The 57671-nt window shown below is 69.7% G+C and carries 51 protein-coding genes and 1 pseudogene (2 of these 52 cut by a window edge); 20 read left to right on the plus strand and 32 right to left on the minus strand.

Annotated features, from left to right (window positions below; all coding sequences use genetic code 11):
• From AB0M01_RS18330 to AB0M01_RS18375, 10 genes are all read left to right on the plus strand, one after another.
• A protein-coding gene (locus AB0M01_RS18330; protein WP_363670813.1) for a cell division protein FtsK crosses the window boundary here: on the plus strand, nt 1-8 show its 3' portion. It extends 544 nt beyond the left edge of the window; 8 of the gene's 552 nt are visible here — the last part of the coding sequence; its start codon lies beyond the left edge, outside the window; its stop codon occupies nt 6-8.
• Entirely contained in the window at nt 5-415 is a 411-nt protein-coding gene (locus tag AB0M01_RS18335; RefSeq protein ID WP_363670814.1) for a ferritin-like domain-containing protein, read from the plus strand. The genes AB0M01_RS18330 and AB0M01_RS18335 overlap by 4 nt, the downstream gene beginning before the upstream one ends.
• A 318-nt stretch (nt 416-733) precedes the next feature.
• On the plus strand, nt 734-1132 hold the full coding sequence (locus tag AB0M01_RS18340) for a cupin domain-containing protein (protein WP_363670816.1): 399 nt from the start codon (nt 734-736) through the stop codon (nt 1130-1132).
• Complete coding sequence (locus AB0M01_RS18345) at nt 1125-2492, plus strand: class I tRNA ligase family protein (RefSeq protein WP_363670818.1); 1368 nt, start codon at nt 1125-1127, stop codon at nt 2490-2492. Before AB0M01_RS18340 ends, AB0M01_RS18345 begins: the two co-directional genes overlap by 8 nt.
• Before the next feature lie 4 nt (nt 2493-2496).
• Entirely contained in the window at nt 2497-4887 is a 2391-nt protein-coding gene (locus AB0M01_RS18350; RefSeq protein ID WP_363670820.1) for an FAD-dependent oxidoreductase, read from the plus strand.
• Complete coding sequence (locus AB0M01_RS18355) at nt 4869-5261, plus strand: hypothetical protein (RefSeq protein ID WP_363670822.1); 393 nt, start codon at nt 4869-4871, stop codon at nt 5259-5261. The genes AB0M01_RS18350 and AB0M01_RS18355 overlap by 19 nt, the downstream gene beginning before the upstream one ends.
• Before the next feature lies 1 nt (nt 5262).
• On the plus strand, nt 5263-6528 hold the full coding sequence (locus tag AB0M01_RS18360) for an ATP-grasp domain-containing protein (RefSeq protein ID WP_363670824.1): 1266 nt from the start codon (nt 5263-5265) through the stop codon (nt 6526-6528).
• A complete protein-coding gene (locus AB0M01_RS18365) occupies nt 6525-7805 on the plus strand; it encodes an MFS transporter (protein WP_363670826.1) in 1281 nt (426 codons plus the stop codon). The genes AB0M01_RS18360 and AB0M01_RS18365 overlap by 4 nt, the downstream gene beginning before the upstream one ends.
• 13 nt (nt 7806-7818) lie before the next feature.
• Nucleotides 7819-9057, plus strand: coding sequence for an ATP-grasp domain-containing protein (locus AB0M01_RS18370; protein WP_363670829.1), 1239 nt, complete (start codon nt 7819-7821; stop codon nt 9055-9057).
• Nucleotides 9058-9206: 149 nt separating this feature from the next.
• On the plus strand, nt 9207-9845 hold the full coding sequence (locus AB0M01_RS18375) for a lysoplasmalogenase (protein WP_363670831.1): 639 nt from the start codon (nt 9207-9209) through the stop codon (nt 9843-9845).
• Here the strand turns inward: AB0M01_RS18375 and AB0M01_RS18380 are convergent.
• From AB0M01_RS18380 to hisD, 12 genes are all read right to left on the minus strand, one after another.
• On the minus strand, nt 9809-11206 hold the full coding sequence (locus AB0M01_RS18380) for an alkaline phosphatase PhoX (protein ID WP_363670833.1): 1398 nt from the start codon (nt 11204-11206) through the stop codon (nt 9809-9811). The genes AB0M01_RS18375 and AB0M01_RS18380 overlap by 37 nt on opposite strands.
• Before the next feature lie 95 nt (nt 11207-11301).
• The gene (locus AB0M01_RS18385; protein ID WP_363670835.1) at nt 11302-11970 is read right to left on the minus strand and encodes an SAVMC3_10250 family protein; all 669 of its coding nucleotides are present in this window, start codon (nt 11968-11970) and stop codon (nt 11302-11304) included.
• Between the two features lie 18 nt (nt 11971-11988).
• Nucleotides 11989-13293, minus strand: coding sequence for an ABC transporter substrate-binding protein (locus AB0M01_RS18390; protein ID WP_363670837.1), 1305 nt, complete (start codon nt 13291-13293; stop codon nt 11989-11991).
• 21 nt (nt 13294-13314) lie between these two features.
• Nucleotides 13315-14421: a branched-chain amino acid ABC transporter permease gene (locus AB0M01_RS18395; RefSeq protein WP_363670839.1), complete on the minus strand. Its 1107-nt coding sequence runs from the start codon at nt 14419-14421 to the stop codon at nt 13315-13317.
• Nucleotides 14418-15305, minus strand: coding sequence for a branched-chain amino acid ABC transporter permease (locus AB0M01_RS18400; protein WP_363670841.1), 888 nt, complete (start codon nt 15303-15305; stop codon nt 14418-14420). Before AB0M01_RS18400 ends, AB0M01_RS18395 begins: the two co-directional genes overlap by 4 nt.
• Nucleotides 15302-17137: an AMP-binding protein gene (locus tag AB0M01_RS18405; protein ID WP_363670843.1), complete on the minus strand. Its 1836-nt coding sequence runs from the start codon at nt 17135-17137 to the stop codon at nt 15302-15304. Before AB0M01_RS18405 ends, AB0M01_RS18400 begins: the two co-directional genes overlap by 4 nt.
• The gene (locus AB0M01_RS18410) at nt 17134-17955 is read right to left on the minus strand and encodes an ABC transporter ATP-binding protein (protein WP_363670845.1); all 822 of its coding nucleotides are present in this window, start codon (nt 17953-17955) and stop codon (nt 17134-17136) included. The genes AB0M01_RS18405 and AB0M01_RS18410 overlap by 4 nt, the downstream gene beginning before the upstream one ends.
• Nucleotides 17952-18695, minus strand: a complete 744-nt coding sequence (locus AB0M01_RS18415) for an ABC transporter ATP-binding protein (RefSeq protein WP_363671584.1) — start codon at nt 18693-18695, stop codon at nt 17952-17954. The genes AB0M01_RS18410 and AB0M01_RS18415 overlap by 4 nt, the downstream gene beginning before the upstream one ends.
• Nucleotides 18696-18954: 259 nt before the next feature.
• A complete protein-coding gene (gene hisH, locus AB0M01_RS18420) occupies nt 18955-19596 on the minus strand; it encodes an imidazole glycerol phosphate synthase subunit HisH (protein WP_363670847.1) in 642 nt (213 codons plus the stop codon).
• 28 nt (nt 19597-19624) lie between these two features.
• On the minus strand, nt 19625-20224 hold the full coding sequence (gene hisB, locus AB0M01_RS18425) for an imidazoleglycerol-phosphate dehydratase HisB (RefSeq protein ID WP_363670850.1): 600 nt from the start codon (nt 20222-20224) through the stop codon (nt 19625-19627).
• A complete protein-coding gene (locus AB0M01_RS18430; RefSeq protein ID WP_363670852.1) occupies nt 20221-21339 on the minus strand; it encodes a histidinol-phosphate transaminase in 1119 nt (372 codons plus the stop codon). The genes hisB and AB0M01_RS18430 overlap by 4 nt, the downstream gene beginning before the upstream one ends.
• Nucleotides 21339-22703: a histidinol dehydrogenase gene (gene hisD / locus AB0M01_RS18435; protein WP_363670854.1), complete on the minus strand. Its 1365-nt coding sequence runs from the start codon at nt 22701-22703 to the stop codon at nt 21339-21341. The genes AB0M01_RS18430 and hisD overlap by 1 nt, the downstream gene beginning before the upstream one ends.
• Nucleotides 22704-22781: 78 nt before the next feature.
• Between hisD and AB0M01_RS18440 the strand changes: the two genes are divergently transcribed.
• From AB0M01_RS18440 to AB0M01_RS18450, 3 genes are read left to right on the plus strand one after another with little or no spacing between them, the layout of a single operon-like run.
• Complete coding sequence (locus tag AB0M01_RS18440; RefSeq protein WP_363670856.1) at nt 22782-23450, plus strand: LON peptidase substrate-binding domain-containing protein; 669 nt, start codon at nt 22782-22784, stop codon at nt 23448-23450.
• A gap of 41 nt (nt 23451-23491) precedes the next feature.
• Nucleotides 23492-23728 carry a YlcI/YnfO family protein gene (locus tag AB0M01_RS18445; protein ID WP_363670858.1) on the plus strand — a complete coding sequence of 79 codons (237 nt, stop codon included), beginning with the start codon at nt 23492-23494 and terminating at the stop codon, nt 23726-23728.
• Complete coding sequence (locus tag AB0M01_RS18450) at nt 23728-24033, plus strand: type II toxin-antitoxin system PemK/MazF family toxin (protein WP_363670860.1); 306 nt, start codon at nt 23728-23730, stop codon at nt 24031-24033. The genes AB0M01_RS18445 and AB0M01_RS18450 overlap by 1 nt, the downstream gene beginning before the upstream one ends.
• 33 nt (nt 24034-24066) lie before the next feature.
• Here AB0M01_RS18450 and ilvD read toward each other — a convergent pair whose 3' ends face one another.
• Nucleotides 24067-25917, minus strand: coding sequence for a dihydroxy-acid dehydratase (gene ilvD / locus AB0M01_RS18455; protein ID WP_363670862.1), 1851 nt, complete (start codon nt 25915-25917; stop codon nt 24067-24069).
• 904 nt (nt 25918-26821) lie between these two features.
• Here ilvD and AB0M01_RS18460 point away from each other — a divergent pair.
• Genes AB0M01_RS18460 through recQ form a run of 5 tightly spaced genes read left to right on the plus strand, consistent with a single transcriptional unit; the run spans nt 26822 to nt 32063 of the window.
• On the plus strand, nt 26822-27757 hold the full coding sequence (locus AB0M01_RS18460) for a sigma-70 family RNA polymerase sigma factor (RefSeq protein WP_363670864.1): 936 nt from the start codon (nt 26822-26824) through the stop codon (nt 27755-27757).
• Nucleotides 27758-27812: 55 nt separating this feature from the next.
• Complete coding sequence (locus tag AB0M01_RS18465) at nt 27813-28862, plus strand: class I SAM-dependent methyltransferase (protein ID WP_363670866.1); 1050 nt, start codon at nt 27813-27815, stop codon at nt 28860-28862.
• Between the two features lie 44 nt (nt 28863-28906).
• Nucleotides 28907-29749, plus strand: coding sequence for a helix-turn-helix domain-containing protein (locus tag AB0M01_RS18470; protein WP_363670868.1), 843 nt, complete (start codon nt 28907-28909; stop codon nt 29747-29749).
• A complete protein-coding gene (locus AB0M01_RS18475) occupies nt 29746-30168 on the plus strand; it encodes a VOC family protein (RefSeq protein WP_363670870.1) in 423 nt (140 codons plus the stop codon). Before AB0M01_RS18470 ends, AB0M01_RS18475 begins: the two co-directional genes overlap by 4 nt.
• A 47-nt stretch (nt 30169-30215) precedes the next feature.
• Nucleotides 30216-32063, plus strand: a complete 1848-nt coding sequence (gene recQ / locus AB0M01_RS18480) for a DNA helicase RecQ (RefSeq protein WP_363670872.1) — start codon at nt 30216-30218, stop codon at nt 32061-32063.
• A gap of 33 nt (nt 32064-32096) precedes the next feature.
• Here recQ and AB0M01_RS18485 read toward each other — a convergent pair whose 3' ends face one another.
• The 10 genes from AB0M01_RS18485 to AB0M01_RS18530 all read right to left on the minus strand — a co-directional run bounded on the left by AB0M01_RS18485 (nt 32097) and on the right by AB0M01_RS18530 (nt 43818).
• Nucleotides 32097-33275, minus strand: a complete 1179-nt coding sequence (locus AB0M01_RS18485) for a serine hydrolase (RefSeq protein WP_363670874.1) — start codon at nt 33273-33275, stop codon at nt 32097-32099.
• A 42-nt stretch (nt 33276-33317) separates the two neighbouring features.
• Nucleotides 33318-34181: a LysR substrate-binding domain-containing protein gene (locus AB0M01_RS18490; protein ID WP_363670876.1), complete on the minus strand. Its 864-nt coding sequence runs from the start codon at nt 34179-34181 to the stop codon at nt 33318-33320.
• 85 nt (nt 34182-34266) lie between these two features.
• Complete coding sequence (locus AB0M01_RS18495) at nt 34267-34638, minus strand: VOC family protein (RefSeq protein ID WP_363670878.1); 372 nt, start codon at nt 34636-34638, stop codon at nt 34267-34269.
• Nucleotides 34639-34773: 135 nt separating this feature from the next.
• The gene (locus AB0M01_RS18500) at nt 34774-36615 is read right to left on the minus strand and encodes a DUF3352 domain-containing protein (RefSeq protein WP_363670880.1); all 1842 of its coding nucleotides are present in this window, start codon (nt 36613-36615) and stop codon (nt 34774-34776) included.
• 46 nt (nt 36616-36661) lie between these two features.
• The gene (locus AB0M01_RS18505; RefSeq protein ID WP_363670882.1) at nt 36662-37168 is read right to left on the minus strand and encodes a hypothetical protein; all 507 of its coding nucleotides are present in this window, start codon (nt 37166-37168) and stop codon (nt 36662-36664) included.
• A 225-nt stretch (nt 37169-37393) separates the two neighbouring features.
• Nucleotides 37394-40942: a DNA polymerase III subunit alpha gene (dnaE, locus tag AB0M01_RS18510; RefSeq protein WP_363670884.1), complete on the minus strand. Its 3549-nt coding sequence runs from the start codon at nt 40940-40942 to the stop codon at nt 37394-37396.
• A 137-nt stretch (nt 40943-41079) separates the two neighbouring features.
• Nucleotides 41080-41712 carry a Type 1 glutamine amidotransferase-like domain-containing protein gene (locus AB0M01_RS18515; RefSeq protein ID WP_363670886.1) on the minus strand — a complete coding sequence of 211 codons (633 nt, stop codon included), beginning with the start codon at nt 41710-41712 and terminating at the stop codon, nt 41080-41082.
• Nucleotides 41709-42617 (minus strand): RluA family pseudouridine synthase, encoded by a 909-nt coding sequence (locus AB0M01_RS18520; protein ID WP_363671586.1) that lies wholly within the window; start codon nt 42615-42617, stop codon nt 41709-41711. Before AB0M01_RS18520 ends, AB0M01_RS18515 begins: the two co-directional genes overlap by 4 nt.
• Before the next feature lie 17 nt (nt 42618-42634).
• On the minus strand, nt 42635-43393 hold the full coding sequence (gene lspA, locus AB0M01_RS18525; RefSeq protein ID WP_363670888.1) for a signal peptidase II: 759 nt from the start codon (nt 43391-43393) through the stop codon (nt 42635-42637).
• Nucleotides 43366-43818: a TraR/DksA C4-type zinc finger protein gene (locus AB0M01_RS18530; RefSeq protein ID WP_363670891.1), complete on the minus strand. Its 453-nt coding sequence runs from the start codon at nt 43816-43818 to the stop codon at nt 43366-43368. The genes lspA and AB0M01_RS18530 overlap by 28 nt, the downstream gene beginning before the upstream one ends.
• A 599-nt stretch (nt 43819-44417) precedes the next feature.
• Between AB0M01_RS18530 and ileS the strand changes: the two genes are divergently transcribed.
• Nucleotides 44418-47570 carry an isoleucine--tRNA ligase gene (gene ileS / locus AB0M01_RS18535; RefSeq protein ID WP_363670893.1) on the plus strand — a complete coding sequence of 1051 codons (3153 nt, stop codon included), beginning with the start codon at nt 44418-44420 and terminating at the stop codon, nt 47568-47570.
• Nucleotides 47571-47786: 216 nt separating this feature from the next.
• Here the strand turns inward: ileS and AB0M01_RS18540 are convergent, their stop codons facing one another.
• From AB0M01_RS18540 to AB0M01_RS18565, 6 genes are all read right to left on the minus strand, one after another.
• Nucleotides 47787-48551 (minus strand): DivIVA domain-containing protein, encoded by a 765-nt coding sequence (locus AB0M01_RS18540; RefSeq protein WP_184794094.1) that lies wholly within the window; start codon nt 48549-48551, stop codon nt 47787-47789.
• Between the two features lie 197 nt (nt 48552-48748).
• Nucleotides 48749-49054 (minus strand): YggT family protein, encoded by a 306-nt coding sequence (locus AB0M01_RS18545; RefSeq protein WP_344169555.1) that lies wholly within the window; start codon nt 49052-49054, stop codon nt 48749-48751.
• Nucleotides 49055-49097: 43 nt separating this feature from the next.
• The gene (gene sepF, locus AB0M01_RS18550; protein WP_363670896.1) at nt 49098-49661 is read right to left on the minus strand and encodes a cell division protein SepF; all 564 of its coding nucleotides are present in this window, start codon (nt 49659-49661) and stop codon (nt 49098-49100) included.
• Nucleotides 49662-49733: 72 nt separating this feature from the next.
• Complete coding sequence (locus tag AB0M01_RS18555; RefSeq protein ID WP_363670899.1) at nt 49734-50474, minus strand: YggS family pyridoxal phosphate-dependent enzyme; 741 nt, start codon at nt 50472-50474, stop codon at nt 49734-49736.
• The gene (gene pgeF, locus AB0M01_RS18560; RefSeq protein WP_363670901.1) at nt 50471-51202 is read right to left on the minus strand and encodes a peptidoglycan editing factor PgeF; all 732 of its coding nucleotides are present in this window, start codon (nt 51200-51202) and stop codon (nt 50471-50473) included. The genes AB0M01_RS18555 and pgeF overlap by 4 nt, the downstream gene beginning before the upstream one ends.
• A 59-nt stretch (nt 51203-51261) precedes the next feature.
• The gene (locus AB0M01_RS18565) at nt 51262-52245 is read right to left on the minus strand and encodes a S41 family peptidase (protein ID WP_363670903.1); all 984 of its coding nucleotides are present in this window, start codon (nt 52243-52245) and stop codon (nt 51262-51264) included.
• 57 nt (nt 52246-52302) lie between these two features.
• Between AB0M01_RS18565 and AB0M01_RS18570 the strand changes: the two genes are divergently transcribed.
• Complete coding sequence (locus tag AB0M01_RS18570) at nt 52303-52794, plus strand: helix-turn-helix domain-containing protein (RefSeq protein ID WP_363670905.1); 492 nt, start codon at nt 52303-52305, stop codon at nt 52792-52794.
• 1957 nt (nt 52795-54751) lie between these two features.
• Here the strand turns inward: AB0M01_RS18570 and ftsZ are convergent.
• The 3 genes and pseudogenes from ftsZ to murC all read right to left on the minus strand — a co-directional run.
• Nucleotides 54752-55732, minus strand: a pseudogene (gene ftsZ / locus AB0M01_RS18575) (cell division protein FtsZ); the annotation flags it as partial.
• Between the two features lie 201 nt (nt 55733-55933).
• The gene (locus tag AB0M01_RS18580; protein ID WP_363670907.1) at nt 55934-56674 is read right to left on the minus strand and encodes an FtsQ-type POTRA domain-containing protein; all 741 of its coding nucleotides are present in this window, start codon (nt 56672-56674) and stop codon (nt 55934-55936) included.
• 7 nt (nt 56675-56681) lie between these two features.
• Nucleotides 56682-57671, minus strand: the 3' portion of a protein-coding gene (murC, locus tag AB0M01_RS18585; protein ID WP_363670909.1) for a UDP-N-acetylmuramate--L-alanine ligase. The gene runs 450 nt beyond the window's last position; 990 of the gene's 1440 nt are visible here — the last part of the coding sequence; its start codon lies off the right edge, out of view — the gene reads right to left on this strand; it ends in the stop codon at nt 56682-56684.

Consider the following 57671-nt stretch of genomic DNA (forward strand, 5'->3'; position numbering starts at 1 on the left):
CCGCGTGACCGAGCTCGAAGCCCTGCAGGCAGCGATCGCCGGGGAGCACGCGGCGCTGTACGGCGTCGGCGTGGCCGGCGGCAAGCTGTCCGGCGCCCGGTTCAGCGCGGCGACCACGCTGTACGAGCGGCACCGGTCCCGGCGCGACCAGCTGGCCGAGATGCTGATCGAGAGCGACCAGACCCCGGCCGCGGCCGAGCCGGCGTACGACCTGCCGGGCCCGGTCACCAACGCAGCGACCGCGGCAGCCCTCGTGCTCGGCATTGAGCGCCGGCTGGCGGCCGTCTACGGCGATTTGGTCGAGGCCGCCGAGCAGGACCGGACCCGGGTCTTCGCGATCCAGGCGCTGATCGCGAGCTCGCGCGAGCAGCTCAGCTGGGGCGGGAAGCCGGCGGCGTTCCCCGGCCAGGTCTAGGTCCGACCAGCTTCAACCAATTGATCGCTTTGCGTGCCTGAATCGGCACGGAATGCGGTCGGCGGATGTGCGTAACGAATGATTTCCGGTGCAGTTACGCCTTTTGGGGAATTCGTTGCGTACTCCCCTTTACTCCGAGCGTGACCTTCCCTATATTTCCGGTCACGGAGACTGGGGGGTCGCCGGGTTTCGCCCACGTCGTACGCCGCCGCGTGCTGCTGGGCGCTCATCCAAGGCTGAATACGCGTCTTGTCCGTACGTTCATTTCTGCACACTTCTCGAGCCGCGCGCACACGTGGCTACGGAGGGTAGTGAAGCATGCGTACATTCGATGTGGTCACCGGCGAGAGCCTCTTCGTGAACGATCTTCGCGTGGTCCGCTGGGAGCAGTACGGCCTCGGGTCCACGATGCCCTTCCAGGCGATGTGGTACTCGGTGCCCCCGGGTGACGAGAGCCCGATCGACCAGCACCCCGAGCTCGAGCTGTCGATCGTGGTCGCCGGGACGGCGCACGTCCTGGTCGGCGGGACCGAGACCGAGGTCCCGCACGGCAACGCGTTCCTGCTGGACAGCAAGGAAGCGCACGTCGTCCAGAACCGGTCGGCCGACCAGCCGCTGATGGTGTTCAGCGCCTACTGGTACCCCGAGGCCGCGGCCGGCGCGGCGGACGCGCTGGCCGCCCGGACTCCGGTGGCAGTGACGGCCGACCATGACTGATCCGGTCACCGTCTTCACCTTTCCCCAACCGACCGTCAACGGCCCGCTGCACGTCGGGCACCTGTCCGGTCCCTACCTGGCGGCCGACGTCGCCGCCCGGGCCGCGCGGGCTCGCGGCGAGCGCGTCGTGGTCACCACCGGGCTGGACGTGCACCAGAACTACGTCCTGACCCGGGCCGAGCTCGAGGGCGTCGAGGTCGGCGTGATGATGGCCGACTTCCGGACCGGGATGGAGGAGACCTACCAGCAGGCACGGATCGGCTACGACCGGTTCAGCGACCCGATGTCGGCCGAGCACGCGCCGGTGATCAACGACCTGGTGAACCACCTGGTCAGCAGCGGCGCCGCGCCGCTGCGCGAGGTCACCCTGTACGCCTGCGCGGACTGCGACCGGACCCTGCACGAGTCGTACCTGAGCGGGCTCTGCGGTGGCTGCAAGTCGCTCGCCGCGGGCGGTGCCTGCGAGGTCTGCGGGGCCTTCACGCAGGTCGACACCATGGTCGATCCGGTCTGTGGCCGGTGCGGTGGCGCACCGCGCCCGTTCCAGGCGAACGTGCCCGTTCTCCGGATGGAGGACTACCGCGAGGCCCTGACCGCGGTCTGGCTCAAGGCGCAGCTGCCGCCCGCCGTCCGGGCCCTGATCGGCCGGCAGCTGGCCGCCGGGCTGCCCGAGATCGCGCTCGCCTACCCCACCAACTGGGGCATCGAAGGCGACCGCGCTTTGACCGGGCTGCGGATCGGGCCGTACACCGAGATCGCGCTGACCGACCTGGCCAACGTCGCCCGTGGCGTCGACCCGGAGGCCACCGACCTGCCCGGCTACCTGGCCGCGCTCGGCCGGGTGGACTCGCTGTGGCACTTCCTCGGTCTCGACAATGCCTACTGGTACACCGTGTACTGGCAGGCGCTCTGGGCGGCCTGCGGAATCGGCGAGCTGCCGCTTTCCGGACTGGTGGTCAACGAGTTCTACACGCTCGAGGGCGCGAAGTTCTCGACCAGCCGGAATCACGCGATCTGGGCGAACGAACTGCTCCACAAGGAAGACCCTTCAATCGTTCGTTTGTACCTGGCCTGGGACCGCCCGGACCGTTACCGCAGCGATTTCACCTGGCATTCTTTTCAGGCCTTCACCGACCGGGTGAAACCATTGCTGGCGGCCGCGGCGCAGGCTCCGCAGACGCTCGCTCCCACCCTCGCCGCGCGCGAGCTGGCCCGTGGTGAGGCCGCTCTGCGCCCGGCCGGTTTCGACCCGGCACTGGCGGCTCGCTGCCTGATCGGCCTGCTCGAGGGAGGGGTCCGGGACACCGGTCACCTGCTGACGGCGCTGACCGGGACCGAACCGGCCAGGGCAGGCGAGTAGCCCGATGCGGATCTGCGTGATCGGTGCCGGCATCGCCGGCACGTTCCTCGCCTGGCGCCTGCGGGCCACCCCGACGGTCGAGGTCGACCTCGTCACCGGTGTCCCGGGACCGGACGCGACCGCCGCGTCCGGCGGCGGCGTCCGGGGGTTCGAGACGCACCCGGAGCAGCGCCGGCTGGCGGTCGAGAGCCTGGCCGAGCTGTTCGGGACGCCCGGCCTGCTCGACTCGGCCGGCTACGTCGAGACCGGTTCGACGTACCTGATGGCCGGGTACGACGGGCTGGAGGACGCGGTCGCCGAGGTGGAGTACGTGCACCCCGGCTCGACCCAGATCGTCGACCACGGCACGCTGCGCCGCCTCGGCTGGCACGGCCTGCCGGACGGGACGGTCGGCGTACTGGAGAAGCGGGCCGGGTTCATCCGGCCCGACCACCTGCGGGCGCTGGTGATCGACCAGCTGGCCCGCGCCACGAACAGCAGGGTCGTCAGCGGCCCTGTGCTCGGACTGGTTCCCCACTCCGACGGCTCGGTCAGTTGCCGCACACCCGATGGCACCGACCGGTACGACGTCGTCGTGGTGGCCGCCGGTCCGTGGACGCCCGGACTGCTCACCGGCAACGCACTGCCGGCCGACCAGTACCGGACGAAGGCGATCCAGGTCGCCGTGCACCGCGTGGCGGGAGCCCTCCCGACCATGTTCGTCGACGAGACCAGCGACCTGTACGGGCGCCCGACGGCAGACGGCGGTCTGCTGCTGGGCGTCGACACGCACCGCTGGTCCGTCCAACCGGGCAGCAGCGCGCCGATCCACGACCTGACGGCCAAGGCCGTCCAGATCGCCGGCGAGCGGCTGCCGCACCTGCGGCTGCTGGAGACGGCGCACACCGTCACCAACGCCGACTGCTACGCCGATCCGCCGGTTCTGACCCTCTGGTCGGTCCTCGGCAGCACGCATCGGCTCTTCACCTTCACCGGTGGGTCCGGGGGCAGCGTGAAAACCGCGCTGGCCGCCAGCCGGACGGCAGCGAACACGCTGCTCGGCACCGGAAAGAACACGCGCACCACCACTTCGCGGACGGAGAACAAGCGCATGACCATCATGGAACCAGGCACCAGACGAAGCACCGGCGCCACCGCCCTGACCCGGTACCACACGATCGGGATCGGGGCCGGGCCGTCGAACCTCTCGCTGGCCGCCCTCTACAAGAACGTCACCACCGAGAAGCTGGCGCTGTTCGACAGCCGCCCGGTGGCCGGCTGGCACACGCCGCTGCTCTACCCCGGCGTCCGGATGCAGACCGGCTGGATGAAGGACCTGGTGTCGCTGGTCGACCCGCGGCACGAGCTGACGTTCCTGAACTACCTGGTCACCTCCGGGCGGCTCTACGCGCTGATCAACTCCCAGTTCGACTCGCTCCCCCGGATCGAGTACGAGCGCTACCTGGCCTGGGCGACCGAGCGCCTCGGCGTGGTCAACTTCAGCTCCCGGGTGGACTCCATCGCGATCACCGACGACGGCTTCGAGGTGTCCGTCGACGGTACGCCGGTGGCGGTCTCCGAGCACCTGGTGCTCGGCCTGGGCACCCGGCCGGTGTGGCCGGAGTACGTCCGCAACCTGCCGTCCGGCCGGGCCTTCATCGCCGACGAGCTCGGCGTCCGGATGCCCGACCTGGAGCCGCACAAGGCCGACCCGGTCGCGGTCGTCGGCGGCGGCCAGACCGGTCTGGAGTGCGTGCTGCGGCTCCTCGGCTCCGGCTTCACCGACATCCGGTGGCTGGGCCGCAACCAGTGGTTCCGCAGCATCGACGACTCGCCGATGGCCAACGAGCTGTACCGCCCGTCGCACATCGAGTTCCTGCAGGGGCTGAACCGCAGCAAGCGCCGCGAGATGATCGTCGACTCCCGCTACAGCGGCGACGCGATCACCCCGGGCGGCCTGCGGGCGCTCTACCAGGGCAACTACGACGGCCTGCTGACGCTGGGCCGGTTCCCGGTCACGCTGCTGCCGGGTCGCGACGTCACCTCGTCCGAGCTGCTGCCCGACGGCCTGCTGCGGCTGAACTGCTCGACCACGGTGACGCCCGAGCACCACGACGTCCGGCACGTCGTCGTCGCGGCCGGCCGCGAGCACGTCCAGGCGCCGTTCAGCGACGACCTGCGGGACCGGATCGACTACGACGACGACGGCGAGATGCTGGTCGAGCCGGACTACTCGGTGCGCTGGAAGGGCATGAACGGGCACCGGATCTACTCGTTCAACGCCAGCCGGTACAGCCACGGCCTGACCAACGCCGGGCTCACCCAGCTGCCGGTCCGGGCCGCGATCGTGCTGAACTCGATGTTCGACCGGGAGATCTACCCGATCTCCGACGAGCTGTGCGCGGTGCAGTGGTGACCGCCGCCGCCTCCGAGCAGCCGGTGGTGCCCGACGTCGACGGCGTCTGGTTCCGGCTGGTCGTCGACGACCCGGCCGGCGGTGCGCCGTACGGGCAGTACCACCGCGACCGCGACCTGGTCTGGGCCGAGTTCTACGCCGGTGGCACGCTGCGCAGCGGCCGGCTGGTCGGTCACCTCCAGGACGACGGCTCGATCAAGGCCGCCTACTGCCTGCTCACCGCGGCCGGTGAGGTGGTCAGCGGCGAGTGCGTCAGCGTTCCCGAATTCGATGCCCGAGGCAACATCCGTATCGCCGACCACTTCCGTCGCAGCGACGGCAGCAGCGGCGTCACCTACATCGAGCAGATCCCCGCTCCGGTCCGGGAGGCCTGAGATGAACCCCACCGAAGAACGTCCGCACCTGCTCGTGGTGGCGACCGGAATGCGCCTGTTCCGCGAGTACATCCTGCGCTCGATCGCGCCGCAGTACCGGATCCACATGTTCCTGCACTCCGAGCCCAGCTGGGAGAAGGAGTACATCGAGGCGTGGACCGTGCTGGAGACCACCCTCGACGCCGAGGCGCTGGTCACGGCCGCGCAGAAGCTGCACGCCGAGCAGCCGATCGACGGCGTGCTCTGCTGGGACGAGGCACGGATCCTGCAGACCGCCCACGTCGCCGAGGCGCTCGGCCTGCCGGGCGGTGACGTCGCGATGATCAACCGCTGCCGGGACAAGCACCTGACCCGGACGGCGCTCGCCACCCAGGGCGTCCCGCAGCCGGAGTCGGTCCTGGTCGACACCGTCGACGACGCGCTCGAGACCGCCGGCAAGCTCGGCTACCCGGTGATCCTCAAGCCGCGCGCGCTGGCTGCCAGCCTCGGCGTGGTCAAGGTCAACTCGGCCGAGGAGCTGAAGGAGAACTGGGCCTTCGCGCACGACACGACGGTTCCGGAGGCGCCGCACTACGACGTCAAGGTGCTGGTCGAGGAGTTCGCCGACGGTTACGAGATCAGCATCGACGCCGCGGTCTTCCAGGGCACGGTGACGCCGTTCTGCCTGGCTCGCAAGGAGATCGGCTACCCGCCGTACGCCGAGGAGATCGGGCACTTCGTCGACGCGGCCGACCCGCTGCTGGCCGACGAGCAGCTGTTCCAGGTGCTGGCCGACGCGCACGCGGCGATCGAGTTCACCGACGGGGTCACCCACACCGAGATCATGATGACCGCCGACGGCCCGAAGGTGATCGAGATCAACGCCCGGATCGGCGGCGACATGATCCCGTACCTCGGCCTGCAGGCGACCGGCGCCGACCCGGGCCTGGCCGCGGCCGCGGTCGCCACCGGCCGCTCGCCGGAGCTGGTGCCGGACCGCACGATGGTCGGCGGTGTCCGGTTCTTCTACGTCGACGAGAACGACACGGTGCTGGACGACGTCTCCTTCGACTCCGTCGACCTCCCGGCCACCATCGACCAGCTGGTCCCGCTGATGGAGGCCGGCCAGACCACCAGTCCCCCGCCGGAAGGCACGTTGTGGGGCCGGATCGCGTACGCGACGGTGGTGGCGACCTCGATGGACGACTGCCGGGCCGGGCTCGACGCGGCCGAGAAGGCCCTGCGCTGGTCCGGCAAGGTCAAGGAGCCAGAGGAGCCGGCGTCATGACCGAAGCCACGCAGGAGACCGGTGTCTGGGTGACCATCCGGGAGGCCCCGGTCGCGGTCAAGGCCCTGCTCATCGGCAACTTCGTCAACAAGCTCGGCTGGTTCCTGCAGGTCTTCCTGGTGCTGTTCCTGACCACCTCGAAGGGCTTCACCGACGTCCAGGCCGGTACGGCGCTGGGCGTGTACGGCGGCGGTACGGTCGTCGGCCTGATCATCGGCGGCTCGCTGTCGGACAAGATCGGGCCGCGGGCGGCCGTGCTGATCAGCATGTTCGGTATGGCCGGCTTCGTGCTGGCGATCGCCTACGTGCCGAGCTACACCGCCGTACTGATCGTGGTCGCGCTCGCCGGTGCGGTAGGGCAGTTCTACCGGCCAGCCTCGGCGGCGCTGCTGACCGAGCTGACCCCGAAGCACCGGCAGGTGATGATCTTCGCGGTCTACCGGCTGACGATGAACGTCGGCGCCACGGCCGCACCGCTGGTCGGTGCGGCCCTGGTGGCCATCTCGTGGGACCTGCTGTTCATCGGCGAGGCGCTGGCCGCGCTGGCCTACGCGGCGGTGGCGATCATCGCGCTGCCGAAGCGGAAGTCCGCGGCCACCGAGGACGCCGTACCGGACGCCGAGGCTCCGGAGCCTGCGGCCGCGGGCAACTACCTGACCGTGCTCCGGGACTACAAGTACGTGCTGTTCCTGGTCTGCATGTTCATCAACGCGGCGATCTACATGCAGTACCTCGCGGTGCTGCCGCTGCACATGAAGGCCGACGGGCTGTCCACGTGGTGGTTCAGCGCGGTGGTCGCGCTGAACGGGTTCATCGTGATCACCTGCGAACTGCTGGTCACCAAGGTGGTCCAGCACTGGGCGCCGAAGCTGGTGGTGATCGCGGGCTTCGTCCTGCTCGGCGGCGGTCTGGCGTTCTACGCGCTGCCCGGCGGGGTGGCGATCTTCGTGATCGGCACGCTGCTGTGGACACTGGCCGAGATCATCGCCGGCCCGACCATGTTCGCCTACCCCGGCATGGCCGCGCCGCCGCAGCTGCTCGGCCGGTACGTCGGGTCCGCGCACGCGATGTTCGGCCTGGGCTCCGCGCTCGGCCCGTTCCTAGGGGTCTGGATCTGGAACAACTCCGGCACCGACGTGTGGCTGTACTGCGGACTCGCGGGCCTGATCGGCATCGTCCTGGCGTCGATCGGGATGCCCGGCAAACCGGTCGCGGCGGACGAACCAGCAGTGGACATGACCCCGGCCACCGAGCCGTTGCCGAGCGAGAGCTCGTAGAAGGAGCAGTCTGATGTCTGACTACACGATCATCGTGGACCCACTGTCCACCGGGCAGGAATACCCTGCCGCGTTCAAGGAAGCCGGCAAGATCCCGGTCGCCGTCCTCAGCGGGACCGAGCCGCCGCCGGCGTTCACCGGCAGCTGGCACCCGGAGGAGTTCGAGCACATCCACTACTTCACCGGGGACGTGGCCGCGCTCGCCGAGGAGCTTCGCCAGTACGAGCCGGAGTACCTGTTCCCCGGTGCGGAGAGCGGCACCGAGCTCTGCGACCAGCTGATCGAGATCCTGGTCCCAGGCACCGGCAACGTGCCGGAGCTCGCGGCCGCGCGCCGCGACAAGTGGGAGATGGCCGAAGCGCTGCGGCTCGCGGGTGTCCCCCGGCTGCGGCAGATCCGGACCGCCGACCCGGCCGAGGCCGAGCGCTGGCTCAAGGAGAACGACCTGCTCGGCCGGCGGCTGGTGATCAAGCCGCCGAAGAGCGCCGCCGGTGACGAGGTGTACGTCGTCTTCGAGGACGGCGACTGGCGGGAGCGGTTCGACCGGGTGCTCGGCCGGACCAACAAGATGGGCCTGGTCAACGACGCGGTCCTGATCCAGGAGTACGCCGAGGGCACCGAGTACCTGGTCGACAGCTACACCGTCGATGGCAAGCACTCGCTGGTCGACGTCTGCCGCTACACCAAGATCAGCCGCGGCGACAAGATCGGCATCTACCACCGGATCGACTTCCTGGCCGAGGACGACCCGGAGGTGCAGGCGCTGTGGCCGTACACCCAGCAGGTCCTGGACGCGGTCGGCATCCGGATCGGGTGCGGGCACGCCGAGGTGATGATGACCGCCGACGGCCCGCGGCTGATCGAGGTCGCGGCCCGGCCGGCCGGTGGTGGGCACCAGATGGTCAGCGAGCTGGCCACCGGGGACAACCACATCAAGCGGACCGTCGCACACCGGGTCCGCGGCGAGGTGCGGGACGGGTTCGACCTGGTCCAGCACCTGCGCGGGATCTTCGTCTCGGCGTACCGGGACGGCTACTTCCGCAACCGTGAGGTCTTCGACGGGATCGAGAACCTGAAGTCGTTCCACTGGATGAAGATCCTGCACGACGAGGACGCAGTCGTCCCGGAGACGGTCGACCTGTTCACCTGCCTGGCCTGGGTGATCCTGATCCACAGCGACGCCCAGACGCTCGACGACGACTACCGCCGCGTGCTGGAGATGGAGGCCGCGATCGTCATCGACGAGCCCTGACGGACCCGCTCAGCCGTGACCCCCCAGTCCACTGGCTGAGCGCGCCGGGCCGGGCGTTCCCCCAGACGCCCGGTCCCGGCCTCGCCGCCGCACCCCGCACCACCGCGCCACGCCGCTTCCTGTTCACCTCAAGTCGGCAAACTCGCCCCATGAGCCTGAGCCACCTGGTGAACACCCGACGAGGCCTCATCGCGTACGCCACCGCCTCCATCACCCACGTCGCCGCCGTCGCCCTCGACGTCAAGATCCTCCGCCAGGCCAGCAAAGCCACCCTGATGCCGCTCCTGCTCGCCTGGTCCCGCACCCGCGACGCTCCCCCGCTCCTCCAGGCCGCCCTGCTCGCCTCCGCCGCCGGCGATCTGTTGCTGGAGACCGAGCTCCAGTCAGCAGGTATCGCGGCCTTCGCCGCAGCCCACGCCTGCTACCTCGCGCTGATGCTGCCCGACTCAACGCAGCGCTCCTGGCGCGTCGTCGCGGCGTACGGCGCCCTCTGGGCAGCCCTCGTCGCGGTGCTGTCGCGCGGCCTCGGCAACCAGCGCATCCCGGTCGCGGCCTACGCGTTGTTGCTCACGGCAACGGCCATCGTGGCGCGCTGGCACAACCCGCGCAGCGGCGCCGGCGGCGCGCTGTTCCTGCTCTCCGACGCGCTGATCGCGCTGCGGATGTCCGGCCGCGACTTCCCCGGCCGCAGCGCGCTCACGATGGCGACGTACGCCGGAGGCCAGTACCTGCTGGCCTCCGGCGTCACGAATCAGCGCCGGCGCCGCCAGGGGCCGGTGATCGCGTAGGTGATGCCCGGCGTGTAGACGTTGAAGAACATCGTCCGCCCGTCGGCCGAGAAGCCCGCGCCCGCGAGCTCGCCGTACTCCGGCTCCTCCGGCGTGCCGTTGTTCACCCGGTTGCGGGCGAACTTGAAGACCTCGCCGTCCTCGGTGGTGCCGAGGATGTGCTGCTCGCCGAGGCCGTCCTCGCACATCATCAGCCCGCCGTACGGCGACATCGTGATGTTGTCCGGGGCATCGAACTCGGGGTCGTCCGAGCCCGGCTTCGGGCGGGTGAAGATCACCATCAGCCGCAGCGTCTTACGCCGCGGGTCGTAGCGCCAGACCTGACCGTCGTGGTCGACCTTCGGGCCGAGCTCGGTCCGGGCGAACGACGACACGAAGTACACGCAGCGGTCCAGCGCACCCCACCAGCAGCCCTCGAGCTTGTAGCCGCCGGTGATCGGCTTGGCGTAGTCCTGCGCGCGGACCGACTCCGACGTGGCCAGCGGGTCGGGCACCTTCACCCACTGCACGCCGCGGAACTCGGCGCCGGCCTCCTGGACGACGGACAGGTCCGGCAGGTCCGGGATGTGCATCGCCTGCAGCTCACCGCCGGCCCGCAGGCTGCCCCAGCCGCCGCGCGGCCGGTTCGGGAGGAAGCGGTAGAAGCCGCCGAGCGGCGCGATGAACGCGTCCTCGGTCTCGTAGACGATGCCGGTCGCCGGGTCGATCGCGACCGCCTCGTGCTGGAAGCGGCCCATCTGCTTCAGCGGCGTCGGGTGCACGTTGCGGCGGTCGTCGTACGGGTCGACCTCGAAGATGAAGCCGTGGTCCTTGGTGTAGCCGCTCTCGCCGGCCTTGAGCTCGGTCTCCTCGCAGGTCAGCCAGGTGCGCCACGGCGTGATGCCGCCGGAGCAGTTGATCGCCGTGCCGCCGAGGCTGGTGAACTCCTTGGTGGTGTGCTGGTGCCGGTCGACCACGAGCGTGCTGGTGCCGCCGAAGCCCATCGGGTCGTAGGTCCGCTCCGGCGGTGCCTTGACACCGATCGTCGCGGTCGGGCTGCACTCGTGGTTGCGGACCAGGCGGTTGCCGCCGTGCCGGTCCGGGAAGGTCCCCATCCCGTCGAACCGGCTCGGGGTCTTGATCCCGTCCGGGCGGACGGTGCCCTCACGCGACAGGACGGCGTACTTGAAGCCGCGCGGCAGGTCGAGCATGCCCTTGGGGTCCTCGATCAGCGGGCCGTAGCCGATCTTCGGGCCGGAGGTCCCGAGCGCGGGCTGCGCGGTGTAGAGCGCGTCGACGGACCCCACCACACTGACCGCGACACCCGCCGCGGCCGCACGAGCAACGAACTGACGCCTGGACAGGGGATTCTGAACGGACACGGCGGGGCCTCCTTGTGCGTACAAGCAGTTGTCGCCAGTGAACGTACGGTAAACACCAACCCAACAGCAAGAGAACGGGTGTCAGGTACTTACAGTCACTTGGGCGCCGGCGTGTACTCCACGAAGAGTGGGCTCGCCACCACCATCCGGCGTCCGGCGCTGAACGACACCCTCGCCATCCCGCTCAACCACCCGGCCGTGAAGTCCGGAGAGATCCCCCGCAGCCTGTGCACCACGTCGTTCAACTGGTCCTCGTACCAGTCCGCGTTGGCGAAGTCGATCGATCCGTCCTCGACACCGCGGAGGTAACCGAACAGCCCGCTCACCAGGGACTCCGCGATCCCGTCGGTCCGCGTCTGCCCAGGCCCCAGCAGCAGGTGCCGCGCCGAGCCGTGCAGCACGAGCTGGGGCGAGGTCTCGTCGTCCGGGACGTCGCGGCCCCAGAAGAACAGGATGCTGCGCGTGCCCCTGCGGTCCTCGATGACACCGTGCACGAGCTTGGTCTCGAACTGGATCCACTCCCCCGGCTCGGACTCCTCGGTCCACCAGCGGACGGGCCACTTGGAGCGGATGAACTTCTCGGCCTGTTCGAGCGTGACCGTCGGCGCGGGCGCCGCCGGGTCGTAGTCGAGGTTCGTCTCGACGGCGGGCAGGCCGGTGAGTCCGGCGGTGAGCTTCACACCGCCGGACAGACCGTCGCGCTTGCTGCCGGGTTGCCGGAACTGCTGGAGCTTGGCCTGCGAGAGGTAGACGAGTTCGCGCACCCGGCAACCCTACGGTGACTACTGGTAGCAGGGCTTGCTGAAGTTGTGAGCCGCCGCGGTCTTGCCGGTGAAGAAGTCCTTCTCGACCGCGACGCCGGTCGGCGACGGTGCGTCGACCTTGGAGATCAGGCTCTGCCGGAAGACCCGGTCGTTCGGCTCACCGCCGTACTTGCCGGCCTCGGCGGGCAGCATGCCCTCGTAGTCGACCGTCGTCAGCGACTTCACCGCGGCCAGCAGCCCGGCGCGGGTCAGGTCCTTGGACTCGACCGCCTTCTCCAGCGCCGCCTTCATCGGGTACGACCAGACCCAGCCGGCCGTGTACCCGTCGCTCGGCGCCGCCTTGAACGCGGCGTCGCCGACGGCCTCGCGCAGCGCCTTGTGCCCGGGGGTGTCGGTCCCGTACGGCGCCCACGGCCCGGACTGGCGGTAGAGCGCGGTCAGCGCCGGCGCCGCCGGGCTCTTCAGCAGCGCCGGGTTCCAGGTCGGGCTGACGCCGATGAACTGGCCCTTGAACCCGGCCTGCGCGGCACCACCGACGATCGTCGCGGCTTCGGTCGGACCGGTGGCGATGACGACCACGTCCGGCTTCGCAGCCATCAGCTTGGTGATCGCGGCGCCCTGGTTCTCCTGACCGGGAGCGGTCGGGATGTCGGTGAAGGTCAGGTTGTTCGCGGTCGCGGCGAGCTTCGCCCCGGCCGCCGCGTCGTCGCCGTAGTCGCCCGGGAAGTGCACGGCGGCGACCGCCTTGGCCTTGAGCGTCTCCGCGCCGAAGTCGACCGAGTTCATCGCCTCGAAGCAGTAGTTCGTGCCCGACTCCAGGATCACGTCCTCGAACGCCCACGCCGACGTCCACGAGGCCGGGACGGCGATCACGTTGCTCGACTTGAGGTCGCCGAGGATGGCCGCGGTCGGGGGCGACCCGAGGGTCTGCGCGAGGCCGAGCACGTTCGGCTTGATCTCGGCGTACACCTCGTTGTGGACCTGCGGGTTGTACTTGTTGTCCTTGGTGTACTTGACCACGTCGACCTCGTAGCCGCCGATCCCGCCGGCCGCGTTGACCCGCTTCCAGAACGCCTTCTGCCCCTCGGTGACCGGGACGCCGAGCGCCTTGAACGGTCCCTCGGTCAGGTCCGAGATGACGCCCAGGTAGATGCAGCCCTTGGCCTGGTCGACCGCGCTCGGGCACGGCTCCTTGGTCACCCCGACGTCGAACTTGACGCCCTCGCTGCCCTCCTGCGTCTCGGGTGCGTCGTTGCGGCACCCGGCCACGGCCAGTACGGCGGCCACCAGCCCGACCGCGACCGTCCTGCGACTTCTGCTCATCGCTCTTCCTCCCAGGCCGTGTCAGTGCGAGAACGGCCACGACTTCCAGTAGGTGCGGATGCGGATCCAGATCCCGAACAGCCCCCGCGGCTCGAAGATCAGGAAGCCGATGATCAACAGGCCGTAGAGGATCGCCTCGACCTGGAAGACCGTGATGCCCCCGGCGGTGGAGCTGCTGCTGACGAACGGCAGCACCGCGGGCAGTTCGCGGGTGACCCGCGGCAGCAGCGTGATGAACAGCGCGCCGAGCACCGATCCGGAGATGGTCGCCACGCCGCCGACCAGGATCATCGCGATGTACTGCACCGACAGCGCGAGGTTGAACGACCCCGGCTCGACGAAGCCGATCATCACGTACAGCAGCGCGCCCGCGACCCCGGCGTAGAACGAGGACACCGCGAACGCGACCATCTTGTACCGGGTCACGTCGACGCCGATCACCGCGGCGGCCAGGTCCCGGTCGCGGACCGCGGCCAGCGCGCGGCCGATCCGGGAGCGGACCAGGTTCCGGGCCAGCACGCCGAAGATCACCAGCAGCACGAACATCAGCAGGTACAGCTTCTGCGCCTTGGTGAAGAACGCGCCGTCCACGGCGAACTGCAGCCCGAACAGCTCCGGTACGGCGGCCGGCCGCCCGACGCCCACTCCCCCGGTGAGATCGCGCCAGTGCTTGAACAGGTGCTCGCCGATGAACACCAGCCCGAGCGTCACCACGGCGAGGTACAGCCCGCGCAGCCGCGCGGCCAGCGGCGCGACGATCAGCCCAGCGAGCCCCGCGACGAGCCCGGCCGCGAGCAGCCAGACCGGCAGCGACGTGATCCCGAACCCGATCAGCCGGGTGCTGTCCGGATCTCCCGACAGCGCGGCGGCGGTGTACGCCCCGATCGCCAGGAAGAACGCGTGCCCGAGCGACACCTGCCCGGCGTACCCGGTGACGATGTTGAGCCCGATCGCGCCGATCGCGGCCACGAACGCCGTCGCCAGCACGACGAGCAGATCGTCCTGCAGCAGGAACGGGAGTGAGATCGCGACGACCGCGAGCACGAGCGTCCACCACCGCTTCGCGGGCGTGTTGAGCAACGCCATGTCCTGCCCGTACGCCGTGTAGATCTGCGGCCGGCCCCTCATATCCGCTCCACCTCCCGGGTCCCGAACAGCCCGTACGGTCTGACCAGGAGGACGAGCAGCATCAGCAGGTACGGCACGACCAGGAAGAAGTCGCCGCCGAAGACCGGACTCACCTCGCCGCCGTAGTTGCCGACCAGCGCTTCGACGACGCCGATCGACAACCCCGCGACGACCGCGCCGCCAAGCGAGTCGAGGCCGCCGAGGATGATCACCGGCAACGCTTTGAGGGCGGTCAGCCAGAGGTTCTGCTCGAGGCCGATCCCGGTCGACAGGAACACGCCGGCCAGTCCGGCGAGCATCGCCGCGAGCGCCCAGGACAACGAGAACACGCCGCCGACCGAGATGCCCTGGGCTTGCGCGACCTCCTGGTCCGACGAGGCGGCGCGCATCGCAAGACCGGTGCGGGACCAGCGGTAGAAGGCGAACAGCGCCGCGACGACGATCAGCGTCGTGACCAGCGTGGCGAGGTGGCGCTGGTCGATCGTGACGCTGCCCAGCTTCAGCTGCTGCAGGCCCCACGGGTCGCCCATCTGCCGGATGTCGACGCCGATGAACGAGTTCACGACGGTCCGGATCACGATGTCGACGCCGAGCGTGATGATCGCGATCACGAACACCGGTTTGCCGATCATCGGCCGCAGCGCGACGCGTTCGACACCGACGCCGAGCAGCCCGGTGAGCAGCAGCGCGACCACGACGGCCAGGAAGAAGTTCAGCTCCAGCACGAGATGGCTGACCAGCAGACCGCCGACCATCATGAAGGCCGGCTGGGCGAAGCTGATCACCCGCATCGACTTGTAGACGATCACGAACCCGAGGGCGAGCAGCGCGTAGATCGAGCCGTTGCCGAGCCCGCGGACGACGGTGGCGATCAGGTCGTTCATCGGGCGCCTCCGCGGTACATCTCCTCGACCAGTTCGCCGTACGCCGTACTGACGGCGCTGCGTTTCACCTTCTGGGTCGCGGTCAGCTCGCCGTCCTCGTGCTCGAGCAGCTTCGGCAGCAGCCGGAACGTCTTCACCTGCTCGACGGTCGCGAAGCGCGCGTTCACCTCGTCGACGACGCCCTGGACGAGCTTGATCGTCTCGGGCTTCGAGCTGAGGTCCCGGTACGTCGAGTAGGGCAGCCGCTGCTGCTGCGCCCAGTGGCCGACGGTGTCGGGTTCGATCCCGATCAGCGCGGTCAGGTACTTGCGCCCGTCGCCGATCACCACCGCCTCCTTCAGGTACGGCGACGCCTTGAGCGCGTTCTCGATCTCCGACGGCGCGATGTTCTTGCCGCCGGCGGTGATGATCAGGTCCTTCATCCGGTCGGTGATCCGCAGGTGCGTCCCGTCGACCCACTCGCCGACGTCGCCGGTGTGCAGCCAGCCGTCCGGGTCGAGGATCCGCGCGGTCGCCTCCGGGTCGTGCCAGTAGCCGGCGAAGGTGCCGTCGTGCCGGGTCAGGATCTCGCCGCTGATCTCGTCGATCTTCAGCTCGACGCCCGCGTGGCGCTCGCCGACGGTGCCGACCTTGACCCGGCCGGGCCGGTTGGCGGTGGCGACGGCGGAGTTCTCGGTCATGCCGTAGACCTCGTGCATCGGCAGGCCGAGGCCCATGAAGAACCGCAGCACCTCGGGGGCGATCGGGGCCGCGCCGGAGGCGGCGTACCGGACCTTGCGGAGGCCGACGCGGTCGAGCAGGGCTCGGTAGCAGATCAGGTAGCCGACGGCGTAGGTGAGTCTGGATGAGGTGGTGTGCTTGCCGCCGTTGGCTGCCTTGATGCTGCCGATCCGGTCGGCCTGCTGGAGCCAGAAGGTGCCGAGCCGGCGCTTGAGCAGGCCCGCGGAGGCGATCCGGATCTGGATGCCGGCGGCGATCTTCTCCCAGATCCGCGGAACGCCGAACAGGACGGTCGGCTGGACCTCGTGCAGGTTGGTGGCGACGGTCTCGATCGACTCGGCGAAGTGCACGCAGACGCCCGCGCCCGCGCCGAACCAGCAACTGAAGACGCGCTCGGCGACGTGGCAGAGCGGGAGGTAGGACAGGACGCTGTCCTTGCTGGACGGCGGCGGGGCGGTGAAGCCGCCTTGTTCGACGAGCTCGCGGATGGCGTAGTCGACGTTCGCTACGGTGAGCATCACGCCTTTGGGCGGGCCGGTGGTGCCGGAGGTGTAGACGAGCGTGGCGACGTCGTCGGGTTGGGTCTGGTCCATTCGCTCGTGGATCGCTTGCGGGTTGTCGTTGCGATGCGCCTGTCCCAGAGCGAGAAAGTCGGGCCAGGCCAGCAACCGGGGATCTTCGTAGCGATGCCTGATCCCGCGCGGTTCCAGGTAGATGATCCGCTCCAGGTCGGGTAGTTCGTCAGCCACCGCGAGGGCTTTGTCGACCTGCTCCTGGTCCTCAGCGATCAGTACTTTGGAGCCTGAGTGCTTCAACAGGTAGGCGACTTCGGCCGTGGGATTCGTGGGGTAGAGCCCGACGCTGACTGCCCGGACCGCGACTGCGCCGACGTCGGTGTAGAGCCATTCGCGGCGGTTCTCGGAGTGGATCGCCACCCGGTCGCCGGGCTCGATGCCGAGGGCAAGCAATGCGTGGCCGACGAGTTGTGCGGTGTCCCAGTACCGCGCCCAGCTGACCTCCTGCCAGAGTCCGAGATCCTTCTCCCGCAGAGCAATCACAGCCGGCGTGCTCTCAGCCCTTTGCCGCACCCTGGTCGCGATCGTGGCCGTCATGACCGGGTCCTGTGCTCTTCACCCAGGTACGCCCGCACCACATCCGGATCCTTCGCGACCTCCTGCGGCACCCCCGTGCGGATCGGCCGGCCGAAGTCGACCACCATGATCCGGTCGGCCAGGTCCATCACCAGTCCCATGTCGTGCTCGACCATCACCATCGGCAGGCCGAGCTCGTCGCGGATGTCGAGGATGAACCGGGCCATGTCCTCGGTCTCCTCCAGGTTCATCCCGGCGACCGGCTCGTCGAGCAGCAGCAGTTTCGGCTCCGCGGCCAGCGCCCGCCCGAGCTCGACCCGCTTCTGTACGCCGTACGGCAGCAGCCCGACCGGCATCCGCCGCCACTGCGCCAGCTCGAGGAAGTCCACGATCTCCTCGACCGCCTTGCGATTCGCCAGCTCGTTGCGCCGCGCCTTGCCCAGCCACGCGAACGCCGCCAGGACGCCGTACGGGTTGTGGTGGTGGCGCCCGAGCATCAGGTTGTCGAGCACGGTCAGGTTGGCGAACAGCTCGATGTTCTGGAACGTCCGCGCGATCCCGAGCCGCGCGATCGCGTGCGGGCGACGCCCGATCAGCTCCTCGCCGCCGAACCGCACCGAGCCGCGCTGCGGGCGGTAGACACCGGAGAGCACGTTGAAGATCGACGTCTTGCCGGCGCCGTTCGGGCCGATCACCGCGAACAGCTCGCCCGGGCCGACGGTGAAGCTGACGCCGTTCAGCGCGGTGACGCCGGAGAACTCCAGCAGCACGTCGTCGAAGGTGAGCACCGGCTGGGTGGTCGAGGCGGTGTCGTCCGGCCGGGTCTCGGTGGCGGTCACGACAACCACCGCTTCCGGCGCCGGTAGTGCTTCACGTCCCGGAACGACTTCGCCGCGCCCTCGGCACCGAGCCCGAGGTAGAACTCGCGGACGTCGCCGTCGGCGAGCAGCTCCGCGGCCGGCTTGTCCATCACCATCGCGCCGTTCTCCAGTACGTACCCGTGCTCGGCGATCGCCAGCGCCATCGCGGCGTTCTGCTCGACCAGCAGCACCGTCGTCCCGGCGCGGTTGATGTCGACGATCACGTCGCGGATCTGCTGCACGATCAGTGGCGCGAGGCCGAGGCTCGGCTCGTCCATCAGCAGGTACTTCGGGTCGGACATCAGCGCGCGGCCGATCGCCAGCATCTGCTGCTCGCCACCGGACAGGTAGCCGGCGATCTTGCGGCGCCGGTCGGCGAGCACCGGGAACAGGTCGTAGGTCCGGTCCAGGTTGGTCTTTACGGTGCGCGGCGTGACGTGGCCGCCGATCCGCAGGTTCTCCTCGACGGTCAGCTCGGTCAGGATCCGGCGGCCTTCCATCACCTGTTTGATGCCCAGGGCAGCGATCTTGGCCGGGCCGAGGTGCTGCACGGGTTCGCCGTCGAGGGTGATGGTTCCGCGGCTGATCTTTCCGTCGTGCAGGTCGAGCAGCCCGGACAGCGCGCGCAGCAGCGTGGACTTGCCGGCGCCGTTCGCGCCGAGCAGCGCGACGATCTTGCCCTGCGGCACCTCGAGGCTGACGCCGCGCAGCACCAGCATCACCTCGTCGTAGACGACCTCGAGATTCGTCGCTGCCAGCACGTCCGGCCTCCTGGATCCCCGAAGGTTCCCACCGTCCTGGCGAGTGAGTGTGACAGCACCGATGTCATCTACGGAAGAGGTCCGGCCCGGAAATCGGACGCGTCTTCCCAAACTGTGATCGGCCCAGGCGGGACGTGTTCGCCCTGGTCAGGAGTCAACCAGGGCGACACCGTGGTACGGCGGCCGCGCTCGCTTCCGCACGTTCCCGGACAGCGGCTCAGAGCGAGCGGACCCAGTTCGCCAGCAGCTCGGCACCCGCGTCCCCGGACTTCTCCGGGTGGAACTGCGTCGCACTCAGCGGCCCGTTCTCGACCGCGGCGACGAACTTGTCCTCGCCGTACGAGGTCCAAGTCACCTTCGGGGTCACCGACTCCCGCGTGTCCTTCAGCGCCCACTCGCGCACGCCGTACGAGTGCACGAAGTAGAAGCGCTCCTTCTCGATCCCCTCGAACAGCGTGCTGCCCGGGGGAACGTCGACCGTGTTCCAGCCCATGTGCGGCACCGGCTCGGTCCCCTCCGGCCGCAGGCGCTCGACCGTCCCCGGCCACTGCTCGCAGCCCTCGGTCTCGACCCCGTGCTCGATCCCCTTGGCGAACAGGATCTGCATCCCGACGCAGATCCCGAGCACCGGCCGCCCGCCGGTCAGTCGCCGGTCCACGACGACGTCACCGCGCACGGCCTTGAGCCCTGTCATACAAGCCTCGAACGCACCAACCCCAGGCACCAGCAGACCATCAGCATCGAGCGCCTGCTGGTAGTCCGAGGTGACGGTCACGTCCGCGCCGACGCGCTGCAGCGCGCGCTCCCCGGACCGGATGTTGCCCGACCCGTAGTCCAGCAGGACGACCTTCTTGCTCACAGCGCGCCCCTCACGCCACTGCGCTTCTTCACAGCGCGCCTTTGGTGGAAGGGATTCCGGGCTGCCGCGGGTCCAGCTCGGCGGCGTCCCGCAGCGCCCGCGCGAACGCCTTGAACTGCGCCTCGACGATGTGGTGCGGATCCCGCCCGGACAGCACCCGGATGTGAACGCAGATCGCCGCGTTGAACGCGAGCGTCTCGAACACGTGCTGCGTCAGCGATCCGGCGTAGTCCCCACCGATGATCGCGTACACCTGCCCATCGGGCTCACCCGTGTGCACGCAGTACGGCCGCCCGGACAGGTCGACCGTGCAGTGCACGAGCGCCTCGTCCAGCGGCACGGTCGCGTCACCGAACCGGCGGATCCCCTTCTTGTCGCCGAGCGCCTCCTTGAGCGCCTGGCCGATCCCGATCGCGGTGTCCTCGACGGTGTGGTGCGCGTCGATCTCCAGGTCGCCGACCGTGTTCACGTGCAGGTCGAGCAGCGCGTGCTTGGCCAGCGCGTTGAGCATGTGGTCGTAGAACCCCACCCCGGTGGAGATGTCGGCCCGGCCGGTCCCGTCCAGGTCGACCTCGACCAGCACCTTGGACTCGCTGGTCTCCCTGTCGATCCGCGCTGTGCGGCTCATGATTGCCTTCCCACGTCGGTCTTGAGCACCTTCTCCAGGCTCGCGCGGAACGCGGCCATCTCGGCTCCGGTGCCGATCGAGACCCGCAGCCAGCCGTCCGGGCCGGTCTCACGGATCAGTACGCCGTCGTCGAGCAGCGCCTGCCAGACCGCGTGGCGGTCGGTGAAGGTGCCGAACAGGACGAAGTTCGCGTCCGAGTCGACGGCTTTGAGGCCCTGGGCCCGCAGCCAGTCGACGGTCTCGTCGCGCTCCACGCGCAGCTGCTCGACCCGGCCGAGCAGCTCGTCGGAGTGCCGCAGCGCGGCCCGCGCGACTGCCTGGGTCACCGCGGACAGGTGGTACGGCAGCCGGACGATCCGCAGCGCGTCGACCAGTTGCTTGCTTGCGGCAAGGTAACCGACGCGGGCGCCGGCCAGCGCGAACGCCTTCGAGGTGGTCCGGGCGACGGCCAGGTTCGGGTACGCCGGGAGCAGGCTGGTCGCACTCGGCGTCCCGGCCCGGCGGAACTCGGCGTACGCCTCGTCGACGACCAGCACGGCGCCGATCGACGCGCACCGCCCGGCCAGCGCCTCGACCAGCTGGATCGGCAGCGCCGTACCGGTCGGGTTGTTCGGGGAGGCGAGCAGCACGACCGACGGCCGGTGCCGCGAGATCGCGGCGAGCGCCTTGCTTTGGTCGAGGGTGAAGTCGTGCGACCGGCGGCCGACCACCCAGCCGGTGTTCGTGTCGCGGGCGTACTCCGGGTACATCGAGTACGTCGGCGCGAACGACAGCGCGGTCCGACCGGGCCCGCCGAAGGCTTGCAGCAGGTGCAGCATCACCTCGTTGGAACCGTTGGCCGCCCAGATCTGGTCGGCGGTCAGGTGCGCCCCGGACTCACGCCCGAGGTACGCCGCCAGGTCGGCGCGCAGCGCGAGGAAGTCGCGGTCGGGGTACCGGTTGAGCCCGCGGGCCGCCTCGGTGACCGACGCGGTGATGTCCGCGACGACGGCCTCGCTCGGCGGGTACGGGTTCTCGTTGACGTTGAGCAGGAACGGGACGTCGAGCTGCGGCGCGCCGTACGGCTCGAAGGCCTTCAGTTCTTCCCGGATCGGAAGCCCGTCGAAGCGGCCCATCAGCTGTCACCTGCGGACGCGGCGCTGCCGCCGGACGTGGTGGCGACCCCGGGGAAGCGTGCGGCGACGGCGGCGCCGTGCGCCGGCAGGTCCTCGGCGTTCGCGAGCGCCAGCACGTGACCGGCGACCTCCTCCAGCGCGTCGCGCGTGTAGTTCACGACGTGCATCGCCTTCAGGAAACTCCGGACCGACAGCCCGGACGAGTGGCACGCGCAACCGGCGGTCGGCAGCACGTGGTTCGACCCCGCGCAGTAGTCACCCAGCGACACCGGCGACCACCCGCCGACGAAGATCGCGCCCGCGTTGTTGATCAGCGCAGCACGTTCCTCGGCGTCCTCGGTCTGGATCTCGAGGTGCTCAGCGGCGTACGCATCGACCAGCACGGTCCCCTGGTCCAGATCGTCGACCAGCACGATCGCGGACTGCTGCCCACCGAGCGCCTCGGTCACCCGCTCGGCGTGCTTGGTCTTCGCCACCTGGATCGGCAGCTCGGCCTCAACCGCCGCCGCCAGCGACTCGCTCGGCGTCACGAGCACGCTCGCCGCCATCGGGTCGTGCTCGGCCTGGCTGATCAGGTCGGCGGCGACGTGCGCCGGATCCGCCGTACCGTCGGCCAGTACGGCGATCTCGGTCGGCCCCGCCTCGGAGTCGATCCCGACCTGCCCCAGCAGGAAGCGCTTCGCGGCAACGACGTAGATGTTGCCCGGACCGGTGATCAGGTTGACCTTCTTGCAGCCCTCGAAGCCGTACGCGAACCCGGCGATCGCCTGCGCGCCGCCCATCGCGTACACCTCGTCGATCCCGAGCATCGCGCACACCGCGAGCACGGTCGGGTGCGGCAAGCCACCGAACTCCTTCTGCGGCGGGGACGCCACAGCCAGCGACGGCACTCCCGCAACCTGAGCCGGTACGACGTTCATCACGACGCTCGACGCCAGCGGCGCACGACCGCCCGGCACGTACAGCCCGACCCGCTGCACCGGCACCAGCCGCTGCGTGACGCGACCACCCGGCGCGGGCTCGGACGCGACGTCCGCACCGAGCTCGTCCTCGCTGACCTCGCGGACCCGGCGGATCGACTCCTCGAACGCGGCCCGGACCGTCGGGTCGAGCTCCTCGAGCGCGGTCTTCAGCGCCTCGGCCGGCACCCGGACGTCGTCGACGCGGACCTGGTCGAACTTCTCGCCGTACTCCCTGATCGCGTCGAGACCACGATGCCGGACGTCCAGACAGATCGGTCGGACGACGTCGAGAGCCTTCTCGACGTCAAAGGTGGCTCGGGGCACCAGGGCGTGAACTTCGGCAGGGAGGTCGTTGAGCTCTCCGGCCGCCACTCGGCCCCGCAGGTCGACGCGGCGAATCATGGGGCCAGTCTAGTGGTCCGGCCGGTTGTGCCGTGGTTCGGCGTACAACCTGTGGATGGTTGCCCTAGGCTCGACGGTATGGACTCTCGGCTGCCGCTGCTCACCGTCGAGACGGTGATCTTCCCGGGGCTGGTGCTCCCCCTCCCGATCACCGACGCCCAGGGCCGGTCGGTGATCCGTGACCTGGTCGAGAACGGCGGCGAGATGGTCTGCGGCGCGATCGCGGTCCGGGACGGCTACGAGCTCGGCGACCGGGTCTTCCGCTCGCTGTACGGGACCGGCTGCGCGGCCACCATCTCCGAGATCACCCTCGACCCCGCCGACGACGGCCCGGTCGAGGTCACGCTGACCGGCAACCGCCGGTTCAAGGTCGACGAGCTGGACAGCGGCGGCGACTATCTGGTCGCCGACGTCGAGTGGCTCGACGAGGAGCTCGGCGACGACCCGCTCGGTACGGCGACGATCGCCGTCGAACGCTTCCGCCGGTACGCCGCCGCCGTGACCGAGATCTCCCGGCCCGGGCTGCACATCGGCTCGCTGCCGGACGACCCCGGCACGCTGTCGTACCTGATGTCGGCGGCGACCACCCTGCTCACCCCCGAGCGCCAGAAGCTGCTCGAAGCGCCGGACACCACCACCCGGCTGGCCCAGCTGATCGGCCTGCTCGACGCCGAGCTGACCGCGATCCGGGCGATCCCGTCACTCCCGGACACCGACCTGTCCTGGTCGACGATGAACCCGAACTGATCGTCATACCAGGTTGAATCCCACGGTGGTATCTTCGTGGTATGAGTAAACAGATCACCGTACGCCTGCCGGACGAGCTGGTCGACTTCATGGACCGGCTCGTCGACGACAACAAGGCCCCCTCCCGCGCCTCGGTCGTGGCCCGGGCGATGGAACGCGAGCGCCGCCGCGAACTGGCCGCCCGCGACCTCGCCCTGCTCGCCGAGTACGGCGAACCGGCCGACCTGGACGGCCTGGCCGCCAGTGCCGGCGGCACCGTGCTCACCGACCTCGACTGATGCGCCCCATCCACATCGCCCGCCTCGACAAGCCCCGCCCGGTGGTCGTCCTCACCCGGGAACTGATCCGCCCGCGCCTCACCAACGTGACGGTCGCCCCCATCACCAGCACGATCCGCGGCCTCTCGACCGAGGTCCTGGTCGGCCCCCAGAACGGCCTCGACCACCCGAGCGCGATCAGCTGCGACAACATCCAGACGATCCCGAAGCTGCAGCTGGGTCGCCTGATCGGCTACGTGTTGCCCGACCAGGAACCGGCGCTCGCCGAAGCGATCACGCTGGCCTTCGACCTCGAGCTGATGTAACTACGGCCGACCTGAGGCCGGCCGTAGTCTGTTTCACCCCAGCTTCGTGACGTCCCGGACGGCGCCCTTGTCCGCGCTCGTCGCCATCGCGGCGTACGCCTTCAGCGCCTGCGACACCTTCCGTTCCCGCGCCTTCGGCGCGTAGACGCCGTTCAGCGCCGTACGGCGAACCTCCAGCTCGGCGTCGTCGACCAGCAGGTCGATCGACCGGTTCGGGATGTCGATCCGGATCTGGTCCCCGTCCTGCACCAGCGCGATCGTCCCACCGGACGCCGCCTCCGGCGACGCGTGCCCGATCGACAAACCCGACGTACCGCCCGAGAACCGCCCGTCGGTGACCAGCGCACACACCTTGCCCAGCCCACGCCCCTTGAGGAACGACGTCGGGTACAGCATCTCCTGCATCCCAGGCCCGCCCTTCGGCCCTTCGTACCGGATCACCACGACATCACCCGGCTGAACCTGCTTGGCGAGGATCTTCTCCACAGCCTCTTCCTGCGACTCGCAGACGACAGCCGGCCCCTGGAACGTCCAGATCGACTCGTCCACCCCCGCGGTCTTCACGACGCACCCGTCGACAGCCAGGTTGCCCTTCAGCACCGCCAGCCCACCATCGGTCGAGTAGGCGTGCTCCCGATCGCGGATGCACCCACGCGCCGCGTCGGTGTCCAGCGTCTCCCACCGCTCCGACTGCGAGAACGCCGTCGCCGACCGCACACACCCCGGCGCCGCGTGCCACATCTCAACCGCCTCGGCCGACGGCGACCCACCGCGCAGGTCCCACGTCTTCAGCCACTCGTCGATCGAGTCGCTGTGCACGGTGTGGATGTCCTCGTTCAGCAGCCCACCGCGGTACAGCTCGCCGAGGATCGCCGGGATCCCGCCGGCCCGGTGCACGTCCTCCATGTAGTACGTGCCACCCGGCGCCACGTTCGGCGCGACCTTCGCCAGGCACGGCACCCGCCGCGAGACGGCGTTGATGTCGTCCAGCCCGAAGTCGACCTCGGCCTCCTGCGCGGCGGCCAGCAGGTGCAGGATCGTGTTCGTCGACCCACCCATCGCGATGTCGAGCGCCATCGCGTTCTCGAACGCGGCCCGGGACGCGATGTTGCGCGGCAGGACGTTCTCGTCGTCGGTGTCGTAGTACCGCTTGGTGATCTCGACGACGGTCCGCCCGGCGTTCTCGTACAGCGCCTTGCGCGCGGTGTGGGTCGCCAGCACCGAGCCGTTGCCCGGCAGCGACAGCCCGATCGCCTCGGTCAGGCAGTTCATCGAGTTCGCGGTGAACATCCCCGAGCACGACCCGCAGGTCGGGCAGGCGTTCTCCTCGATCCGCTGGATGTCGGCGTCGGAGACGTTCTCGTTGACCGCCTCGGACATCGCGTCGATCAGGTCCAGCTTCCGCACGGTCCCGTCGACCAGCGTCGCCCGCCCGGCCTCCATCGGACCGCCGGACACGAACACGGTCGGAATGTTCAGCCGCAACGCGGCCATCAGCATCCCCGGCGTGATCTTGTCGCAGTTGGAGATACAGATCAGCGCGTCCGCACAGTGCGCCTCGACCATGTACTCGACGGAGTCCGCGATCAGATCCCGCGACGGCAGGCTGTACAGCATCCCGCCGTGCCCCATCGCGATCCCGTCGTCGACGGCGATCGTGTTGAACTCCCGAGCGATCCCGCCCGCGGCGTGAATCGCCTCCGAAACAATCCGCCCCACCGGCTGCAGGTGCGTGTGCCCCGGCACGAACTCGGTGAAGCTGTTCGCCACCGCGATGATCGGTTTCCCGAAGTCCTCCCGAGCTACCCCCGACGCCTGCATGAGAGCACGAGCCCCCGCCATGTTGCGCCCATGAGTAACAGTACGGGACCTCAATGCAGGCACGACGCCATCTCCTAATCTCCGGAACCACTCCCCCAACATGCTGCCACCCCGTCCCGAATACCGAAACACCGGTCCCACATCTCGGCGGTGCCCTGACCGGTACACCCGCCGTAGGCGCCGACCTGGCAGCCCACCCCTGCAGCCAGCTGCACCGGCGACTTCCCGTGAAGACATCCGAGGGCGAGCGCACTCCGCACCCCACCCATCGCCCGCGATCCCAGCCGACAGGTTCCCGCGCCCCCAGCCGACACGTCCCCGCGACCCCCACCGACACGTCCCCGCGCCCCCACCCGACACGCCCCGGCAGAGGCCACTTCCCCAACTCAGCCGACTCCGGCCGGCAGCAAGTCGGCTCGCACGGAAAGGTGGAGGCATGCGGCAGGCAGTCGGCGGCGAACCGGGCGCTGCGTGTCCCGTGGGTGAAAGGTGGTGCACAGTGCCGGTGCGGCGGGTGGATCGGCTGGGCAGCGGAAAGCCGACAACCACTCGGAGACCGCTGCCACGCTGCGGGCCTCAGGCGGTGCGATGGCTCAGGCGAGTACGCGGCTCTGGGCCCGGGCAGTCCGCGGGGCCCGCCAGCCTGCACCCCGTGACACGGCTCGGCCGACGGAGCGGTGTGACTCGGCGAACGGCGCGATGTGGCTCGCCAGACGGTGCGGCATCGCTCGGCACACGGCAGTAGTACGCGGCTCGACGGCCTGTAACCCATGGCACGCCTCGGCGGAATGCGGGTGTCGCGCAGTGGGCGGCGAACGGCGGTGTGCGGATCGGCGGTCGTCCGGCGGGACTGTGGGCCAGCCCGCGGGCCACGGCCGGCGGGCAGCGCATGACCAGGCTCGGCGGACCGCGGCGGGAAGTTGCCAGGGCTGGGGGTGGCGCCGGAAGTGGTCGGTATGTTGGGTTCGTGGAGTCTGATGCTGAGCTCGTGGTGGCGGCTCAGGCTGGGGTGGTGGGGGCGCTTGGCGTGCTGCTGGGGCGGCATCGGGCTCGGATGACTGCGGTGGCGGTGCAGGTGGTGGGGTTCGGGCCGGATGCCGAGGACGCCGTGCAGGAGGCGATGGCTGTCGCGCTGGCGCGGATCGGGGACGTGCGGGATCCCGCGAGCGTGGGGGCTTGGTTGCGGACGGTGGTGCGGAATGCTTGCCGGATGCAACTGCGGGGGCGGCGGACCGTGGCGCTCGACGAGCTCCGGGCGGTGAGTCTGGTTTCGGGTGAGCCGGATCCTGCTGAGGTGCTCGAGGGGCATGTGGCGCGGGACTGGGTTTGGCATGCGCTGGAGCAGTTGTCGCCGCCGTTGCGGCTGGTGATGATCTTGCGGTACTTCACCGGCGTCACGACGTACCAGGAGATTGCTGAGCTGTGTGGGGTTCCGGTGGGGACTGTGCGGAGTCGGTTGTCCGAAGGGCGCGCGAAGCTGACGAGGAGTCTGCTGGCGACGGCGGATGCCTCGTACGACGATGTCTCGGCGCTGGCGGCGCAGCGGTGGCGGGAGGTCGCGGGGATGCTGGAAGCGACCGAGCGTGGTGAACTGCAGGCGGTGCTGGACGAACAGTGGGCGGCGGATGCGCAGTTCGTCTGGTCGCGGCAGCGCCGGACGATCGGGCTCGACCACTTCGTGCGCGGGATGTACCAGGACATCGAGGACGGCGTCCGGGGTCGGGTGACGAACGTGCTCGCGTCGGGTGACCTGACGGTGAGCGAGATCGAGCTGATCAACCCGGCGGACGATCCGTTCCACTGCCCGCCCGCCGTCGTGTGGGTGCAGGAGCACCACGCCGGGCGGATTCAGCGATGCCGGTTGTTCCACGCGGACCGGCCGACTCAGGAAGCCGCGGCGTGACGCAGGACACAGCAGGGTGCTTCGAACTTCCCGAACCGTCCTGCATCTTGTCCGTGTGAGCACATTTGACGAAGCCGTAACGGCACTTGACGCAGCAGCGGCGGGCCCGCTCGACCGGTTCGCACTCGCGAGCACCGCGCGCGACCAGGTGGAGGGCTGGGTGAACGGCGCCCAGGTCCTGACCCTGCTGACGACGCTGCGGGATCGCGGATGGACGCAGTTCCTCCTCGAGCGCCGCACGCCGGCCGAGCTGGAGGAGTTCTCCGGCCTGCCCTCCGGAAGGGTGGCCGACATTCTGGTCGTCCTCGAGGCGCACGGCATCGTCGCGCAGGCCGACGGCCACGTGCAGCTGAGCGCGTCGTTCGAGGCGCTGGCTGCTGCCGACGCGTGGATCGGACTCGATGATCTGCTCGACCGCTCGGAGCTGATGTCGCGGCTGACGCGGACGGCTGCCGAGGAGCCCGGGCCGCTGCCGCTGAGCGAGCCGGACGCGCTCGTGATCGCGCGGGCCGCGGGTGGAGCGGCGGGTGCGGTGACGAAGGCGCTGTACGAGCAGATCTTCGTTCCGCAGCTGCCTGAGCTGAGCGAGGCGCTGAAGGCCGGGGCCTGGCTCGATGTCGGCTGTGGGGTCGCCTGCGCGACGCTCACGCTGTCGTCGATGTTCCCGGAGATGGAGGGCGTCGCGATCGAGCTGGTGCCGACAGTCGCTGCCGAGACCGTACGACGGGCCGAGGCGTTCGGCGTGACCGATCGGATCGACATCCGGGTGATGGACGCGCGCGAACTGGACGAGCCGGACCGGTTCGCCGGGGCGTTCTGGGCGCAGCCGTTCTTCCCGGAGCAGACGCGGGCGGAGACGCTCGCGATGCTGTTGCGGTCGCTGAAGCCTGGTGGGGTGCTGTTCATCCAGGAGATGGAGCCGCAACCGGACGAGGCCGAGCGGGCGGCGTACACACTGCGCAGGCTGATCTCCGAAGGGTGGGGCGTGCCGTTCGGCCGTACGGCGGAGCAGCTCGCCGACGAGGCGAAGGCTGCCGGGTTCGCGATCGACCGGATCGCCCAGACCGACTTCGGCCGCCTGGTGGTCGCCAGCCGCCCAGCCTGAGCGAGAAGGGAGCTTTTGTCAGCGGCGCGTTCTAGCCTGGAGCGGTGGAGGACTTCGAGCTGCGCGGGCGCACGGTGCACCCTGCGCTGCGCCCGTACCTCGACGCCATGGCCGGCTACGCCTACCGCGGCGAGCCGCCCGAGCTGCACCGGGGACTCCCCTCGCGCTCGCTGACCGTCGTGATCACGCTCGACGAACCCATCGGCATCGCCTGGCCGGACAGCCCGACGCAGAAGTTCGACACGCTCGCAGGCGGTCTGCACTCCACCGCGGTCCGGATCGGCCAGTCCCCCAATCAGGCCGGGATCCAGCTCGCGCTCACTCCGGCGGGCAGCCGCGCGCTGCTCGGCCTCCCACCAGGCGAACTGGCCTCGCTCGTCGTCCCGCTCGACGATGTCCTGGGCAGGCCGGCCCGCGAGCTCACCGAACAACTGCGCGAAACGCCCAACTGGAGCGAGCGGTTCACGATCGTGGAGCAACTGCTGCTGCAGGCCTGGCGAGACGAACCGGTCCCCCAGCCCCGCGCCGAGATCAGCTGGGCGTGGAAGCGGCTCGCGCAGACCAGCGGCGGCGTCGGCGTACAGGACCTGGCGACCGAGGTCGGCTGGGGCCGGCGGCATCTGACCGAACGCTTCCGCCAGGAGTACGGCCTCGCGCCCAAGGTCGCGGCGCGGGTGATGCGGTTCGAGCAGGCCGTACAGCGGTTGAAGCGCTCGCCGCGGACCAAGCTCGCCGACCTGGCCGCCGATCTCGGGTACGCCGACCAGGCGCACCTGTCGCGGGAGTGGAACGCGCTGGCCGGCTGCTCGCCGCGGCAGTGGATCGCCGAAGAGCTCCCATACGTTCAAGACGAACCTCCGGTGCAGAAGACAGAGTCGGGGGTATGAACACGACACAGAGCACTGCGCGGATCGGCGTCTGGCCGACGCTGATCTACCGCGACGGTCAGGCCGCACTGAAGTTCCTCACCGAAGGACTCGGGTTCACGCTGGTCGCCTCCTACCCCGGCGTCGCCGAGGGCTCGATCGCGCACGCCGAACTGCTGTGGCCGCACGGTGGTGGGGTGATGGTCAGCTCGGTCGACCGCAACGCCGAACCCAACGAGTTCGACCGGTTCGCCGACCAGGCACAAGGAAATTACCTCGTTCACGACGATCCGGATTCCCTTTGTCCACAGGCGATCGCGGCCGGTGCGAAGGTGCTGCGCGAGCTGCGCGACGAGGACCACGGATCGCGCGGGTTCGCCGTCCTCGACCCCGAGGGCAACGTCTGGAGCGTCGGTACCTACGCCGGCGAGGCCAAGTAATCCACAGGGTCCCCCCGCCGTCGTCGCGACCTCCGTAGAATCGGTGCGTGGCCGAGACAACAGCGGAACTGCCAGACTCCGAAGCCCTGCAGGTGCTGCACCGGGTGTTCGGGTACGACGCGTTCCGCGGGGAGCAGCGCGACATCATCGAGACCGTCGTCGGTGGTGGTGACGCGCTCGTCCTGATGCCGACCGGTGGCGGCAAGTCGCTGTGCTACCAGATCCCCGCGCTGGTCAGGTCCGGGGTCGGGGTGGTGATCTCGCCGCTGATCGCGCTGATGCAGGACCAGGTCGACGCGCTCACCGCGCTCGGTGTCCGGGCCGGCTTCCTGAACTCGACGCAGGACTTCGAGCAGCGCCGCGAGGTCGAGCAGGCCTTCCTGGCCGGCGATCTCGACCTGCTCTACCTGGCGCCCGAGCGGCTCCGGGTCGAGGGCACGGTCCGGCTGCTCGACCAGGGCAAGATCTCGTTGTTCGCGATCGACGAGGCGCACTGCGTGTCCCAGTGGGGGCACGACTTCCGCCCCGACTACCTGATGCTCTCCGAGCTGCACGAGCGCTGGCCCGACGTACCGCGGATCGCGCTGACCGCGACGGCGACCGAGGCCACGCACGCCGAGATCGCGACCCGGCTGAAGCTGACCGAGGCGCGGCACTTCGTCGCGAGCTTCGACCGGCCGAACATCCAGTACCGGATCGTCGGCAAGGACAACCCGCAGCGCCAGCTGCTCGACCTGCTGAAGACCGAGCACGCCGGGGACGCGGGCATCGTGTACTGCCTGTCCCGCAACAGCGTGGAGAAGACGGCGACCTTCCTGACCCAGAACGGGATCGAGGCCGTGCCGTACCACGCCGGCCTGGACAGCAGGACGCGTGCGACGAACCAGGCGCGGTTCCTGCGCGAGGACGGGCTGGTCGTGGTGGCGACGATCGCGTTCGGGATGGGGATCGACAAGCCCGACGTACGGTTCGTGGCGCACCTCGATCTACCGAAGTCCGTCGAGGGGTACTACCAGGAGACCGGGCGCGCGGGGCGTGACGGGCTGCCGTCGACGGCGTGGCTGGCGTACGGGCTGCAGGACGTGGTGCAGCAGCGGAAGATGATCGACACGTCGGAGGGTGATGCGGCGCATCGGCGGCGGCTCGGGACGCATCTCGACGCGATGCTGGCGTTGTGCGAGACCGTGCAGTGCCGCCGGGTGCAGCTGCTCGCGTACTTCGGCCAGCAGGGTGAGCCGTGCGGGAACTGCGACACCTGCCTGACGCCGCCGGAGTCGTGGGACGGGACGATCCCGGCGCAGAAGCTGCTGTCGACGGTGTACCGCTTGCAGCACGAGCGGAACCAGAAGTTCGGCGCCGGTCAGGTGATCGACATCTTGCTCGGCAAGACGACAGAGAAGGTCAAGCAGTTCCGGCACGACGACCTGAGCGTGTTCGGGATCGGGACGGAGCTGAAGGACACCGAGTGGCGCGGGGTGATCCGGCAGCTGCTGGCTCAACGGTTGCTGACGGTCGAGGGCGATTACGGGACGCTGCTGCTGACCGCTGACAGTGCCGAGGTGCTCGGGCGGCGGCGTGAGGTGATGATGCGGCGCGAGCCCGAGCGGGTCGGGCGGTCGCGGTCGTCCGGGGGTGGGTCGAAGAAGAAGGTCGTCGACCTGCCGGCCGAGGCGGCACCGGTGTTCGAGCGGCTGCGGGCCTGGCGGGCGGCGACGGCGAAGGAGCAGGGCGTTCCGGCGTACGTGATCTTCCACGACGCGACACTGCGGCAGATCGCGACGGAGCTGCCGGGGTCGCTGAGTGCGTTGGGGACGATCAGCGGGGTCGGCGAGAACAAGCTCGCGAAGTACGGCGAAGGAGTGCTGGAGGCGCTGGCCGAGCCAGAGAGCGCGTAGCGGCTCGATCGCCGGCCGGTTCAGCGAGCTCGGTCAGCGAGCGAGGAGTGGTTCGATCGCCGTGATCAGGCTGGCCGCGACCGTGTCGGGCACCTTGTTCCCGTCGGCCAGCAGGACGGCGAGTGCCAGGCGCTGGTCCGGTACGACGACCAGGATGCTCGACACGTCGGGGCTCGCGCCGCGGTGGCCGACCGCGGAGTGGATCCCGAAGGCGTTGGAGTACAGCATCGTGCCGAGACCGTACTCCCCCGCTCCGTCGGTCATCTGCCGCACCAGCTCCCCGGGGATGACCCGGCTGCCGTAGAGCTGATAACCCCACCGCGCAACGGACGGGGCGTCGGCGGCCATCCCGGCGTTCGCTGCCGACAGGCTCGCGAACGCGCGGCAAGGAGTGAATCCGTCAACAGCCCGGCCGCACACGACGTTGCGATCCTCGGCGAGCGGCGGCCGCGGCTTCTCGTGATCCTGGAACGCAGCCCGCTCCAACCCCGCGACCGTCGCCAGATCCCGGCGCAACGCGACCGCGAGCGGCTGTCCCGAGACCTTCTCGATCAACATCCCGAGCAACACGTAGCTCGGATTGCTGTAGCTGTACGCACTGTCGGGCGCGTTCGGCGCGGCCGTGGCGTACGACAGCGCTTCCTCGGCGGTCCAGTGTCTCCCCGGCGCGGCCGCGATCGCGCGGTCCACCTTGGCGTAGTCCTCGTTGCGATAGTTCGGTACGCCGGAACGCATCGCGAGATGCTGCCGCACGGTCGCGTTGTTCGCGGTCAACGGATGCTTCACGTACGCCGACAGTGGCGCGTCGAGGTCGAGCGCACCACGCTGCGCGAGCAACAGGACTTCGGCGGCAACGAAGGTCTTCGTGATGCTGGCGACGCCGAAGCTCGTGTCCGGCGTGAGCCGACTGCCCGCGGCGTCGCGACCGGCGGCACCCGACCAGCTCCACCGATCCGTCAGCACGGCGGCGGTCACACCCCGGGAGGCTGACTCGCTGTCGGGCAGCGCGGCGTACTGGCTGACGACCTTGTCGAGCACCGCCTGCAAGCTGACCGCCTTGCCCGGATCGAGCGGTGTGGTGGCCGGAGCCGGGAACTGCGTCACCGCAGCGATCGTGGGCGTCGGCGCGGGCGAACGCGCGGAACGGCCGACCCCCGGCGCACACCCCGCCAGAGCCAGCAGTACGACGAACGTCGCGATCGGCCTCCGCATTCTTCGATGGTGACGCGGCTGCCCGAGTCTGTCGACGCCGTATCAGGTCCAGCTGAGGCTCTGCGCGATCTCCGCGACGCTGCGCAGGACCGGCGCCCGCCGGCTCGCGGACCAGGCGATCGCGACCTGGTTGGGGCCGAGGTCCTCCACCGGTACGGCGACCACGTCCGCGCGGGTGTAGAAGGTTGCCGTGGACAACGGGATGATCGCGATCCCGTGACCGGCGGCGACGTGCTCGAGCTTCTCCTCCACGCTGCGGTAGTGCGGGGCGGCCGAGCGGGCGGCGCCCTTGCGGGCGGTCAGGTCGCGCCATTCGGGGACGGCGTCCGGGTCCTGGAGCAGGTCGTCCTCGGCCAGGTCGGCGATGTGGATCGCAGGCTTGCCGGCCAGGCGGTGATCCGCGGGCAGCATCGCGACGCGAGGCTCGTCGAACAACGGACGGACGGTCAGGCTGCGCTGGTCGATCGGAAGCCGCACGATGCTGAGATCGGCGCGACCGTCGTGAAGGACCTCGATCTGGTCGTCCCAGGTGGTGCGGAACAGCTCGACCGTCAGCTCGGGGCGCTCAGCCGACAGCACTCGGACCAACGGCGTGACCGTGATCCCGGGCATGAACGCGATGGTGAAGGTCCGTTCGGTGCGCGCCGCCTGGACTGCTCGGCGACGCATCGCCTCGGCCGAGGCCAGGACCGGGCGGGCATCCTCCAGCAGCTGCCGACCAGCAGGGGTCAGTTCGGTGGAGCGCTTCGTCCGAACGAACAGCTGGACCTTCAGCTCCGACTCGAGCGCACGGATCTGACGGGAGAGCACCGGCTGAGCGATGTGCAGCCGCTCGGCAGCGCGGCCGAAGTGGAGTTCCTCCGCGACGGCCACGAAGTACCGGACCTTGCGCAGGTCTACGTCCATCCGCTGTCAACCCCAGAGGCGAGCAGCCGGGCGGGCCGGGCGACCCGCCTCCACTGATACCTCCAGGGTATGACACCGCGGGCGGCTACCCCTCGAACGCGTAGAGGACGTTCCCGTCGGGGTCGCGGAAGTTCAGCATCGGCGGGACACCCGGCCAGCTGATCAGGTCGCTGGTGGAGACGCCCTGGGCGTTCAGGTCCGCGTGGGCCGCGGCGGCGTCGGAGGTGGCGAAGCGGATGCCGGTGTCGGTGCCGGCCGGGACCTCCGCGGTCGCGGGGATCAGCGCGAGGGCGGTGGCGGCACCGGGAGGGGCGACGACGATCCAGCGGCCGTTGAGCTGGGGTACCGGGGCGTCCATGTGCAGGTCGAAGCCGAGGGTCTCGACGTAGAAGGCGAGCGCGCGGTCCTGGTCGGTGACCGGGACGGCAACGGTGCTGACGGCGGTGAAGTGGTTCATCTCAGGGTTCCTTTCCGAAGAGGTGGTTCACCCTGAGGTAGAAGCCGGGCCGGGGATTTCGACATCACCGGCCACAAGAAGATGAGAGGGCCCGGACCAAGCGGTCCGGGCCCTCTCGTTCGTCGAGCGAGGCTGCTACTTGGCGACCACGCGGAGAGTGAACTCCCCGGTGCCACCGTCGGTGTGGCGGATCGTGAGGCCGGCCGAGCGCAGCGCCGCGGCGTCCTTGTTGGCCTTCAGCTCCTCGGTCAGCGAGCCGACGCCGTCGAAGTCGACGTACGCCGCCAGCACCGCACCCTTCGGGTCCGGGATCGCCTGCTTGAAGCTCTCCGACTCCCCCAGGTTGCCGCCCTTGAGGACCTTCTCGGCGTAGCTCTGGTTGGTGGAGAGCACCAGCGTCTTGTCGTCCTGGGCCTTCTCGATCGGGATGTTCAGCCGGCTGCGCTCACGCACCAGCCGCATCACCTTGTCGGCCACCGCGCTCGCCTTGGCCGGATCGGTCTCCGACTTGATCGCGATCTGCGGGCCCTGGTCGCCGCCGTCCCGGTCGATCGCGACCGCGAAGTTCTTGCCCAGCAGCGTCTTCAGGTCGTCCGGCAGGACGAGCCCGTACTGGTCGGTGAAGCCCGAGGTCAGGTCCTCGATGTCGAGACCGCTCGACTTCTTCAGCTGCTCCCAGGCCGTGTCGACCAGCTCCGAACCACCCGAGACGGCCAGGCCACCGGCCGAGCTCTCCGGCAGCTTCGCCAGCGTGTCCCCAGCGTCGGCAGCACCCGTCTTCACGGTCTGGTCGCTGCGGACGACACCCTTCAGCTCGACGTAGTTCGCGTCGAAGCGCAGCGCCGCGGCCATCGAACCGGCCGGGAGCGCCTTGCGCTGCTCCTCGGTCAGCTTGCGGTCGCTGATCAGCGCCAGCCCGGCGGTGTCGGCCCAGAACGACGCGAAGCCCTGCTCGCCGAGCGCCGACATGTCGCCGTCGAACTTCGAGTTCTCGCTCAGCGGGCTGTCCTTGGCCGTCGACGCGGCCGAGTCGACCAGCGCCTGGTTCTCACCGAGCAGCACGTAGCCGTCGGTGAACACCCGGCCCGGCTTCTCCGTCTCGTTGGCGAACAGCTTGTCCAGGCCGGTGTTGGCCTTGTCCTCGCTCTTCACCTGGACGGCGACCACGACGTCCGGCGTCTTGCTGTCCCCCGCCGGCGGGAGCGCGGCCAGCCCGGCCCGGTCCCCGAGCCACGGCTTGACGTCCTTCTCGAAGTCGACGTCGGCCAGGTCGTCGCCGGCCTCCTTCTTCAGCAGGTCGAACAGCTTCTGCCGCAGGTCGTCGTTGTCGCTGGTGAGACCGATCCGCTCCTTCGCGGACGGGAACTTCATCAGGTACCGCAGCGCCGCGACGCGCTGACCGGCCGACGGGTTCAGGTCGATCCGGGCGTAGGCGACTGCCGTACCGGGCAGCACCTCGGCCGGCTGACCGCCGCCGCCGTTGAGCCGCGCGTAGGCGAACAGGCCACCGCCACCGAGCACGGCGAGCACCGCCACGACGGCGACCAGCGGGATCCACTTGTTGCGCCGCTTCGGCGGCTCGGGCTGCCACTGCTGGGCCTGGCCGTAGCCGGGGCCGTACGGCGGCTGGCCGCCGTCACCCTGCGGGCCGCCGTACTGCGGCTGCCCGTACTGGGGTGCGGCGGGTGCGCCGTACTGCGGCTGCTGCTGGCCGTACTGCGGCTGTCCCTGGTACGGCGGCTGCCCCTGCTGGTACGGCGGCTGTCCGCCCTGCTGCGGCGGTTGGCCCTGCTGGTACGACGGCCCGCCCTGCTGCGGCGGCTGTCCACCGCCCTGCGGCCAGAGCCCTTGGTTGCCCTGAGCACCGAACTGGTCGCTCTGGGTCCCCGGAGCGGGGTACGGGGCGTTCGGGTTCGGGTGGCCGCCGGGTGCACCGGGGTGGTGCGGGTAGACCGGCGGATTGGTCTGGTCGGACATCGTGCCCCCTCGCGTCACCGGTGAGATGCCACCGGGCCGGAACAGGCTATTTCACCTGCGCCGGGGATTCTGACGCGGAAGATACCGATGTGGTTGCAACTGGTTCCGCGCGCCAGGTGAGCGCGGAGATGATCGCGGCCGCGAGGGCGGCGCCGACGAGCCAGGAAGCGAGTGGCGTCCAGGTGTGCAGCTCGAGCGGGGCGGCGAGGAGGTCGCCGGGCTTGGCCGCCTGGAGGCGCGGGTCGAGCGGGTCGTGCCCGAGCAGCATGCCGACGCCCCAGGCGACGGCCGAGCCGACGACCGAGCCGACACAGACGACGGCGACCGCCCACGGTCCGTAGTCGCGCAGCCACCAGAAGAGCGCGGCGCCGAGCACGAGCGCGGTGAGGAACCCGATCGCGACGAACATGCCGTCGGGGCCGAACACCCGGGTCATCTGCTCCTCGCCGAGGGACCCGCCGTTCTCGTCGATCGTGTACTGCGCGAGCGGCGCGTACTGCTGCCAGGCCCATCCGGCGATCGCACCGGCGACGAGGAACACGGCGACGGTCACCGCGATCGCCCGGCTCCACGGAAGCTTGGGAGCGGGCTCAGGAGCAGCCCCGAAAGACCCGCCAAAAGCTCGAGGAGCATACGGACCACTCGAACCGGAGTACACCGGACCAGGCTGCGGCTGGTGGGACCAGGGCCCTTCGGGGGTCGGTCCGGTGTTGTCGGGTGGTGGCTGGGTCACGGGGACAGTGTGACGTACCGGGTCAATGCTCTCGGTCATCGGGCGTCAGCCGGCCAGGCAGGACGGGCCGAGGAGGGCCTTGAGGTCGGCCATCAGCGACGACGTCGGGGTGACGCGGAAGCGGTCACCGATGCGCATCACCGTGGTCTTCTGCCGGGCCTGCAGGCGGAGCTGGACCTCCGTCATGCCGGGGTGGGACTGCAGCACGTCGCGGAGCTGGTCGACGACCGGCGGGGTGCAGCGGTTCACCGGCATCGTGATCACCACCGGGCCGCTCGGGCCCTCGGTCAGGTCGGGGACGCTGACCTCGGAGCCGCTCAGCTCGAGGCGGTCCTCACGGCGGCGGACCCGGCCCTTCATCAGGATGATCGCGTCGTTGGTGAGCAGGTGCGCCGACAGCTGGTACGCCGAGGAGAACATCATCACCTCGATCGAACCTTCGAGGTCCTCCATCGTGACGATCGCGTAGATGTCGCCGCGCTTGTTGACCTTGCGCTGCACCGCGGTGACCAGACCGCCGATGGTGACCTGGCTGCCGTCAGGGCGGTCCTCGTCGGCGAGCAGCTGACCGATCGTGCAGTCGGTGCCGTTGGTGAGCACGTGCTCGACGCCGAACAGCGGGTGGTCGGACACGTACAGACCCAGCATGTCGCGCTCGTGCGCCAGCTTGGTCGCCTTGTCCCACTCCTCGATCTCCGGGACGCGCACGGTCAGCCGGCTGTTGCCGTCGGCGGAGTCGGCCTCGTCGTCGCCCATCGAGAACAGGTCGAACTGGCCGTGCGCCTCGTTGCGCTTCAGGTCGATCGCCTCGTCGACGGCCTGCTCGTGCACCGCGACGACCGCGCGCCGGGCGTGGTTCATCGAGTCGAACGAACCGGCCTTGGCCAGCGACTCGATGACGCGCTTGTTGCAGACCGGCAGCGGCACCTTGTCGATGAAGTCGACGAAGTCGGTGAACCGGCCCTCGGACTCGCGCGCGGAGACGATCTCGGCCACCACGTTGACGCCGACGTTGCGGATCGCCGACAGCCCGAAGCGGATGTCGGTACCGACCGGGGTGAAGTTCGAGTCGGACTCGTTGACGTCCGGCGGCAGCACCTTGATGCCCATCCGGCGGCACTCGTTGAGGTAGATGGCCATCTTGTCCTTGTCGTCCTTGACGGACGTCAGCACCGCGGCCATGTACTCGGCGGGGTAGTTCGCCTTCAGGTAGGCGGTCCAGTACGAGACCAGCCCGTACGCCGCCGAGTGCGCCTTGTTGAACGCGTAGTCGGAGAACGGGAGCAGGATGTCCCACAGCGCCTTGATCGACTCCTTGGAGAAGCCGTTGGACTCCATGCCCGCGGCGAAGCCGACGTACTCCGCGTCCAGCACCTCGCGCTTCTTCTTGCCCATCGCCCGGCGGAGCAGGTCCGCCTTGCCCAGCGAGTAGCCGGCCAGGCGCTGGGCGATCTCCATCACCTGCTCCTGGTACACGATCAGGCCGTAGGTGATCCCGAGGACCGGCTCCAGGGCTTCGGCCAGCTCCGGGTGCGGGTAGCTGACCTCCTGCTGCTTGTTCTTGCGCAGGGCGTAGTTGGTGTGGCTGTTCGCGCCCATCGGGCCGGGGCGGTAGAGCGCGCCGACCGCGGAGATGTCCTCGAAGTTGTCCGGCTTCATCAGCCGCAGCAGCGCCCGCATCGGGCCGCCGTCGAACTGGAACACGCCGAGCGTGTCACCGCGGCCGAGCAGCTCGAAGGTGGGCTTGTCGTCCAGGGTCTCGCTGAGCCCGTCCAGGTCGAGCTTGATGCCGCGGCTGGCCTCCACGTTCTTGACCGCGTCGTCCATGATGGTCAGGTTCCGCAGGCCCAGGAAGTCCATCTTGACCAGGCCGAGCGTCTCGCAGCTCGGGTAGTCGAACTGGGTGATGACCTGGCCGTCCTGCTCGCGGCGCATGATCGGGATCAGCTCGATCAGCGGCTCCGAGGACATGATCACGCCGGCCGCGTGCACACCCCACTGGCGCTTCAGGTTCTCCAGGCCGCGGGCGGTGTCGACGATCTTGCGGACATCCTGGTCGGACTCGTACAGCTGCCGGAACTCGCCGGCCTCGGAGTACCGCTTGTGCTGGGAGTCGAAGATCCCGGACAGCGGGATGTCCTTGCCCATCACCGACGGCGGCATCGCCTTGGTGATCCGGTCACCCATCGCGAACGGGTAGTCGAGCACCCGGCCGGCGTCCTTGATCGCCTGCTTGGCCTTGATCGTTCCGTAGGTGACGATCATCGCGACCCGGTCGTCGCCGTACTTCTCGGTGACGTAGCGGATCACCTCGGGGCGGCGGCGGTCGTCGAAGTCGATGTCGAAGTCGGGCATCGACATGCGTTCGGGGTTCAGGAAGCGCTCGAAGATCAGGCCGTGCTGGAGCGGGTCCAGGTCGGTGATCCGCATCGCGTACGCGCACATCGAACCGGCACCGGAACCACGGCCCGGGCCGACCCGGATGCCGTGCTCCTTGGCCCAGTTGATGAAGTCGGCGACGACCAGGAAATAGCCGGCGTACCCCTTCGAGGTGATCACCTCGATCTCGTACTCCGCCTGCTTGCGGACGTGGTCCGGGACGCCGGCCGGGTAGCGCTTGTGCAGGCCGGTCTCGACCTCGGCGACGAACCAGGACTCCTCGTTGTGGCCGTCCGGGCAGGGGAAGCGCGGCATGAACCGGCCCTCCCCCTCGGTGAAGCTGACGTCGCACTGCTCGGCGATCAGCAGCGTGTTGTCGCAGGCCTCCGGGTAGTCCTTCCAGACCTCGCGCATCTCGGCGGCGGTCTTCACGTAGAACTCGTTGGCGTCGAACTTGAACCGGTTCGGGTCGGACAGCGTCGAGCCGGACTGCACGCACAGCAGCGCCGCGTGGGCGACCGAGTCCTCCGGCCTGGTGTAGTGCAGGTCGTTGGTCGCGACCAGCGGCAGGCCGAGCTCCTTGGCCAGCCTCAGCAGGTCGCCCTGGATGTTGCGCTCGATGCCGAGGCCGTGGTCCATCAGCTCGCAGTAGTAGTTCTCCGCGCCGAAGATGTCGCGGAACTCCGAGGCGGCCTCGACGGCCTCCTTGTACTGGCCGAGCCGGAGCCGGGTCTGCACCTCGCCGGACGGGCAGCCGGTGGTCGCGATCAGGCCCTTGCCGTAGGTGTTCAGCAGGTCGCGGTCCATCCGGGGCTTGAAGTAGTACCCCTCGAGGCTGGCCAGCGAGCTCATCTTGAACAGGTTGTGCATACCGGAGGTGTTCTTGGCCAGCAGCGTCATGTGCGTGTACGCACCCGAGCCGGAGACGTCGTCGCGGCCGGAGTTCGCGTCACCCCACTTGACCCGCTTGCGCTCGCTGCGGTGCGTGTGCGGGGTCAGGTAGGCCTCGACGCCGATGATCGGCTTGACGTCGTACTTCTTGGCGGTCTTCCAGAACTCGTACGCACCGAACACGTAGCCGTGGTCGGTGGTCGCGATCGCCGGCTGGCCCATCTCCTGGGCGGTTTTGAACAACTCGTCGATCCGCGCGGCGCCGTCCAGCATGGAGTACTCGGTGTGCACGTGTAGATGCACGAAACTGTCGCTGGACGCCATGTCTGCGCAGACCTCCCAGGGCGTTGGTGAGCGGAACGAGGATCAGGTTACGCGGGCCCGTGGACAGTTCTGACGTGCCCTCGCCGGAGCCCTCGAAAGTCCTCGGCGAATCGCCCGGTATCCGGTCACGACAGGCCTCAGACGAGCTCGCGGGAGTCGCCGTCGATGACCAGTGCCTGGCCGTCGCGGAGGCCGACGTACGGTACGCCGGTGCGCTCGTACAGGTCGCGGACCTTGTCGATCAGGTCGGTCTCGGGGTGGCCGGGTGAGTCGAGGTGCGGGACGAAGGCCTCGTCGATCAGGCCGAGGCCGTCCCACAGCACCTCGTCGACGACCGCGGAGTCGTCGCACAGCTCCAGGCCGCGCAGGCTCGGGGCGAGGACGCAGCCGCCGGCGCTGTAGCCGGCGTAGACGAGCTGCTCGGAGCGGATCAGCTCCGGGAGAACTTGGTCGAGGCCGCTGCGAGCCATCGCGGTCCGGAGGGTGAAGACGTTGCCGCCGCGGACCCACAACCCGTCGAACTGGCTGAGGAGGGCGGGGAGGTCGGGAGCGGTCTTCGCCGGCGCGAAGTCCCGCAGGTCGATCTCCGTCGGCAGCAGGCCCAGCTCGACCAGCCAGCGGTGCTCGGCGCGGACCTTCTCCTCGCGTTCGACCGGCTCGACGATGTCGATCGCGTTGCAGATCACGCCGATCCGCGCCCGCGGCGGCAGCATCGCGACCCAGCGCTCCGGGTGGTCGCCCAGGCGGAACGACGACAGGTAGAGCTTCACGGGGTGTCGACGAGCCGATCGAGGGCCTGGTCGAGGTCGTCGGGGTACTCCGAGGTGAACTCGACGTACTCCCCCGATCCCGGGTGCGTGAAGCCGAGGCGCATCGCGTGCAGCCACTGCCGCGTCAGCTGCAGCTTCTCCGCGAGCACCGGGTCGGCGCCGTACGTGAGATCGCCGCAGCACGGGTGACCGATGGCGGACATGTGGACGCGGATCTGGTGCGTCCGGCCGGTCTCCAGCGTGATCTCCAGCAGCGTGCCGTACCGGAAGGCCTCAAGCGTCTCGTAGTGCGTGACGCTCGGCTTGCCGCCGGCCACGACGCCGAACTTGTAGTCGTGGTGCGGGTGCCGGTCGATCGGCGCGTCCACGGTGCCGGTGAACGGGTCCGGGTGTCCCTGGACCAGCGCGTGGTAGATCTTCTTGACCGTGCGCTCCTTGAAGGCCCGCTTCAGGACGGTGTAGCTGTACTCCGTCTTCGCCACGACCATCAGCCCGGACGTCCCGACGTCGAGCCGGTGCACGATGCCCTTGCGCTCGGCCGCGCCGCTGGTCGAGATGCTGAAGCCGGCTCCGGCCAGGTGCCCGATCACGGTCGGGCCGGTCCAGCCCGGGGACGGGTGCGCGGCGACGCCGACCGGCTTGTCGACCACGACGATCTCGTCGTCGTCGTGCACGATCCGCAGGTTGTCCACCGTCTCCGGTACGACGGTGACCTCGCCCGGAGGCGGCGGCAGCTCGACGTCGAGCATCACGCCGGCCGCGACCCGGGCCGACTTGGCCGCGGTCGCGCCGTCGACCTGGACCAGGCCGGACTCGATCAGCTCGGCGGCCTTGGTCCGGGAGACGCCGAACAGGCGCGACAGCGCCGCGTCCAGGCGCTCGCCGGCCAGGCCGTCGGGCACCATCACGGTCCGCGAGTCGCTCACTTGCCGCTCACGTCCTTGGTGCCGTCGAGCTTGATGCCGCGCAGGGTCTGGATCACCAGCAGGATCGCGGCCGAGGTGACGGCCATGTCGGCGACGTTGAAGATCGCCCAGTGCGGGGTCTGCAGGAAGTCGACGACGTGGCCGTGGAACGGCGACGGCTCGCGGAAGATCCGGTCGGTGATGTTGCCGACGGCGCCGCCGAAGAGCAGGCCGAACGCGACCGCCCAGCCGGCCGAGCCGAGGCGGCGGGACAGGTAGATGACGCCGAGCGCGACGGCGATCTGGATGGTGCTGATCACCGGGGTGAAGTCGGAGCCGAGGCTGAACGCGGCGCCGGGGTTGCGGATCAGGTTGAACTTGAGCAGCTCACCGATCACGTTCACCGGCTCACCGGGGGTGAGGTGGTGCAGCGCGAGCATCTTGGTGAGCTGGTCGAGGCCGAGGATCAGCAGGCCGACGACGGCGAAGACGATCGTGAGTCGCCAGGACCGGGGTTTGGCCGGAGTTGCTTCGGTGGCAACTACTTGGTCTGTCTCGCCGGCATCGGTGGCGAGCTGAGGCTGGTCTGTCTCGCCGGCGTCCGCGGCGGTGGCGACCGCTTGGTCTGTCTCGGGGGCGGGCTGAGCCGCCTCAGCGTCCGGAGACGACGGAGAACCGGCCGACGAGGCGTCGGCCGGTTCCGTTGGGTCGTTGGCGTCCCCTGACGGGTGGGACGACTGGTCCTGGCTCAGCGGCGTTCTTCGCGTTCTTTGCATGACACGCACAGTGTCGCACGCGGGAACGCCTGCAGCCGTCCCTTGCCGATCGCCTTGCCGCAGCTCTCGCAGACGCCGTACGTGCCGTCGTCGATCCGGGCCAGCGCCCGCTCGATCTGGTCCAGCATGTCCCGGGCGTTGTTGGCCAGCGACATCTCGTGGTCGCGCTCGAGCGTCGTCGAGCCGACGTCGGCCTGGTCGTTGCCCGCGCCGTCGCCGCCGTCGCGGAGCAGGCCGACGATCTCCTGCTCGGCGTCGCGGATCTCCTCCTTGAGGTGCAGCACGTCCGCCTCGAGCTCACCGCGCAGCTCGGTCAGCTCGGCCGCGGTCCACGGGTTCTCCCCGTCACGGACGGTCAGGTTCTCGGCTTTCTTGGGCGACTTGGCCGGCGCCGTTGCCGGGGTCCTGTTCTCGTTCGTCTTCATGGCCACCCTCTTCGTCGGAGCTTTCCTGGCAGGGGTTTTCGAGGCGGCCTTCTTGGCCGGCTCGTTGGCGGTCGCGGCACTCTTCTCGGCCGCGGCGGTGCGTTTTCCGGGGGCGGACTTCTTTGCCGATGTAGCCATCCTTCGACTACCCCCTGCCTTCGTCGGAGACTGAAGCGGACTGGTCGCAAGACAGTAGGCCACGTGGGCGCCACGTGCCAGCCCGACGCGCAGACCGTGGACATACGGTAGTCGCTTCTTCAAGCCCGCTCGACGCGTCCCGCGCGTCCTGAGATGTCACAGCCCTGTCTCACCTCCCCCGCCAGGCAGCATTGTCACCGCAGTACCCGCCTCTGACCAGCCATTAACGATTAGTGGCCGTCCGGTTCTGAGTCGTACACTGCAAACGCCACCGCAAGGCAGTGATGGGGCTATCACCCCGGAGCCGCCGGAAGAACGGTCTCCGGACCTACTAGACCCGGCAGCGGAGCGCAACGAAGTGGGTGACGGCGAGTCACCAAGGAGGGTGGTACCGCGGAGTACGGCGACGTCGCCGTACGTCGTCCCTTCGTCGAAGCAGCGCGACGAAGGACGGCCAGACCATGGCGGACGACACCCCGACCACCCCGTGGCAGCAGGTACCGGGCCAGGTGGACCTGACCGCGATCGAGCACGACGTGCTCCGGACGTGGGACGAGCAGGACACCTTCGCCAAGTCCCTCGCCCAGAGCGCCGGCGGGACCCCGTGGACCTTCTTCGAGGGTCCGCCGACCGCGAACGGCATGCCCGGCACCCACCACATCGAGGCCCGGGTCTTCAAGGACGTCTTCCCGCGCTACCGGACCATGAAGGGCTTCTCGGTCGACCGCAAGGCCGGCTGGGACTGCCACGGCCTGCCGGTCGAGGTCGCGGTGGAGAAGGAGCTCGGCTTCAGCGGCAAGAACGACATCGAGGCGTACGGCATCGCCGAGTTCAACGCCAAGTGCCGTGAGTCGGTGCTGCGCAACGTCGACGCGTTCACCGAGCTGACCACCCGGATGGGCTACTGGGTCGACCTCGAGCACCCGTACAAGACGATGGACCCGCAGTACGTCGAGTCCGTCTGGTGGTCGCTGAAGCAGATCTTCGACAAGGGTCTGCTGGTCGAGGACTACCGGATCACGCCGTACTGCCCGCGCTGCGGCACCGGCCTGTCGGACCACGAGCTGGCCCAGGGCTACGAGACCGTCGTCGACCCGTCGGTCTACGTCCGCTTCCCGCTCACCTCCGGGCCGCTGGCCGGACAGGCGTCGCTGCTGGTCTGGACCACGACCCCGTGGACCCTGGTCTCCAACACCGCCGTCGCCGTGCACCCGGACGTCGACTACGTCGTCGCCACCGACGGCAACGAGTCGCTGGTCGTCGCCGAGCCGCTGCTGGGCTCGCTCGGCGAGGGCTGGACCGTCACCAACACGTACGCCGGCCGCGAGCTGGAGCACTGGACCTACCAGCGCCCGTTCGAGCTGGTCGCGTTCGACGAGCCGGCGCACTACGTCGTACTGGCCGAGTACGTCACCACCGAGGACGGCACCGGTCTGGTCCACCAGTCCCCCGCCTTCGGCGCCGACGACCTCCAGGTCGCGCGGGCGTACAACCTGCCGGTGGTCAACCCGGTCGGGTCGGACGGCCGCTTCAACGCGGACGTGCCGCTGGTCGGTGGCCAGTTCTTCAAGAAGGCCGACGAGGACCTGGTCAAGGACCTGGACGCCCGTGGCGTGCTGTTCCGGCATGTCCCGTACGAGCACCCGTACCCGCACTGCTGGCGCTGCCACACCCCGGTCATGTACTACGCGCTCCCGTCCTGGTACATCCGCACCACCCAGGTCAAGGACGCGCTGCTGCGCGAGAACGAGAAGACCAACTGGTTCCCCGAGTCGGTCAAGTGGGGCCGGTACGGCGACTGGCTGCGCAACAACATCGACTGGGCGGTCTCCCGCTCCCGCTACTGGGGTACGCCGCTGCCGATCTGGCGCTGCGCCGAGGAGCACCTGGTCTGCGTCGGCTCGCTGGCCGAGCTGGGCGAGCTGGCCGGGCGCGACCTGAGCAGCACCGACCCGCACCGCCCGTACGTCGACGACATCACCTTCGCCTGCCCGACCTGCGGCGGCGAGTCGCACCGGGTCGCCGAGGTGATCGACGCCTGGTACGACTCGGGCTCGATGCCGTTCGCGCAGTGGGGCTACCCGTGGGTCGAGGGCTCGAAGGAGAAGTTCGAGAAGGCCTACCCGGCCGACTTCATCTCCGAGGCGATCGACCAGACCCGCGGCTGGTTCTACACGCTGATGGCGATCGGCACGCTGGTGTTCGACGAGTCGTCGTACCGGAACGTGGTCTGCCTGGGGCACATCCTGGCCGAGGACGGCCGGAAGATGTCCAAGCACCTGGGCAACATCCTGGAGCCGATCCCGCTGATGGACGACCACGGCGCGGACGCGGTGCGCTGGTTCATGGCCGCCTCCGGATCGCCCTGGAAGGCGCGCGGCATCGGGCCGAACGTGCTGAACGAGATCGTCCGCAAGGTGCTGCTGACGTACTGGAACACGGTCGCCTTCCACGCGCTGTACGCGCGGCTGGCCGACTGGAACCCGGCCGACATGCCGCCGGTCGCGGAGCGCTCGGTGCTGGACCGCTGGCTGGTCAGCGAGACGCACCGGCTGGTCCGCGACGCCGACGAGGCCTACGCCGGGTACGACACGCAGAAGCTGGGCGCGCTGATCAGCTCGTTCGTCGACACGCTGTCGAACTGGTACGTCCGCCGTTCGCGGCGCCGCTTCTGGTCCGGTGACGCCGGCGCGCTGGCGACGCTGCACGAGACGCTCGACGTGCTGACCCGGCTGATGGCGCCGCTGACGCCGTTCCTGACCGAGCGGGTCTGGCAGGACGTGTTCCGGCCGGTCACGCCGGGGCTGCCCGAGTCGGTGCACCTGTCGACGTTCCCGGCGTACGACGCGGAGCTGATCGACGACACGCTGGCCACGCACGTGTCGATGGCCAAGCGGGTCGTCGAGCTGGGCCGGTCGGCGCGGGCCGAGGCCAAGGTGCGGACCCGGCAGCCGCTGAGTCGCGCGCTGGTCGGCTCTGCGGCGATCGCTGACCTGTCGGAGGAGCTGCTGCGCGAGATCGCGGAGGAGCTGAACGTCGGGTCGGTGGAGCCGCTGTCGTCGGCCGGTGCGGATCTGGTCGAGCACTCGGCGAAGGGCAACTTCCGGGAGCTGGGCAAGCGGTTCGCGAAGCAGACGCCGGTGGTCGCGAAGGCGATCGCGGCCGCGAACGCTGCCGAGCTGGCCGCGGCGCTGAAGGCGTCCGGTACGGCGACTGTCGTGGTCGATGGTGAGCCGGTCGAGGTGAGCGCCGACGAGGTGCTGATCTCGGAGCGGCCGCGCGAGGGCTGGTCGGTGGTCAACGAGCAGGGCGAGACGGTCGCGCTCGACCTCGAGGTGACGCCGGAGCTGAAGCAGGCCGGGCTGGCCCGTGAGGTGGTCCGGACGTTGCAGGAGGCCCGGAAGAACGCCGGCCTGGAGGTCTCGGACCGGATCAGCGTGTGGCTGAGCGCGACCGACGCCGAACTGGCCGATGCCCTCGGCAAGCACGCCGACGACGTCGCCCGCGAGGTGCTGGCCACCGCGGTGGTCCAGTCGGCGCCGGAAGCAACTGACGGCCTGGTCACCGGTACGGACGAGGACCTGGGCCTGACGTACTGGCTGCAGAAGGCCTGACAGACACCGGAAACGCAGCGGGGCCCGACCTGGAAGTTCAGGTTCGGGCCCCGCTGCGTTGGTGCTTCTCGGCTTTGGTTAAGACTGCGTTCAGTTCAGTCCTCGGACCGGGATTTCACTCTATGTGACCGTGGCGGCGCGGTCAGTCAGAAGTTCCCGGACATGACGAAGAGGCGGTGCCGCCGGAAAGCACCGCCTCCTCACCCGAGGTGTTGTTTACACGCCGTGACCGTGAGCCTGCGCGCGGGCCTCCGGGCGGAAGCCGTTGCGCGGGCTGAGCGTGTCGTCGCCGTTGCCGAGCGCCTTGAGCTGCTCGGTGAAGTACGTCTTCAGCCGGCTGCGGTACTCGCGCTCGTAGGCGTGCAGGTCGTCGATCGTGCGCTCGAGCTGGCCCTTCTGCTTCTCCAGGGTCCCCAGCATCTGCGCGCGCCGCTCGGCGATCTCGCCGTCGAGCTTCTCGGCGCGGGCGCGGGCCTCACCGGTCATCCGGTCGGCCTTGCCGCGGGCCTCGTTCTCCAGCCGCTCGGCCTTGGCGCGGGCCTCGCCGATGATCTTGTCGGCGGTGTCCTTCGCCTCCTGGACCAGGTCGTCGGAGTGCTTGGTGGCCATCTCCAGCAGCCGCACGGCGGAGCTGGACGCGTCGCCGACGGTCCCTGCTGCCGCAGCAGCCCCCGCGGCCGCTACAGCGGGAGCGACGACTGGGGGCTTCTCCTCGGGCTTCTCGACCACGACCGGAGCGGGCTTGGGCTGTTGTACGACGGGCGGGAGCGCGGCGGTCTGGTCGACCGGCCGCTCCTGACCCGCACCAGCGCGCTGGGCCGCCGCCAGCTTCGCGCGCAGCTCTTCGTTCTCCGCGAGGAGACGCTCGAGCTCGGCCTCCACCTCGTCGAGGAAGGAGTCGACCTCAGTGACGTCGTAACCCTCCCGCAATCGGACGGGCGTGAACTGCTTCGAGCGGACGTCATCCGGCGTCAGCGGCATCTTTCACCTCGTTTGTCTGTGTCTTGGCGGAGTCTGGGGCGCAAACCCCGGCGACTCAGTAGATCACGTTATCGCTTCGTTGTGTTCTGGCGGAATCCGGGCCGGGCGACAACTTGACCGGCACCCCTTCGCTCGGGTCTGCTTCTACCCCTCCTGCCGATGGCTCAAGCTCCGTCGCGGCGTCCGCACGGCCGCCCTCACAGCGACCGGATCGCGGTGTTGTTGACCGACATCGCCAGCGAGACGAGCACGAACAACATCAGCATGGACAGGTCGATCCGGATCCCGCCGGCCCCGATCGGGGGCAGGATGCGGCGCAGTGGCCGCAGGAACGGGTCGGTGACGGAGTAGACCAGTTCGAACAGCAGCAGCAGCGGGCCCTTGGGGTGCCACTGTGGCGCGAACATGACAATCAGACTGAGTACGAACCGCGCCACCAGCATCAGGAAGAAGGCGAGCAGCACCCAGCTGAGAACACTGAGGACGAGCGCTAGAGCAACCATGTCGTCAATGAGTGTAGAAGACCGGGGAAGTCACCGGAGCGTTCTAGCTCTGGTTGTAGAACCCGTCCGCGGCGATCTTCTCCTTCTCCTCCGCGGCGACCGTCACGTTCGGCGGGCAGACCAGGAACACCTTGGTGGTGATCCGTTCGATCGAGCCACGGCAGCAGAAGATCAGCCCGGCGGCGAAGTCGACCAGCCGCTTGGCGTCGGCGTGGTCCATCTCGGTCAGGTTCATGATGACGGGGGTACCGTCGCGGAAGTGCTCACCGATGACGCGCGCCTCGTTGTAGCTGCGCGGGTGCACGGTGGTGATGCGGGCCAACTCGGTAACCTCCGGGGACGGTACGACTCCACGCCGCTCTGGAAACTTGCTGACCGTCGCGCCCTGCTCGTCGCGGTCACGCTGGTCACGACCGTCGCGAACCTCGCGACCGTCGCGCGCGTCCCGGGACTCGCGGACCGGTTCGGTCTCGTGGGACTCCCCGTCGACGACGTCGTCCTCGTACTCGTCGTAGTCGTCGTACTCGTCGTCGTAGCGCGCGTTGTAGCGCTCGCCGTCCTCGACCAAGCCGAGGTACACACCCATCTTGCGCAGCGCGCCGCTCATGGCCCTCCAGCCCTTCGAATCAGGTTCCTCGCCGACGAGTGAGCGGACCTCGCGATCCACTCGATGTCGACACTAGCCCAGTGGGGGACGCGTTCCGAGTAATGCACGCCCGAGCCGAACGTGTGTCGCTCCCTGCCTGATCGCCGCCTCCAGGTCACCGGTCATCCCGGCCGAGATCCAGCCGGCGCCGGCGTGTTCGGAGCGTAGCCGCGACGACACCGCACGCAGCGCGGCGAAGGCCTCGTCGGGGTCGGAACCCAACGGCGCAACGGCCATCACGCCACCCAGCTCGAGGCCGTCGGCTTCGGCGACAGCAGTCGCCAGTTCCGTTACGTCGCCCGGCGCGACGCCGCCGCGGCTCATGCCCGTCTCGGCGCCCTCAGGCCCGTACGACGCCAGGCTGACCTGCAACAGGCACCGCACGGTTTTCTCCTCGGCGACGGCGGCTTTCGACAGCGCGCCGACCAGCGAGAGCCGGTCGACGGAGTGCACGACCTGGGCCAGGCGGACCACCGAGCGGGCCTTGTTCGACTGCAGCTGGCCGACGAAGTGCCAAACGAGGTCGGGCGCGTCGGGCGCCTTCGCCTTCAGCTCCTGCTCACGGTTCTCCCCCGTGTCGGTGACACCGAGTGCGGCCAGCGCGCGGACGTCCTCGATCGGGAAGGTCTTGGTGATCGCGACCAGGGTGACGGAATTCTCGGGGCGCCCGGCGGCTTCACAAGCGGCCCGGATGCGTTCGCGAACTTGTGCAACGTTCGCGGACAGCTCCGCCGCGCGGGCCGCTGGATCGGCTCGCTCCTCCTCGGCGCTCATTCGCCGAGCCTGATCAGGCCGGCGAGGCGGCCGCTGACCTGGCCCTCGCGGCGGTACGAGTAGAGGTCCTCGGACTCGATCGTGCAGCGCGTCCGGTCGACCACCTCGACGCCCAGCTCGCCGAGCTGCGCGGTGACACCGGCGGCCACGTCGATCGACGGCGTACCCCAACTGGTCTCGGCGTACGACGCGGGCACGCGCTCGGCGACCTCGGCGCGCATCTCCTCCGGGACCTCGTAGCAGCGACCGCAGGCGTACGGGCCGAGGACCGCGGTGATCGACTCGGCGCCGAGGCCGCGCATCGCGTCGACCGTGGCCGGCACCACCCCGGCGTACAGGCCTTTGCGGCCGGAGTGCGCCGCGCCGATCACGCCGTTGACCGGGTCGGCGAGCAGGACCGGGAGGCAGTCCGCGGCGCGGACGGCCAGGACGACGTCGGTGCGGGTGGTGACGAGGGCGTCGGCCTTCGGGTTCGGGCTGACCGGAAGCACGTCCTCCGGCCGCACGACGTGGACGTCGCGGCCGTGCACCTGGCTGACCCGGACCACCGCCTCCGGCGTGAGGTCGAACGCGGCGGCGACCCGGCGGAAGTTCTCGGCGATCGCCTCGGCCTCGTCACCGGCCGCGCTGCCGAGATTCAGTTCGCCGTACGGCGGGAGGCTGGCTCCCCCGTAGCGATCGGTGAAGGCGAAGCGGACACTGCCGAGAACCTCGTCGTAACCGAACACGGCAGAAGGCTACCCAGCGACCGGGGCCGGGCCGCACCCCGACCACCCCTCGCGGCAGGTCAGCCGGCCGCGGGGGCGAGGGACAGGTCGAGCGCCGCCCGGGCTTCGTCGAGGACGCCGAGGCGTTCGGGCGTGGCGGGCAGCGCGAGGACGTGCTCGACGGCCTCGCGGTGGGCGACGGCGTACGCGTCGGTGGCGGGGACCTCGAGGTCGGGGGTGATGCCGGCGCCTTCCCAGTTGGTGCCGGAGACCGGGTTGATCGCGCGCATGATCGGGATGGTCGCCTCCAGGTGGCTGTGCAGCTTGAAACCCTCGCGCGGGTGGGCGCCGCCGCCGGTGCGCTCCCCCACGACCTTGGCGCGGCCGAGCTGCTGGAGGTCGTAGGTCAGCTCCTCGCCGCCGGAGAACGTGGAGCCGCTGGTCAGCACCCAGATCGGCTTGCTGCCACCGAAGCGCGGGCCGGGGACATGGTGGGTCCAGAACTGGCGGACGGCGCCGGTCGCGGGGGTGACCAGATCGTTCAGGTGCACCGGTTCGCCGTCGAACAGGTGGCTGCAGACGAACGCGACCTGCTCGGGCGACCCGCCGAGGCACTCGCGGAGATCGAGGATCAGCGCGTCCGTTGCTGCGAGCAACGACATTGCGGCGGTGACGGCGGCGCCGCCGTGCGACGGGTCGAAGAGCAGCGGTTTGATCCCGAGCAGGCCGATGTTGCCGGGGAGGCGCTCGACGCGACCGACGCCGCCGGCGTCGAGGCGGGCGCGGGTCGCCCAGTAGTGCTCCTCCTCGACCGGATCGGTCTCGTCGGGCACCTCGCCGCGGTGGAACTTGAGCCGCAGGTGCTTGTCCTGGTTGCCGATCTGGAGGTCGGCGGTGACCTGGACGGAGAGCTGCTCGGGGTCGGTCAGTCCGTCGTACTTGCCGTCGGCGGCGGCGGTGGTCAGGCGGTCCGCGACCTCGCGGCCGACCTCGGGGAACACGTACTGCTCGTTCACCAGGGCGGCCAGGCGGTCCACGATGGTTCGGATCTCGTCGGTGTGCATGCCGAGGAGTGAAGCACGCGGCTTGACAAAGCGTCAAGGATCTTTGACGCTTGATTCATGGACGAGGACCTGGAGATCTCCAGCGCGGCACAGTTCAAGGCCCTCGGGCACCCACTGCGGCACCGACTGCTCTTCGCGCTCGGGCAGGAGTCGGCGACGACGAGCCAGCTGGCGGTGACGCTGGGGACGGGCAAGGGGAACATCGCGCACCACCTCGGCGTACTGCGGGAGGCAGGCATGGTCGAGGTCACGGAGACCCGACAAGTGCGGGGTGGGACGGAGCAGTACTACCGGCGTACGGCGCACCGCTTCAGCTTCACCGGCGAGGGTGCGCGGGAGAACAACACGATCGCCCTGCAGGCGGTCGCTGCCGACCTGCAGACCGCCGACGATCCGCTGCTGAACATCCGCAACGTGCGGCTGACGCAGGCCCAGGCCGAAGAACTCGCGGCGCAGCTCGACAAGATCACGACGACGCTGAAGGACGCGGGGCCGGGCGAGGCGCGGCACGGGGTGGTCGTCGCCGTCTACCGACCTGAGCAGACTTAGCCCCTCGAGGACGTACCGAGCAACAGGAGGTCTCCTGTTGTGCGCCGCCCGCGTACGCGCCTGCACGCCTGAACCCCACCGTCCGCGCGCCACACCTCCTGTCCTTCGGCACACCGTCCTTCAACGAACGTCATCTTTGAGCACCACCCAGTCAGCCAGAGCCGCAATTCGTGCCTGAACGGTGCCCAAAGTGCGATCGAGGCCGGGGGTCGGGCGAGGAGGAGGAGAAGGAGGAGGAGGACGGATGGACCTGGCGGGCGGCCTCGCGGGGCCGAGGTAGGCGAGCCGGCAGGTTCACAGACCCCGTCGGGCTCGGCCGGCGGGGCGGGCTGGCGCGTCGGGCAGGTTGGCGGGCCCGGCCGGCGCGGCACGGGGTGGTAGTCGCCGTTTACCGATCTGAACGGACGTAGCCGCTCGAGGACGTACCGAGCAACAGGAGGTCTCCCCTGTTGCGCCCCCGAGTACGCACTTCGGCACGTCTGAACCCCACAGTCCGCACGCCACACCTCCTGTCCTTCGGCACGTCATCCTTCAACGAACGTCATCTTTGAGCACCACCCAGTCAGCCAGAGCCGCAATTCGTGCCTGAACGGTGCCCAAAGTGCGATCGAGGGCGGGGATCGGGCGAGGAGGAGGGCGACGGAGGGGCCGAGCGGACGGCCTGGCCGCGCCGGGGGTAGGCGGCATGGCAGGGCCGGGGCGGGCCGGCAGGCTCACAGCCCCGGGCAGGCCCGGCCTGCGGGGCGGCCGCGTCGGGCAGGTTCGCGGGCCCGGCCAGACGGCGGCGTAAGGCAGATTGGCGGGCTCGGCCAGCGGGGCGGCGCGTCTGGGCAGGTTGGCGGGCTCGGCCAGCGGGGCGGCGCGTCTCGGCAGGTTGCCGGGCCCGGCCAGCGGGGCGGGCGAGGCGGGGTCGGGTTGGTTGGCGGGGTGGGCGGCGGCGCTTGGGTGGGGTGCCTGGCTGGGCAGGTCGGACTTTGTCGGCGGGAGGAGGGCTGCGAGCGCGGGGTTGCGGCGTGGGTGCGGAGTGGTGTCGCCTGCTCCGCGCTGCTCAACGGCGAACGCCCCGGCCGGAGGCTGGGGCGTTCGGGGGTGACTACTTCAGGAAGTCGGGGATGTCGAGGTCTTCCTCGGGGTCCGGCTTTCTGGTGGGGCGGGTGGGTGGGGTCTGGGTGGACGGCGGGGAGTACGGCGCGGAGGTGGTCGGCGGGGTGCGGGTTGGCTCGCCGGGCTGGGGGCGGGCCGAGTACGTCGTGCCGGCGCCGGGGCGGGACTCCGTCGACGGTGGGACCGGGACGGTGTCGTCGCTGGGGGTGCCGAAGTGGCCGTGGGTGACCTGGGCGTCCTGGGACGCCGGGGTGGAGGTCGGGGCCGGGTTGGTGGAGCTGAAGGGGATGGTGCCGGGGACCTGGGGCGGGGTGGGCTGGCCGTTGGGCGAGTGGCCCTGACCCGACTGGTTCTGACCCGACTGGCCGTGGGCCGAGTGGTCCTGGGATCCCTGGCCGTGGTTCGGCTGGCCGTCCGCGGGCTGGCCGTCGGCTGAGCGGCCGTCAGCTGACTGGCCGTGGCCGGCCGCGGCGTGACCGGCCGCGCCGTGACCGGAGTGGCTCTGCCCCGGGCCACCCTGACCAGAGCTTCCCTGCCCCAGGCCGCCCTGCGCCGGGCCGCCCTGTCCCTGACCGCCCTGACCCTGCGTCGCAGCATTCGTGCCCACACCGCCCGGCGAGTACCCCGGCGGGTTCGAGCTGTCTGCGCCCGGCTGGTGCATCTGGGCCGAGAACTCCTGCCGCGGCGCCCCGAAGGCGTCCGTGCGCGGTGCGGGGAAGCCGGTGTCCTGGCGCTGGTTGCTGAAGCCGTTCTCCTGGCGCGGGGCGCCGAAGCCCGAGTCCTGGCGCGGCGCTCCGAAGGAGTCCTGACGTGCGGGCGGCGCCTCGGCGCTGCCTGCGCGGTTCTGCGGGCGGGCGCTGTTCATCGCCTGCTCGCGGCGCTTCGGCATGCCGCCGTCGAAGCCAGCGGCGATTACGGTGACCCGGACCTCGTCGCCGAGGGCGTCGTCGATCACCGCGCCGAAGATGATGTTGGCGTCGGTGTGCGCCGACTCCGAGACCAGCTGGGCCGCCTCGTTGATTTCGAACAGGCCGAGGTCCGACCCGCCCGCGATCGACAGCAGCACCCCGTGCGCACCCTCGATGCTTGCCTCGAGCAACGGAGACGAGATGGCGGCCTCGGCGGCCGCGACCGCGCGGTCCTCGCCGCGCGACGAGCCGATCCCCATCAGCGCGGAGCCGGCGTTCGACATGACCGCCTTGACGTCGGCGAAGTCGACGTTGATCAGGCCCGGCGTGGTGATCAGGTCGGTGATGCCGGAGACGCCCTGCAGCAGCACCTGGTCGGCCTGCTTGAAGGCGTCCAGCACGGACACGGCCCGGTCGGAGATGGTGAGCAGCCGGTCGTTGGGGATGACGATCAGGGTGTCGACCTCTTCGCGGAGCGCGGAGATGCCGTCCTCGGCCTGGGTCGCCCGGCGCTTGCCCTCGAAGGAGAACGGCCGGGTGACGACGCCGATGGTCAGCGCGCCGAGCGAGCGGGCGATCCGGGAGACCACCGGCGCACCGCCGGTGCCGGTGCCGCCGCCCTCACCCGCGGTGACGAAGACCATGTCGGCGCCCTTGAGCGCCTCCTCGATCTCCTCCGCGTGGTCCTCGGCGGCCTTCTGCCCGATCGACGGGTTCGCGCCGGCCCCGAGGCCGCGGGTCTCCTCCCGGCCGATGTCGAGCTTGACGTCCGCGTCGCTCATCAACAGCGCCTGGGCGTCGGTGTTGATGGCGATGAACTCAACGCCCTTCAGACCGTGCTCGATCATCCGGTTGACGGCGTTCACGCCGCCTCCGCCGATACCGACGACCTTGATGAGTGCCAAATAGTTCTGCGGTGCCGCCACGTCCGCGCCTCTCGCCTCGTTCTGTCCCGTTGTGACCTGTTGGCCGTGTTCCAGCGAAAGTTCCAGCGAAAAGACTGAACCTCAAGTGGATGCTTAGAGTTATCTCGACTTTATCGATTGCGTCGCACGCTACGGGACGCGTTCTGCCAATGTCCACGCGCCTCGCCGCCCGTCCCGTGATGTGGTTCGGGATGTGACGCGTTACCTCTTTTCCCCTTTGGTGACAGGGAGATCGGGCGCGGACACGTCGTACACCTTGGCCTGGCGCCGCATCAGCACGCTGAGTACCTCGGCCTTTTGCGCGCTGTCATCGGAACCGCCCCAGACCACCTTCACCCCGGACCCCAGATTGAGGGTGATCGAGTCCGGCGAGGAGGCCGAGATCGACCGTACCTCGGAACGCAGCGTGACCGGCAAAGCGGCTGACACGGTCACCACCGAGCGGATCGTCACCTCCCGGCGGGCACCGACGACCAGGGCCTCCGGCAGTCCCTCGGGCCGCGACGGCACGGTCCGGAACGACGTACCGGTCGCGTCGACCAGCTCGAACTGCTTGCCGTCGGTGACCACCACGACCGGGACCCGCTCGGTGAGCACGATCTCCAGCTGGTTCGGCCAGGCCCGGGTCACCTGCGCGTCGGCGACGGACTGGATCCCGCGCACCCGTTCGGCGATCACGTTCAGGTCGACCTTGGCCAGCGGTGTCCCGAGCGGGGCCTCGGCGACCTGCTCGACCGTTGCCACCGGCACCGTGTCCGCGCCGGTCACCCGGACGCCGTCGACGGCCAGCGCGGACGAGAAGTAGAACAGCCAGACGGTGATCGCGGACAGCAGCAGCACCGCGCCGCCGACCGCCCAGGGCAGCCAGCTCCGCCAGCGCACCAGCCGCTGCCGGCGCGCGAACCGCTGCTGGGCCTTGGCCAGATCAGCGTCGGAGCTCATCGAAGGATCACTCGATCAGTGCGGCGTTGTGCGCCGCCCGCTCGGCCAGCAGCCCGACCACCTCGGGCCCGATCAGCGTCACGTCGCCCGCGCCCAGGGTGACCACGAGGTCCCCCGGCAACGCGAGATCAGCCACCACCCGCGGTACGGCGGACCAGGACGGCTCGAAGCGCACCTGCTCCGGCTTCAGCGGCACGTGGTTCGCGATCAGGGCGCCGGTGACACCGGGCTCCGGGTCCTCGCGGGCCGCGAAGATGTCCATCACGACGACCTCGTCGGCCAGCGCCAGCGCCTCGGAGAACTCGGTCGCGAAGATCCGCGTCCGGCTGAACAGGTGCGGCTGGAAGCAGGCGATCACGCGCCCCTCCCCCGCCACCTGCCGGGCCGCGATCAGGTCGACGGTCAGCTCGGTCGGGTGGTGCGCGTAGGAGTCGAACACCCGCACGCCGTCCTCGAGTCCCTTGAACTCGAACCGCCGTCCGGTCCCGGTGAACGACGCCAGCCCTTCGGCCAGGTCGGCCGCGGAGAAGCCGAGCCCGAGCCCGACGGACAGTGCGGCGGAGGCGTTCAGCGCGTTGTGCTTGCCGGCCTGCTGCAGGTTCACCACCGGCAGCTTGCGGCCGCGGAACACCGGCACGAACGACTGCAGGGCACCGGACGCGGAGATCTCGGTGACCCGCAGATCGGCGTCGTCGGCCTCGCCGTACGTCCGGACGTCGATCCCGCGCTCGCGCGCGAACGCGGCCAGCCGGCGCGCGCCCGCGTCGTCGTAGCAGACGACCATGAAGCCGCCCGGCTGGACGCGGCCGCAGAAGTCCTCGAAGGCCTGGAAGTAGCTGGCCTCGTCGCCGTAGTTGTCCAGGTGGTCGGGCTCGACCGAGGTGACGATCGAGACCTCGGGGCTGTAGGTCAGGAACGACTTGTCGGACTCGTCGGCCTCGGCCACGAACAGGTCGCCGGTGCCGTCGTGCGCGTTCGAGCCGGACTCGTTGAGGTT

The organism is Kribbella sp. NPDC051770 (assembly GCF_040681455.1).
Lineage (GTDB): Bacteria > Actinomycetota > Actinomycetes > Propionibacteriales > Kribbellaceae > Kribbella.

Coding starts and splice junctions, on each gene's coding strand:
- AB0M01_RS18340 (WP_363670816.1), top strand. CDS start 734: ATGCGTACATTCGATGTGGTCACCGGCGAGAGCCTCTTCGTGAACGAT.
- AB0M01_RS18345 (WP_363670818.1), top strand. CDS start 1,125: ATGACTGATCCGGTCACCGTCTTCACCTTTCCCCAACCGACCGTCAAC.
- AB0M01_RS18350 (WP_363670820.1), top strand. CDS start 2,497: ATGCGGATCTGCGTGATCGGTGCCGGCATCGCCGGCACGTTCCTCGCC.
- AB0M01_RS18360 (WP_363670824.1), top strand. CDS start 5,263: ATGAACCCCACCGAAGAACGTCCGCACCTGCTCGTGGTGGCGACCGGA.
- AB0M01_RS18365 (WP_363670826.1), top strand. CDS start 6,525: ATGACCGAAGCCACGCAGGAGACCGGTGTCTGGGTGACCATCCGGGAG.
- AB0M01_RS18370 (WP_363670829.1), top strand. CDS start 7,819: ATGTCTGACTACACGATCATCGTGGACCCACTGTCCACCGGGCAGGAA.
- AB0M01_RS18375 (WP_363670831.1), top strand. CDS start 9,207: ATGAGCCTGAGCCACCTGGTGAACACCCGACGAGGCCTCATCGCGTAC.
- AB0M01_RS18390 (WP_363670837.1), bottom strand. CDS start 13,293: ATGAGCAGAAGTCGCAGGACGGTCGCGGTCGGGCTGGTGGCCGCCGTA.
- AB0M01_RS18395 (WP_363670839.1), bottom strand. CDS start 14,421: ATGAGGGGCCGGCCGCAGATCTACACGGCGTACGGGCAGGACATGGCG.
- AB0M01_RS18400 (WP_363670841.1), bottom strand. CDS start 15,305: ATGAACGACCTGATCGCCACCGTCGTCCGCGGGCTCGGCAACGGCTCG.
- AB0M01_RS18405 (WP_363670843.1), bottom strand. CDS start 17,137: ATGACGGCCACGATCGCGACCAGGGTGCGGCAAAGGGCTGAGAGCACG.
- AB0M01_RS18415 (WP_363671584.1), bottom strand. CDS start 18,695: ATGCTGGTGCTGCGCGGCGTCAGCCTCGAGGTGCCGCAGGGCAAGATC.
- hisB (WP_363670850.1), bottom strand. CDS start 20,224: ATGAGCCGCACAGCGCGGATCGACAGGGAGACCAGCGAGTCCAAGGTG.
- AB0M01_RS18430 (WP_363670852.1), bottom strand. CDS start 21,339: ATGGGCCGCTTCGACGGGCTTCCGATCCGGGAAGAACTGAAGGCCTTC.
- hisD (WP_363670854.1), bottom strand. CDS start 22,703: ATGATTCGCCGCGTCGACCTGCGGGGCCGAGTGGCGGCCGGAGAGCTC.
- AB0M01_RS18440 (WP_363670856.1), top strand. CDS start 22,782: ATGGACTCTCGGCTGCCGCTGCTCACCGTCGAGACGGTGATCTTCCCG.
- AB0M01_RS18445 (WP_363670858.1), top strand. CDS start 23,492: ATGAGTAAACAGATCACCGTACGCCTGCCGGACGAGCTGGTCGACTTC.
- AB0M01_RS18450 (WP_363670860.1), top strand. CDS start 23,728: ATGCGCCCCATCCACATCGCCCGCCTCGACAAGCCCCGCCCGGTGGTC.
- AB0M01_RS18475 (WP_363670870.1), top strand. CDS start 29,746: ATGAACACGACACAGAGCACTGCGCGGATCGGCGTCTGGCCGACGCTG.
- AB0M01_RS18485 (WP_363670874.1), bottom strand. CDS start 33,275: ATGCGGAGGCCGATCGCGACGTTCGTCGTACTGCTGGCTCTGGCGGGG.
- AB0M01_RS18490 (WP_363670876.1), bottom strand. CDS start 34,181: ATGGACGTAGACCTGCGCAAGGTCCGGTACTTCGTGGCCGTCGCGGAG.
- AB0M01_RS18495 (WP_363670878.1), bottom strand. CDS start 34,638: ATGAACCACTTCACCGCCGTCAGCACCGTTGCCGTCCCGGTCACCGAC.
- AB0M01_RS18500 (WP_363670880.1), bottom strand. CDS start 36,615: ATGTCCGACCAGACCAATCCGCCGGTCTACCCGCACCACCCCGGTGCA.
- dnaE (WP_363670884.1), bottom strand. CDS start 40,942: ATGGCGTCCAGCGACAGTTTCGTGCATCTACACGTGCACACCGAGTAC.
- AB0M01_RS18520 (WP_363671586.1), bottom strand. CDS start 42,617: ATGGTGCCCGACGGCCTGGCCGGCGAGCGCCTGGACGCGGCGCTGTCG.
- lspA (WP_363670888.1), bottom strand. CDS start 43,393: ATGCAAAGAACGCGAAGAACGCCGCTGAGCCAGGACCAGTCGTCCCAC.
- AB0M01_RS18530 (WP_363670891.1), bottom strand. CDS start 43,818: ATGAAGACGAACGAGAACAGGACCCCGGCAACGGCGCCGGCCAAGTCG.
- ileS (WP_363670893.1), top strand. CDS start 44,418: ATGGCGGACGACACCCCGACCACCCCGTGGCAGCAGGTACCGGGCCAG.
- AB0M01_RS18540 (WP_184794094.1), bottom strand. CDS start 48,551: ATGCCGCTGACGCCGGATGACGTCCGCTCGAAGCAGTTCACGCCCGTC.
- AB0M01_RS18545 (WP_344169555.1), bottom strand. CDS start 49,054: ATGGTTGCTCTAGCGCTCGTCCTCAGTGTTCTCAGCTGGGTGCTGCTC.
- sepF (WP_363670896.1), bottom strand. CDS start 49,661: ATGAGCGGCGCGCTGCGCAAGATGGGTGTGTACCTCGGCTTGGTCGAG.
- AB0M01_RS18555 (WP_363670899.1), bottom strand. CDS start 50,474: ATGAGCGCCGAGGAGGAGCGAGCCGATCCAGCGGCCCGCGCGGCGGAG.
- AB0M01_RS18565 (WP_363670903.1), bottom strand. CDS start 52,245: ATGCACACCGACGAGATCCGAACCATCGTGGACCGCCTGGCCGCCCTG.
- AB0M01_RS18570 (WP_363670905.1), top strand. CDS start 52,303: ATGGACGAGGACCTGGAGATCTCCAGCGCGGCACAGTTCAAGGCCCTC.
- AB0M01_RS18580 (WP_363670907.1), bottom strand. CDS start 56,674: ATGAGCTCCGACGCTGATCTGGCCAAGGCCCAGCAGCGGTTCGCGCGC.